This is a genomic window from Corynebacterium sp. 122RC1 (assembly GCF_024580955.1).
In the GTDB taxonomy this organism is placed as follows: domain Bacteria; phylum Actinomycetota; class Actinomycetes; order Mycobacteriales; family Mycobacteriaceae; genus Corynebacterium; species Corynebacterium kozikiae.
The window spans coordinates 1-57,671 of sequence record NZ_JANIKD010000010.1 but is presented as its reverse complement, the minus strand read 5'-3'; the positions used below and the strand labels follow the sequence as shown (position 1 = coordinate 57,671).

Annotated in this window: 40 protein-coding genes and 1 CRISPR repeat array (1 of these 41 running past the window's edge); of the genes, 23 read left to right on the top strand and 17 right to left on the bottom strand. The window is 60.0% G+C overall.

Annotated elements, in window-relative coordinates:
• From zomB to cas2, 13 genes are all read left to right on the top strand, one after another.
• Positions 1-1,890: the 3' portion of a flagellar motor control protein ZomB gene (gene zomB / locus NQ050_RS06395; protein ID WP_373456415.1), read on the top strand. It extends 45 nt beyond the left edge of the window; 1,890 of the gene's 1,935 nt are visible here — the last part of the coding sequence; the start codon falls outside the window, past its left edge; it ends in the stop codon at positions 1,888-1,890.
• A 147-nt stretch (positions 1,891-2,037) separates the two neighbouring features.
• Complete coding sequence (locus NQ050_RS06390) at positions 2,038-3,057, top strand: alpha/beta hydrolase family protein (RefSeq protein WP_257038467.1); 1,020 nt, start codon at positions 2,038-2,040, stop codon at positions 3,055-3,057.
• Positions 3,058-3,561: 504 nt separating this feature from the next.
• Positions 3,562-5,532, top strand: a complete 1,971-nt coding sequence (locus NQ050_RS06385; protein WP_257038466.1) for an alpha/beta hydrolase-fold protein — start codon at positions 3,562-3,564, stop codon at positions 5,530-5,532.
• Positions 5,532-6,068 (top strand): DUF732 domain-containing protein, encoded by a 537-nt coding sequence (locus tag NQ050_RS06380; protein WP_257038465.1) that lies wholly within the window; start codon positions 5,532-5,534, stop codon positions 6,066-6,068. The genes NQ050_RS06385 and NQ050_RS06380 overlap by 1 nt, the downstream gene beginning before the upstream one ends.
• A 5-nt stretch (positions 6,069-6,073) precedes the next feature.
• On the top strand, positions 6,074-6,982 hold the full coding sequence (locus tag NQ050_RS06375) for a cutinase family protein (RefSeq protein ID WP_257038464.1): 909 nt from the start codon (positions 6,074-6,076) through the stop codon (positions 6,980-6,982).
• Positions 6,983-7,090: 108 nt separating this feature from the next.
• Positions 7,091-8,941: a FadD32-like long-chain-fatty-acid--AMP ligase gene (locus NQ050_RS06370; protein ID WP_257038463.1), complete on the top strand. Its 1,851-nt coding sequence runs from the start codon at positions 7,091-7,093 to the stop codon at positions 8,939-8,941.
• 196 nt (positions 8,942-9,137) lie between these two features.
• Positions 9,138-10,436: an LPXTG cell wall anchor domain-containing protein gene (locus NQ050_RS06365; RefSeq protein WP_257038462.1), complete on the top strand. Its 1,299-nt coding sequence runs from the start codon at positions 9,138-9,140 to the stop codon at positions 10,434-10,436.
• A gap of 232 nt (positions 10,437-10,668) precedes the next feature.
• The gene (locus NQ050_RS06360) at positions 10,669-11,559 is read left to right on the top strand and encodes a hypothetical protein (protein ID WP_257038461.1); all 891 of its coding nucleotides are present in this window, start codon (positions 10,669-10,671) and stop codon (positions 11,557-11,559) included.
• Between the two features lie 260 nt (positions 11,560-11,819).
• A complete protein-coding gene (gene pks13 / locus NQ050_RS06355; protein ID WP_257038460.1) occupies positions 11,820-16,685 on the top strand; it encodes a polyketide synthase Pks13 in 4,866 nt (1,621 codons plus the stop codon).
• A gap of 11 nt (positions 16,686-16,696) precedes the next feature.
• Entirely contained in the window at positions 16,697-18,256 is a 1,560-nt protein-coding gene (locus NQ050_RS06350; protein WP_257038459.1) for an acyl-CoA carboxylase subunit beta, read from the top strand.
• A gap of 262 nt (positions 18,257-18,518) precedes the next feature.
• Complete coding sequence (gene cas9 / locus NQ050_RS06345) at positions 18,519-21,782, top strand: type II CRISPR RNA-guided endonuclease Cas9 (protein ID WP_257038458.1); 3,264 nt, start codon at positions 18,519-18,521, stop codon at positions 21,780-21,782.
• 2 nt (positions 21,783-21,784) lie between these two features.
• Positions 21,785-22,708, top strand: a complete 924-nt coding sequence (gene cas1, locus NQ050_RS06340) for a type II CRISPR-associated endonuclease Cas1 (protein WP_257038457.1) — start codon at positions 21,785-21,787, stop codon at positions 22,706-22,708.
• On the top strand, positions 22,692-23,021 hold the full coding sequence (gene cas2 / locus NQ050_RS06335) for a CRISPR-associated endonuclease Cas2 (RefSeq protein ID WP_257038456.1): 330 nt from the start codon (positions 22,692-22,694) through the stop codon (positions 23,019-23,021). The genes cas1 and cas2 overlap by 17 nt, the downstream gene beginning before the upstream one ends.
• Positions 23,022-23,071: 50 nt before the next feature.
• Positions 23,072-25,669: a CRISPR direct-repeat array (repeat unit 36 nt; unit sequence GAAGTCTATCAGGGATTTTGAGAGTTGATCCCCAGC).
• Between the two features lie 169 nt (positions 25,670-25,838).
• Here the strand turns inward: cas2 and NQ050_RS06330 are convergent.
• From NQ050_RS06330 to trmB, 5 genes are all read right to left on the bottom strand, one after another.
• Complete coding sequence (locus NQ050_RS06330) at positions 25,839-26,177, bottom strand: DUF3054 domain-containing protein (protein ID WP_257038455.1); 339 nt, start codon at positions 26,175-26,177, stop codon at positions 25,839-25,841.
• The gene (locus NQ050_RS06325; protein ID WP_257038454.1) at positions 26,174-27,256 is read right to left on the bottom strand and encodes a YbhN family protein; all 1,083 of its coding nucleotides are present in this window, start codon (positions 27,254-27,256) and stop codon (positions 26,174-26,176) included. Before NQ050_RS06325 ends, NQ050_RS06330 begins: the two co-directional genes overlap by 4 nt.
• Before the next feature lie 6 nt (positions 27,257-27,262).
• A complete protein-coding gene (locus NQ050_RS06320; protein WP_257038453.1) occupies positions 27,263-29,530 on the bottom strand; it encodes an MMPL family transporter in 2,268 nt (755 codons plus the stop codon).
• A gap of 128 nt (positions 29,531-29,658) precedes the next feature.
• Positions 29,659-30,285 carry an NYN domain-containing protein gene (locus tag NQ050_RS06315; protein ID WP_257038452.1) on the bottom strand — a complete coding sequence of 209 codons (627 nt, stop codon included), beginning with the start codon at positions 30,283-30,285 and terminating at the stop codon, positions 29,659-29,661.
• The gene (gene trmB / locus NQ050_RS06310) at positions 30,278-31,039 is read right to left on the bottom strand and encodes a tRNA (guanosine(46)-N7)-methyltransferase TrmB (protein WP_257038451.1); all 762 of its coding nucleotides are present in this window, start codon (positions 31,037-31,039) and stop codon (positions 30,278-30,280) included. The genes NQ050_RS06315 and trmB overlap by 8 nt, the downstream gene beginning before the upstream one ends.
• Before the next feature lie 334 nt (positions 31,040-31,373).
• On the opposite strand from trmB, the gene NQ050_RS06305 reads away from it, so the two are divergent.
• Positions 31,374-33,197, top strand: a complete 1,824-nt coding sequence (locus tag NQ050_RS06305) for a phosphoenolpyruvate carboxykinase (GTP) (RefSeq protein WP_257038450.1) — start codon at positions 31,374-31,376, stop codon at positions 33,195-33,197.
• A 75-nt stretch (positions 33,198-33,272) separates the two neighbouring features.
• On the opposite strand, the gene NQ050_RS06300 is transcribed toward NQ050_RS06305, so the two are convergent.
• A complete protein-coding gene (locus tag NQ050_RS06300; protein ID WP_257038449.1) occupies positions 33,273-34,091 on the bottom strand; it encodes a class I SAM-dependent methyltransferase in 819 nt (272 codons plus the stop codon).
• Between the two features lie 30 nt (positions 34,092-34,121).
• Here NQ050_RS06300 and NQ050_RS06295 point away from each other — a divergent pair, with 30 nt between their 5' ends.
• On the top strand, positions 34,122-35,228 hold the full coding sequence (locus NQ050_RS06295; protein WP_257038448.1) for a glycosyltransferase family 4 protein: 1,107 nt from the start codon (positions 34,122-34,124) through the stop codon (positions 35,226-35,228).
• Here NQ050_RS06295 and NQ050_RS06290 read toward each other — a convergent pair.
• A complete protein-coding gene (locus tag NQ050_RS06290) occupies positions 35,126-36,484 on the bottom strand; it encodes a hypothetical protein (protein WP_257038447.1) in 1,359 nt (452 codons plus the stop codon). The two genes, NQ050_RS06295 and NQ050_RS06290, sit on opposite strands and share 103 nt — an antisense overlap.
• Positions 36,454-37,122 carry a DUF3068 domain-containing protein gene (locus tag NQ050_RS06285; RefSeq protein ID WP_257038446.1) on the bottom strand — a complete coding sequence of 223 codons (669 nt, stop codon included), beginning with the start codon at positions 37,120-37,122 and terminating at the stop codon, positions 36,454-36,456. The genes NQ050_RS06290 and NQ050_RS06285 overlap by 31 nt, the downstream gene beginning before the upstream one ends.
• Before the next feature lie 30 nt (positions 37,123-37,152).
• On the opposite strand from NQ050_RS06285, the gene NQ050_RS06280 reads away from it, so the two are divergent.
• Positions 37,153-38,223 carry an acyltransferase gene (locus NQ050_RS06280; RefSeq protein ID WP_257038445.1) on the top strand — a complete coding sequence of 357 codons (1,071 nt, stop codon included), beginning with the start codon at positions 37,153-37,155 and terminating at the stop codon, positions 38,221-38,223.
• On the opposite strand, the gene NQ050_RS06275 is transcribed toward NQ050_RS06280, so the two are convergent.
• From NQ050_RS06275 to NQ050_RS06250, 6 genes are all read right to left on the bottom strand, one after another.
• Positions 38,150-38,806, bottom strand: coding sequence for a heme oxygenase (biliverdin-producing) (locus tag NQ050_RS06275; protein ID WP_257038444.1), 657 nt, complete (start codon positions 38,804-38,806; stop codon positions 38,150-38,152). The two genes, NQ050_RS06280 and NQ050_RS06275, sit on opposite strands and share 74 nt — an antisense overlap.
• 128 nt (positions 38,807-38,934) lie before the next feature.
• Positions 38,935-40,020 carry an HtaA domain-containing protein gene (locus NQ050_RS06270; protein WP_257038443.1) on the bottom strand — a complete coding sequence of 362 codons (1,086 nt, stop codon included), beginning with the start codon at positions 40,018-40,020 and terminating at the stop codon, positions 38,935-38,937.
• Positions 39,941-40,807, bottom strand: coding sequence for a heme ABC transporter ATP-binding protein (locus tag NQ050_RS06265; RefSeq protein ID WP_257038442.1), 867 nt, complete (start codon positions 40,805-40,807; stop codon positions 39,941-39,943). The genes NQ050_RS06270 and NQ050_RS06265 overlap by 80 nt, the downstream gene beginning before the upstream one ends.
• Positions 40,804-41,838 carry an iron ABC transporter permease gene (locus tag NQ050_RS06260; RefSeq protein WP_257038441.1) on the bottom strand — a complete coding sequence of 345 codons (1,035 nt, stop codon included), beginning with the start codon at positions 41,836-41,838 and terminating at the stop codon, positions 40,804-40,806. Before NQ050_RS06260 ends, NQ050_RS06265 begins: the two co-directional genes overlap by 4 nt.
• A complete protein-coding gene (locus tag NQ050_RS06255; RefSeq protein WP_257038493.1) occupies positions 41,819-42,865 on the bottom strand; it encodes a hemin ABC transporter substrate-binding protein in 1,047 nt (348 codons plus the stop codon). Before NQ050_RS06255 ends, NQ050_RS06260 begins: the two co-directional genes overlap by 20 nt.
• Positions 42,866-42,935: 70 nt before the next feature.
• Positions 42,936-44,753, bottom strand: coding sequence for an HtaA domain-containing protein (locus NQ050_RS06250; protein WP_257038440.1), 1,818 nt, complete (start codon positions 44,751-44,753; stop codon positions 42,936-42,938).
• A gap of 135 nt (positions 44,754-44,888) precedes the next feature.
• Between NQ050_RS06250 and NQ050_RS06245 the strand changes: the two genes are divergently transcribed.
• The 4 genes from NQ050_RS06245 to NQ050_RS06230 all read left to right on the top strand — a co-directional run bounded on the left by NQ050_RS06245 (position 44,889) and on the right by NQ050_RS06230 (position 48,548).
• Entirely contained in the window at positions 44,889-45,395 is a 507-nt protein-coding gene (locus tag NQ050_RS06245; RefSeq protein ID WP_257038439.1) for a hypothetical protein, read from the top strand.
• 240 nt (positions 45,396-45,635) lie between these two features.
• The gene (locus NQ050_RS06240) at positions 45,636-47,354 is read left to right on the top strand and encodes a carbon starvation protein A (protein WP_257038438.1); all 1,719 of its coding nucleotides are present in this window, start codon (positions 45,636-45,638) and stop codon (positions 47,352-47,354) included.
• Positions 47,341-47,613 (top strand): cory-CC-star protein, encoded by a 273-nt coding sequence (locus NQ050_RS06235; protein ID WP_257038437.1) that lies wholly within the window; start codon positions 47,341-47,343, stop codon positions 47,611-47,613. The genes NQ050_RS06240 and NQ050_RS06235 overlap by 14 nt, the downstream gene beginning before the upstream one ends.
• Positions 47,604-48,548, top strand: coding sequence for an ArsA family ATPase (locus tag NQ050_RS06230; RefSeq protein WP_257038436.1), 945 nt, complete (start codon positions 47,604-47,606; stop codon positions 48,546-48,548). The genes NQ050_RS06235 and NQ050_RS06230 overlap by 10 nt, the downstream gene beginning before the upstream one ends.
• 174 nt (positions 48,549-48,722) lie before the next feature.
• On the opposite strand, the gene NQ050_RS06225 is transcribed toward NQ050_RS06230, so the two are convergent.
• The 3 genes from NQ050_RS06225 to NQ050_RS06215 form a co-directional block, all read right to left on the bottom strand.
• Entirely contained in the window at positions 48,723-50,240 is a 1,518-nt protein-coding gene (locus NQ050_RS06225; RefSeq protein WP_257038435.1) for an ATP-binding protein, read from the bottom strand.
• Positions 50,241-50,536: 296 nt separating this feature from the next.
• Complete coding sequence (locus NQ050_RS06220) at positions 50,537-53,452, bottom strand: DUF3367 domain-containing protein (protein ID WP_257038434.1); 2,916 nt, start codon at positions 53,450-53,452, stop codon at positions 50,537-50,539.
• Between the two features lie 49 nt (positions 53,453-53,501).
• A complete protein-coding gene (locus tag NQ050_RS06215) occupies positions 53,502-53,696 on the bottom strand; it encodes a DUF2613 domain-containing protein (protein ID WP_257038433.1) in 195 nt (64 codons plus the stop codon).
• Between the two features lie 43 nt (positions 53,697-53,739).
• Here NQ050_RS06215 and NQ050_RS06210 point away from each other — a divergent pair, with 43 nt between their 5' ends.
• The 3 genes from NQ050_RS06210 (at position 53,740) to NQ050_RS06200 (ending at position 57,648) form a co-directional block, all read left to right on the top strand.
• Positions 53,740-54,852, top strand: a complete 1,113-nt coding sequence (locus tag NQ050_RS06210; protein WP_257038432.1) for a glycoside hydrolase family 3 N-terminal domain-containing protein — start codon at positions 53,740-53,742, stop codon at positions 54,850-54,852.
• 7 nt (positions 54,853-54,859) lie between these two features.
• The gene (locus tag NQ050_RS06205) at positions 54,860-56,530 is read left to right on the top strand and encodes a VanW family protein (protein ID WP_373456413.1); all 1,671 of its coding nucleotides are present in this window, start codon (positions 54,860-54,862) and stop codon (positions 56,528-56,530) included.
• Between the two features lie 194 nt (positions 56,531-56,724).
• Positions 56,725-57,648: a lysophospholipase gene (locus tag NQ050_RS06200; protein ID WP_257038430.1), complete on the top strand. Its 924-nt coding sequence runs from the start codon at positions 56,725-56,727 to the stop codon at positions 57,646-57,648.
• Positions 57,649-57,671: the final 23 nt, after the last annotated feature.

Here is a 57,671-nt window from a genome sequence, read left to right as displayed (position 1 = left end):
CAAAAGTCTGCACTGCTTTCAGCGGTGACGGTCGCCCTTTTGGCGTTCCTGGGGGCGTGGGAGCGCCGCTGGATGAGCGACGACGGCCTCATCGTCCTGCGCACCGTCCGCAACATCCTCGCCGGCAACGGCCCCGTGTTCAACGCCGGTGAACGAGTGGAGGCCAACACTTCCACCCTGTGGCAGTACTTGATTGCCCTGGTGGGATGGGTTTTGCCGGAGGTGCGCCTAGAATCCATTGCGCTATGGCTCGCTCTGCTGTTTAGCACTGCCGCGTTGGGTGTTGCCACCTGGGCCACCACCGGCCTGTGGCGCCACCGCACCGGAGTGCTGCTGCTTCCGCTCGGCGGGCTCATCTATATCGCCCTGCCGCCGGCGCGCGACTTTGCCACCTCCGGCCTTGAGTGGGGCCTGTCCATTTTCTGGATCGCAGTGCTCTGGCTCCTTTTGGTCCGCTGGGTGCGGCGCACTGGTGGCGCGCTTCCACTGGCGTTCTGGGCGGGCATGAGCTGGCTGATCCGTCCGGAATTGGCGCTTTACGGCGGCCTAGTGGGCCTCTTGCTGCTGCTCGCAGCCGGCAGTTGGCGCGCCCGCGCCGCAATTTTGGCGGTGGCACTGCCTCTTCCTGCCGCTTACCAGCTTTTCCGTATGGGCTACTACGGGCTGCTCGTCCCGCACACGGCGGTGGCAAAATCGGCCTCCGGCGCCCAGTGGGGCAGCGGTTGGGAATATCTCTTGGACCTCGCCTCTCCGTACTGGCTGTGGCTGCCTCTGCTCCTGGCTCTCGTTGCGGGGGTGCTCGTGAGCAGAAGCATTGACGACGCAGCCAGCGCCGACCCCACCCAAGGAGTCCTCGCGGGGCTGCGGCGCCCAGCAGTGGCGGTGCTGCTGGTGGAGCTCGCGGCACTATTGCACCTTCTCTATGTGATCCGCGTGGGCGGGGATTTCATGCACGGCCGCATGCTGCTGTTGCCGTTGTTTACCCTGCTGCTGCCGGTGGCGGTGCTTCCCGTGGCCCTCGCAGACGCTGAGGGGCTGACGCGGTGGCGTCGGTACGCTCCTGCTTTTGCCTGGTGCGCTGTTGCCGGTTGGGCCGCGCTGGTGACGCTCGGTGTGCATGGCCACAAGTGGGAACCCCCGAGTGACCTCGGTGAGCTGAGCGTTGTGGATGAGCGCGAGTTCTGGACGTGGAACACCGGGCGCGAGTCTGGCGACGCCCCCATGTTCGCGCAGGATTTCCTGGCGGTGCCGCTGGTGGCGGACTACCGCGAGCAGATCGCTGTGGGCCTGGAGGAGAACGCAGCGATGCTGCTTTCCGTGCGGGCCGAGCCAACGTTTACCCCTGTGGAAGGGCAGCGCGCGGACTTGGACGGCGTGCTCTACACCTGGCTGCCTGTGGAGCGCGGGTTCACTGGCCCGGATCTAGCGAACACCCCTCTGACGGTGAGCATGCTGAATCTGGGTGTGACCGGTATGAATGCGCCGTTGGACGTGCGCGTGCTGGACCCGATGGGCTTGGCCAACCCGCTCGCCGCGCGCCAACCTCGCATCGAAGGCGGGCGCATTGGGCATGACAAGCTTTTGCCCACTGAGTGGCAAATTGCGGACTCCGCAATGAACCTCGGCGTGCCGCTTCACTGGATTGACCAGGAGCAAGCGGTGCTGGCCCGCAATGCGCTCTACACCGAGGATGTGGTGGAGATGTTTGAAACCTACCGCGCTCCGCTGGATCCCCAACGAGTGCTCTCCAACATTAAGTTCTCCCTGACCCTCGGCCGCACGCTGGAGCTGGATCCCGACCCCACCACCTACTTTGACGATCCGCACGTGGACCCCGCAGTGTATCCCATTGCTTGGCCTATTGACGTTCATCTGGATACACCTCGCTAGACTACGGGGGTGGTGAGAAGCGTTTTCGGAAGATCTACGTGCTGCATTGTGGGGCAACGTTTGATAGGGTTTGTTACCAGTCTGTAACACTTTCGATTCATCACGCGAAAGTCCTTTAGGAAACGCTCGCGAAAATAGAGGAGAAAAATGAGTTTCGTAGCTAGCCTCAAGAACCTGGGGAAGAAGGTGACTGCCACCGCTGCAGCAGTGGTGACCGCCGGTGCCCTGGTAGTTGCCGGAACTGGTGAGGCTGCGGCCGCGAATCGTGACTGGCTGCGCCCAGACGCAACCGGTACCTGCGATTGGGATGCCGCTGCATACTGGGTTCAGCGTTGTGACGTGTGGTCCGACGCCATGGGCCGGAACATCCCCGTGCAGATCCAGCCAGCACTCAACGGCGGCAACGCGGGCCTGTACCTCCTCGACGGTGCCCGCGCCACCAACATTGCAAACGCCTGGACCGTGGACGCCCGCGCCCACGAGCTCTATGTGAACAACAACATCACCCTGGTGATGCCAGTGGGCGGCGCAGGTTCCTTCTACGCCAACTGGGCTGAACCAATCAACGCTCAGGGCGACCTCTACATGTGGGACACCTTCCTCTCCCAGGAGCTGCCCGCATACCTCGAGGGTAACTTTGGCGTTGCGCGCAACAACAACTCCGTGATTGGCCTCTCCATGGGTGGCACCGCCGCGATCAACCTCGCTGCCAACCACCCAGGCCAGTTCCGCCAGGCGATGAGCTACTCGGGCTACCTCAACCTCTCCGGCTACGCAATGAACGCAATGCTCGGCTTGGCACTGCTGGATATCGGCGGCCTGTCTATCAACTCTCTCTACGGCACCGCGGTAACTCCTTCGCGTAACCAGATCGACCCAATGTCCAACATCTCCCGCCTGAACCCAGGCCAGGACATCTACGTTTCCGCAGCTTCCGGCCTGTGGGGCCCAGGCGACGCCGGCTACGCCATCCAGGACGTCATTTCCGGCTCCATCCTGGAGTGGATCTCCAACGCCTCCACCCGCACTTGGGCAAACGCCGCCACCGGCGCTGGCCTCAACGTGACCACCAATTACCCAGGCAGCGGCCTACATAACTGGGTTCAGTGGAACTACCAGCTTGGCCAGACCCACCAGCGCGTACTCAACGTGATGAACGCTTGGTAATTGACCCACTGCTTCAGCAGGTTTTGTTGGCTTGGCTGACTTGGCTGGTTCAGCTTGAGTTTTGAACCCGGCCTTTACCGCATCCCCTTATACCTAGCGGGGTGCGGTTTTTGCATGTGTGGGGTGGGGTGCGGTTTGAGCAGTGCTGGTGCCGAAGCGATCATTGTTCGGGTGGTTCTGGCGTAGGTCGATAGCTTAAGGTCGATACCATCCAATTTTCCCCGGAATCGCGGCTCCTATCGACCAACGCGGCGGGCTATCGACTTTGGGCTATCGACCTACGCGTGGTTTCGACCTACGCAGCGGAGCTGCTGGCCAGCTTGCCCACGATCCTCTAGGAAATGAATCCCAAAACAGAGCAACGGGTGTGAAAATTGGGGTAATTGAAACCAATGTGACGGGCGTGTCTCTTCCCAAAGTCTAAAGTTCAACTTAAACTTGAGCGCAGTTTGCCCAAGCCCCAAGCAAGCCCCAAGCAACCAGTGCGAAGGAATACCAATCACGATGCGTTTCTCTAGAATCCCCTCCCAAAAGAACCGCGCCCTCAACGCCAACGCGAACACCACCGCGAACACCCCCAACCGCTCCAAGAAGTGGATCCTGCCAACCGCAGTGGCGTTGGGTGTGACTTTGGCGGTCCCCGCGATCTCTGATGCGCAGAGCTCCTTCGGAAGTTTTAGTGCGCCGGACACGGGCGTCTCGGACTACTTGGATAACCCGTCCACGCAGCGCTCGCCGGTTCGTACTGAGCGTATGGAGATCCAGGGTTTGCCGGAGGGCGTGAGCATTGATCGCGTGGAGTGGCTGACGAACCGCCGCGTGGCGGTGTTCATCAATTCGGCCGCCATGCCGGACGCGCCGGTGCAGGTGCAGTTGCTGTTGCCTCGTGATTGGTATTCACAGCCAAGCCGCACCTTCCCATCATTGTGGGCGTTGGATGGTTTGCGTGCGCGTGAGGATGAGAACGGTTGGACTATCAACACCAACATTGAGCAGCAGTTCGCGGATAAGAACGTGTTGGTGGTGCTTCCGGTAGGTGGCGAAAGCTCCTTCTATGCTGACTGGCTGGAGCCGGACAACGGTAAGCACTACAAGTGGGAGACGTTCCTGATGCAGGAGCTCGTCCCGGTTCTGGCAAATGGCTTCCGCGATAATGGTGAGCGTGCGGTGGTGGGCCTGTCCATGGGTGGTACCGCTGCAATGAACTTGGCGGAGCGCAATCCTGCGGAGTTCAACTTTGTGGGCTCCTTCTCTGGCTACCTGGACACTACTTCCGTTGGCATGCCTGCCGCGATTCGCGCAGCCCAGTGGGACGCCGGTAACTACACCACGGAGCGCATGTGGGGCCCGGACGGGTCCCAACAGTGGATCGACAATGACCCGAAGCTCGGCATCGCCGCGCTGAAGGACATGACGGTGTACGTCTCCGCAGGCTCCGGCGCTGATGATTATGGTCAGCCAACGTCTGTTGCTACCGAGCCAGCGAACTACGCCGGCGTGGGTCTGGAGATTATTTCCCGACGCACCTCTGAGACCTTTGTCCAGTACGCCAAGCAGGCCGGGGTGGAGGTGTTCACCCAATTCCGTCCTTCCGGTGTGCACAACTGGGCCTACTGGCAGTTCGAGCTGAACAACGCCAGCCCGCTGATCCAGAAGGCGCTGGGCTTGGGTGCGGAAGACTGGGGTGCGTCGTGCGCCGTCGGCACTGCAATCTCTGATGCCGCAGCGGCGGCGAACCTGGGTGCTTGTGTGTCTGATGAATACGACGTTGCAGGTGGCAAGGTTGCGGACTTTGCCAACGGCCGTGCGTACTTCCACCAGGACACCGGCGCGGTGGGCCTGCATGGTCGCATCGGTGCGCTGTACGCGAGCTTCGGCGGCCCCGACTCGTGGTTGGGCTTCCCGCTGCACGGCGAGCGCAGCATCAAGGGCGGCGCGTACGCGCGCTTCCAGCACGGTAACATCTACTGGACCCCTGAGACCGGTGCGGTGGCAGTGCCAACCGCCCTGCTGGACAAGTGGGGCACCCAGCAGTGGGAGAACGGCCCGTTGGGCTACCCACAAGCTGAGGCCGTGGCCATCGGCGAGGGCCTGATTCAGCAGTTCCGCACCGGCTACATCGCGCAAGCCCCGGGTGGTGAAACCTTCATCGTCCACGGTGAGATTGCCAAGAAGTACGGCGAGCTGTCCGTTGCCAACTCCAAGCTGGGCTACCCAACCTCCGATGAGATGCCACTGCGCGGCGGCGCGTTCCAACGCTTTGAGCACGGCAACATCTATTGGAGCCCACAAACCGGCGCGCACGTGATCTACTACGGCCCGATCTTTGACAAGTGGGGCGAGTCCGGCTGGGAGAACGGCCCATTCGGCTACCCAACTGAGGATCAGGCGCAGGTGGCCGGCGGTGAAGTGGTGCAGTTCCGCGGCGGCTCCATCACGCAGATTGGCGGCCAGGTGCGCGAGGTGAGGAACTAATGCAACGCCGGTGGGGGACCGCGGCCGCAGCAGTGTGCGCGGCAGTAATGCTGAGCGCCTGTTCAAGCACAGCGGTTGAGGAAAGCGTGCTGACGTCGATCGCCCCGCTCACCCGCGCCGCAGCGCCCTCAAGTGCCACTTCCGACGCCCCCACCTCCACCCCAACCCAGTCCGCATCACCAACCGCAAGCAGCCGTGCCACGCGCGAACCCCAAACAAGCGCGAGCCCGCAAACCTCTGATCGGGCCGTGGATTCCGCCGGTGAGGCTAGTGCCCCTCCCACGCAGAGCGTGCAGCTCAGTTTTGAGGACCAGCGCTACCTCCAAGCCCTCGGCAAGGGTGGCATTGAAACCCAGGGGATTGAAACGGAACTTATTGGCGTGGGCAAAGGGCTGTGTGTAGACAGTGAATCCAACTTTGGCCAAGCCGCAATTGAGGCGGTTTCTGGCCAGCTCATTGAACAAAACCGGGCTAGCGGCAGCTTTGAAGAAGTGAGCGCGCTTATTGCGGATGAAGCCCGCAGGACGTATTGCTAGAGGGTATGAAAAAACTCGTGACGGTACTGGCCGCGGTCTTGGTGATCGTGGTCATCCTGGTAGGTGTGGTGCAGTGGACCCAGAACCAAGAAGGCACCCCGCCAGGGGTTCCGGTGGAGGAGCCCACGGAAACGCTCAGCCAACCTGAGCATTGCGCGGACGTGGAGTTCATCTCCGCGCCGGGCACGTGGGAGTCTTCGGCCACGGACGATCCTTTTGCGCCTAGTGCAAACCCAAACTCCTTCATGTTGGCCATCACTGCTCCGCTGCAGGCTGAGGTGGATCCGGCGCGGGTGAAGGTGTGGACGCTGCCTTACACAGCGCAGTTCCGCAACATTAACGCCCAGCAGGAGATGAGCTATGACGACTCCCGCAATGAAGGCACCGCCCGCCTCGAGGAGGAGCTGCGGGCCACGCACGCAGAGTGCCCGCTCACGGACTTCATCTTGGCTGGGTTCAGTCAGGGTGCGGTGATTGTTGGTGACGTCGTTTCTGCAATCGGCAACGGCACCGGCGTGATCCCTGCGGAGCGCGTGCGCGGGGTGACGGTGATTGCCGACGGCCGCAGGCAGCCCGGCGTAGGGCAGGTAGTGGGCAACCCCGTCTCTGGTGTGGGCGCTGAGGTGGCGCTACAGCCGCTGAACCTGCTGGTGCAGCCGATCGTTCCGGGGGCAACCATGCGCGGTGGGCGCCCTGGCGGGTTTGGGGTGCTCAATGAAAAGGTGAATGATATTTGCGCGGCGAGCGATTCCATTTGTGACGCCCCGGAGGGCGTGGGCAATGCGCTCGCACGGGCGCAGGAGTTGGCGGCGGCCAATGGTGTGCATGCGTTGTATGCCTCGAACCCAAACGTCATTCCTGGGACCACTGCGGATCAGTGGACGCTCCAGTGGGCGCGGGATTTGATCGGTTAGCTGCAACTTTCTGTGCCAGCCTCACCACACCTGTAACAGTTTCGTGCTAAAAAGTAATTTAGTCTTTGAAAGAGCTTCCCCCTTGAAGCAAATCCCCAAAGGAGAAATATGGATCTGCATGCAGCAATGAGCCAGTTCATCAATGAGCGCGGAGAGATTGAACTCAAGCCGGAGCTCACCCTCGCTGGTTTGTGTGAGGTCCTGTATCAGGCCTCCGCAGCCGCTGGTGGTGGAGAAAAGGTGGTGCTGCGCCACTGGGATTACACCCAATCGCGTGAGGGGAAGGAAGTTACCTATACCCACACCCAGGTGAACACCCGCATCAAGGCGGTGGCGGCTCGTTTGCAGCAGGTTGGCCAGATTGGTGACCGCGTTGCCATCCTGGCAAACAACAGCCCTGAGTATCTGTTCAGCTTCTTGGGTTCCATGTACGCCGGAATGATCCCAGTACCGCTGTACGACCCCACGGAGCCAGGGCACTCCGGGCACCTTGAGGCCGTGTTCAATGACTCCAAGCCGGCGTTTGTGCTCACCAATGGGAACTCGGCGGCGTCGGTACGTGCGTTCTTTGCGCAGGTCCCTGGTGCGCAGCGCCCTCGTGTGATCGCCGTGGACTCCCTGCCGGACTCCACCGCGCAGGCGTTCGTGAACCCGCTCGCTACTGAAGCCGGGCAGGCGCTGATGGCGCAGGCACAGAAGGCGCCGGTGGATCTGGTGGCGTTCCTGCAGTACACCTCCGGTTCCACCCGCACCCCAGCGGGTGTGGTGCTGACTCACCGCTCCATCCTCACCAACATCCTGCAGATCTTCATCTCCGCGGAGCTGAAGACCCCGCTGCGTATTGTGAGCTGGCTGCCAATGCACCATGACATGGGCATTATCCTGGCTGCGTTCGTGCTCGTCATTGGTCAGGAAATTGACATCATGAGTCCGCGTGACTTCATCCAACGCCCAAGCCGCTGGTTGGAGCAGTTGTCCGCCCGCGAAAGTGACCAGAACGTGTACACAGTGGTGCCGAACTTCGCCTTTGAGCTCGCCGCCCGCTATGGCCAGCCCGAAGAAGGGAAGACCTACGATTTCTCTAAGGTCCAAGGCGTTGTGTCTGGCTCCGAGCCGGTGACCGAGAAGGCCGTGCAGGCCTTCATTGAGGCGTTTGAGCAGTACAACCTCAATGTTGGCGAAATCCGCCCATCCTACGGCCTGGCTGAGGCTTCCCTGCTGGTGACCACCCCGCAGCGCGCGCAGCGCCTCACCTATAAGTACCTGGACCGCGACGAGCTGGCCAACAACAAGGCTGTTGAGGTGGAAAAGGGCGCTCTCAACGCCGTGTCCGTGACCTCTGTGGGAGCTGTGGTGAAGTCCCAGCAACTGGTGATCGTGGACCCAGAGACTAAGGCTGAGCTCCCCGACGGCAGCGTGGGCGAAATTTGGTGCCACGGTGCAAACATGGCCGCAGGTTACCTGGATCGTGACGAAGAAACGGCCGCCACCTTCCGCAACCGCCTTGGTCAGCGGCTCAGCCTATCCCGTGCTGAGGGGGCGCCTGACGACGACTACTGGTTGGCTACCGGCGATCTTGGTGTGATCTTGGACGATGAGGTGTATATCACCGGCCGTCTCAAGGACCTGGTGATTATCGCTGGCCGCAACCACTACCCGCAGGACATTGAGTACACCGTGGACCACGCATCTGACCACGTGCGCCCAGCCGCGGTGGCTGCATTCGCTGTGGAGGGCGATGACGTGGAGCAGCTCATCATCTTTGCCGAGCGTGACCTTGATGCTGATCCTTCAGGCGATGCCGCCGCTATTGAGGCAATCCGCACCGCGGTATCTGAGGCCCACGGCGTGGTGCCTGCAGACATTCGCATTGTGGCACCGGATCAGATTGCCCGTTCCTCCGCAGGCAAGATTGCCCGCCGCGTCAACAAGGCGAACTACCTAGCGGAGCAGGGCTAAAACCTGGTCCTTGCTCTGAGTTTGAGGAATAATCCCCACGGCTGTTGTGTGCAGCCGTGGGGATACTTTTGTGATGGCTGTGAAAATTGTGGCGTTTTGGGGGTGCGCTCGGCCACGGCGGTATCTAAAGTAAACCTGAATTCATTTCTCTCTTGGAGTTTTCTCACTCAGAAATACCTGAAAGGTTTATTCAATAGTGCGTACTCTACGTTCAATCCTGAGCGCGGCGGCAGCCGCAACCATGCTCAGTGCGGTGCTTGTGCAGCCGGCACACGCGCAGCCAGATCCAAACCCAGCGCCAGCTCTGCCAACCGCCGCACAGTGTGCGCAGTGTCAGGTGGAACTTATTGGCCAGACCCGTTGGGATCAGGGTGATAGAGATATCAGCCAGCGGGATAAGTACTGGAATGGCCAGCTTGATACCGCTACCGGCGGCATGTTTGGTGAAGTGAACTCTGATGGCTGGTTTAGTGCCGGGGATGTTGGCGCCGATGGCTGGACTGAGGGTGAGGTTGCAACTATGCGCCACTACATCGCCACCCGCGAGGCGCTGGAGAACGTTACCTACACGATCGAAGCAGTGCAGGGTGCGACCTTCCAAAGCATTACTGCTGGTGACACCCCGGCGCACGGGCAGCTCCAAAACAATGGCTACACCAACAAGGTTGAAGGTGTGACCTCTGAACTCAGTGCGGATGGCAAGACCATCACCGTGAAGATTGCGTACATGCCCGCGATGTCCTCTTTCTCCCTGAATGCGAGTACGCAAAAAGACCAGAACCTGGACAGTATCTATGTGAACCACCACGCGTTGGGAACACAAATTGACTGTGTGCAGTACGGCAAGACTGCTGAGGTGATTCCTGCAGATACTTCGGAACAACCTCACCCAGGGCCTGCGAAGGACGGCGACACCGTGCGATACACCGTCACGCTCACCAACCCGCACAGCCGCCCAGCAGAAGCGGACTTTGTGGATGAGCTGGCTGACGTGCTAGACGATGCACCACAGCACGTTCGCGGTGACAGCATTGTGTCCAATGGCTTTGAGGGCACCCCGGTGGTTCAGGCTCGTGGTGAGCAGATGAACATCACCGGCGTTATTCCTGCCAATGGGACCGCAACCGTCACCTACGAGGTAGTGGTGCGTGAAGGTGGCAATGGCAAGTTGGTGAACTCCCTGCACCCTGTGTACGGAATGCAGCTTGAGCGTTGCAATCCTGCTGTTTCTGTGACCACCGAGGTGGAGGAGCCTCGCATTCCGATCATTCCAATCCCAGTGCCAGTCCCAGCGCCGGGAACCTCCACCCCTGATGTGCCAGCGCAAGAGGTAACTGCGCAGCCAACCACCACTTCCGCTGTGCCGACCAAGGGTGTGCAGCGCGGCATGCTGGCAAACACTGGCGTTTCCAGCATGGCTGCAGTTGCAGCTCTGGCAGCACTGCTGGTGGCCGCCGGTGCTGGTGTGGTAATCCTGCGCCGTCGTTCTAAGTAATTAGTTCCTCCGGGGACTTCGGGTAAAGCCCCTTGCCGTTGCTTACGGTGAGGGGCTTTTCCAATTGCTGCGTTTGTGAACAAAGTGGCCACAGTGCCCTAATGTGGAAAAAAGAAAAGTTTGTGAAAGTTGTGACAACTGTGGCGTGTTAAAACTTATGTTGCTAATGGTGTGGGTAGGTTGATCGGTGATAACAATGCTGCTTCCCCCTTTGTTGAAAGCGAATCCCCGAATGCGAAAATTGAACCGTTCCATGGCGGCCATTGCGGCCGCCGCGGCTCTCAGTGTCTCCTTGGCTGGCCCTGCATGGGCAACCAACACTGGCACCACTGACGGTAACGAAACCCAAATGGTTGGAGAGTGCGTGGTTGGTGGCGTGAGCTGGAAGAGCTCCGCCATGCTGACTGAAGACATCAATAAGATTCCAGAGAACCTTCGCACTGACCTTGCGGGAAACCCCGCCCACTTCAGCAATGCTGGTTACATCACTGAGGTTACCCACGCGCTGAACGGTTCCCCAGGAATCTTTGAGCTGAACCACTTCTTTATTGGTAACACGAACCCAAATTCTCTCACGAAGCAGCAGGTCTGGCGCATCCCAACCGCAACCAAGCACACCATTGAAAATGCGGTTGTAACCGTGACGCTCCCGGATAACCTGCCAGAGGGTGCAACGGTGGTGTTTGATGGCGTGTCTACCACCGACCGGATGACTGTCTGGGGTGGTGCCTATGCTGAGTACACCTGGGCGGAAACCCCTGCAGATGCTGCTGTGGACAATGGCGACGGCACCTGGACCGTCAACCTGGGCACCATTCCAGCCGGTGAGGCTCGCGTGTACCAGTTCTCAATTGACATGTCCGGTGCTGCGGAAGGTTGGGCCTCTGAGGTCTACACCGCGTCCGCATCTCTGAGTGGTACCTACGCCAAGGATGAGATTGCTCCGTGTATCATTCCGGTGCCAATCCCAGTGGGCGTTCCCAGCAGCAGCGTCCCTGCACCTCGTGGTGTTGAAGCAGAAACCGGTGTGGCTGACAACTCCGTTGCACCTGTCCTCGCTTCCATCGCGGTGATGACCACCGTCGCTGGCGCGGGTGCAGTTGCACTGCGTCGTCGCGCGTAGGCAAAGCACTGCGCCGCCGCGCCTAGGCAAGATACCGCGTCGCCGCGCGTCGTCACTTCGCTTGCCTGGTGCCTTGGCGGCGTCGTTAAGGTTCTGGTCAGGGGCCCTGCCTTCGGGCAGGGTTTTTGGCTTTTTGCTGCTGCCGCACCTTTGCGGCATGCGGCACGTTGTAACAAAATCGTGACCTTTGGCGATTAAGATAGGAGCATTGCTCCCAATCGCCTGGGGGTATGAATAAATCTCTAGCAAGGTGTGTGTTTATGGATTCAGGCCAGCAGAAAGCCCAGAAAGCCGTTGCAATGACCACGGAGCAGCTTCAAGAATGGCTGCGGAACTGGGTGATTGCGGCTACGGGGCTGCCGGCGGAGGAGATCACTGATGATCAACCGATGCAGGCGTTTGGGCTGTCTTCACGCGACGTGGTGTTGCTCTCCGGTGAGTTGGAAAACCTACTGGATACGCAGCTTGACGCCACCATTGCTTACGAGTATCCCACCATCGCGGCGCTCGCGAAGCGCCTGGTAGAGGGCGAGCCTGCGCCGCGCCTGGCTGCGGGGAATGCCCCAGCGCTGCGGTCGGTTTCCACGACCCCTGGCACGCACGACGTTGCCATCGTGGGCATCGCCGCAAAGTATCCAGGTGCGGAGAATGTGGAGCAGATGTGGAATCTGCTGGTTGAGGGGCGCGACGCCATCACGGAACCTCCGCTGGGGCGTTGGTCGGAATACGCGGCCGACGAGGTGATGTCCAAGCGCATGGCTGAGCAGCAGCTTCTGGGTGGCTACCTGGAGGATCTGGCCAGCTTTGACGCCGAGTTCTTTGGGCTCTCCCCATTGGAGGCCGTGAACATTGACCCGCAGCAGCGCCTGATGCTTGAGCTTTCCTGGGAGGCGCTGGAAAACGCCGGCATTCCGGCAAACACGCTGCGCGGGAAGTCCGTGGGCGTGTTCGTGGGTTCCACCAACAATGACTATGGAATGCTCATCTTCTCCGACCCCTCTGAGGCGCACCCCTATGCGCTGACCGGCAACTCCAGTGCCGTGGTGGCCAACCGAGTGAGCTACGCCTTTGACTTCCGTGGCCCCAGCATCCAGGTGGATACCGCCTGCTCATCCTCCTTGGTGTCCGTTCACCAAGCGGTGCGCGCCCTGCGTGACGGCGAGGCCGATGTTGCCCTGGCCGGCGGTGTGAACGTGATGGCCACCCCGGCGGTGACCACCTCCTTCGGTGAGCTCGGCGTGCTCAGCCCCACCGGCAAGATCCATGCATTCTCCGATGACGCAGACGGCTTTGTGCGTTCCGACGGCGCCGGCATGCTGGTACTCAAGCGCGTAGATGATGCGATTGCGGCGGGGGACAACATCCTGGCAGTGATCAAGGGCTCCGCCGTGAACTCTGACGGCCACTCCAACGGCATCACCGCACCCAACCCAGACGCACAGGTAGACGTGCTGCAGCGCGCCTATGCGGACGCTAACGTGGACCCCACCACCGTGGACTACGTTGAAGCGCACGGCACCGGCACCATTTTGGGTGACCCAATCGAGGCCTCCGCCATCGGTGCGGTGCTCGGCCGCGGCCGCGAGATCACCCGCCCAACGCTTCTGGGTAGTGCCAAGACAAACTTTGGCCACACGGAATCCGCAGCCGGTGCAGCGGGCCTCATCAAGGTGGTGCTGTCCATGCAGAACCGTACCCTGCCGCCATCACTGAACTACGTTGGGCCAAACCGCTACGTGGACTTTGACGCCGAGCGCCTAGAGGTTGTGGAGGACCCACGCGAGTGGCCGCAGTACTCGGGGCGCATGGTGGCTGGTGTTTCCGGCTTCGGCTTCGGCGGCACCAACGCCCACGTGGTGCTCAGCGAGTTCGTTGCCGCAGATTACCCAACCTCTCCAACCTCTCCAGCCAACCCAGCCAACGGCGCCGACGGTCAAGAGCGAACCGCTGCCCTGGAATCCGCGCCCGCATTGCTGCCCATCTCCGGGCTGCTGCCTTCGCGGCGTCGGGAAGCAGCCGCCAGCATCTTGGCATACCTCAGCGCACACGAAGACGCGGACGTCCACGCTTTGGCCCGTACTCTCGGTGGGCGCAACCACGGCCGCTCCCGCGCGGCGATCGTGGCGCGTACCCATGAGGAGGCCGTGAAGGGGCTGGGCCTGGTTGCGGAAGGCAAAACCGGCGTGGGTATTGCCGTGGCAGACTCCCCGGCGGCCCAAGGCCCGGTGTTCGTGTACTCCGGCTTTGGTTCACAGCACCGTTTGATGGTGAAGCAACTCGTGGCCAGCTCGGCGCAATTCCGTGCGCGGCTGGAAGAGCTGGATCAGATCGTCCAATTTGAATCCGGCTGGTCCATCCTGGACTTGGTTGCAGACGACGAACAGACCTACAACACCGAAACCGCGCAGGTAGCTATCACCGCGATCCAAATTGCACTCACGGATCTGCTCGCAGCCCTGGGTGTGAAACCAGCGGCAGTTGCCGGCATGTCCATGGGTGAAATCGCCGCAGCCTATGCCAGCGGTGGCTTGAGCGCAGAAGACGCCATGAAGATCGCCGCTCACCGTTCCCGCCTGATGGGTGAAGGAGAGCAGTCACTGCCAGAAGACCAGCTCGGCGCGATGGCCGTGGTGGAGTTCTCCGTGGAAGCCCTGGATACCTTTATCCAGGAGCACCCAGACTTCGCGGGCATTGAACCCGCGGTGTATGCGGGCCCAGGCATGACCACCGTGGGCGGTCCGCGCGAGGCCGTGATCAAGCTCGTGGAAACGCTGGAAGCGGAAGAGAAGTTCGCCCGCCTGCTCAACGTGAAGGGCGCAGGCCACACCAGTGCGGTGGAGCCGCTGCTCGGCGAGTTGGCTTTTGAAATTGCAGACATCACCCCGCGCCCACTCACGATCCCACTGTTCTCCTCCGTGGATCGCGGCATCACCTACACCCCAGGCCAGCAGGTACACACCCCGGAATACTTCCTGCGCTGCACCCGCCAGCCAGTGTGGTTCCAAGATGCCATCGAGGCAGGCTTCGCCGCAGGCCACAACACCTTTGTGGAAGTTTCCCCCAACCCGGTGGCCCTCATGGGAATGATGAACACCGCGTTCTCCGTGGGCAAGCCAGACGCCCAACTGCTGTTTACCCTCAAGCGCAAAGAGGACGAGCCAGGTGCGCTGGTGGACCTCCTAGCCAAGCTCTACGCAAACGGTGCCCCCGTGGACTTCGCTGAACTCTACGGACCAGGTGACAAGCTCCCCGTGCCAGGCATGCCTTGGAAGAAGCAACGCTACTGGACTGCCGCGCGTCCGTCGTCAGGCGCACGCGGCGGCTTGCCGGGCACCAAGATTGTGTTGCCAGACGGCGCCATTGCCTTTGGCACCGTAGCTGACCAGGTACCTTCTGCCGTGGCTCTGCTGGAGGCCGCGGTCCACGAGGTGCAGCCGGAAGCGCAGCTCATCGCCGTGGAAGACAAAGGCACACTGCCTCCAACTGGGGAGCTCACCACCGTGGCGCGCCGGGTTGCCGGTGGTGTTGCGGTGCAGGTGTTCGCGGTGCTCGGTGAGGTAACAACACAGGTAGCGGAGGGTTTTGCCAGTGTTGCAGCGGCCCCCGCCGCCGTGGTTGCCACAAATGCAGAACAACACGCCGACCCCGTGGATGTGGTGGGCGAATCCATGAAATGGGACCCGGCCAGTGGTGAGTCTGTGGAGCAGCGCATGCGTAGCATCGTCTCCGAGGCCATGGGCTATGACGTTGAGGATCTCCCACGCGAGCTTCCACTCATCGACCTCGGCCTGGATTCCCTCATGGGCATGCGCATCAAGAACCGCATTGAGCACGACTTCCAAATCCCACCCCTACAGGTGCAAGCACTGCGCGACGCCTCCGTTGCAGATGTAGTCAAGCTCGTCGAGGATCTTGTTGTAGGGAGGGCACCTACCGACGCCCCCAAGGCTGAAACCCAGCAGGATGCTGGGGGAGCTGCTGCTGGCGGTGGCGCTGGCGGAGACGCTCCGGCACCGGCTCCGACACCGGCTCCGACACCGAGTGTGGGCGTGGGCGTGGCGCCCCGGGATGCGTCGGAACGCCTTGTCTTTGCTACCTGGGCCGGGATCACCGGTGCCGCGGCGGCGGGTGTGACGAGTGAACTTCCCGCGATTTCCGAGCAGCAGGCGCTGGAGATTGCGCAGCGTCTCACCGAGCGCGCAGGTATTGAAGTGAGCCAGCAGCAGGTGCTTGAGGCGCAAACCCTGGAGCCGCTGGCTAACTTGGTGCGCGAGGGCCTGGAGACGGACGTTGAGGGCAACATTCGTGTGCTCCGAGCCCGCAAGGAAGGCTCCACCGCGCCGGCGGTGTTCATGTTCCACCCAGCAGGTGGATCCTCGGTGGTGTACCAGCCGCTGATGCGCCGCCTGCCGGAAGAAGTGCCGGTGTACGGCGTGGAGCGCCTGGAGGGCTCGCTTGAGGATCGTGCCGCGCAGTACCTGGATGAGATTAAGCAGTACTCTGACGGGCTGCCCATTGTGTTGGGCGGCTGGAGCTTTGGCGGCGCCCTGGCGTATGAAGTTGCCTACCAGTTGCGCGATTCCGACGTTGAGGTGGCAACCATTGCCCTGCTGGACACCGTGCAGCCCGCGCACCCAGCACCGGACACCATGGAGGAAACCAAGGCGCGCTGGGGCCGCTACCAGGCATTTGCCAAGAAGACCTACGGCTTGGACTTCCCAGTGCCGTATGAGCTCCTGGAGACAGCCGGGGAGGATGCCCTGCTGGCCATGATGGGCGAGTTCCTGGCCAACACCGACGCCTCTGAGCACGGCCTTTCCGCCGGTGTGCTGGAGCACCAGCGCGCCAGCTTTGTGGATAACCGAATCTTGGACCGCCTTAACCTGCACCGCTGGGACCAGGTGGATGTGCCGGTGATCCTCTTCCGTGCGGAACGCATGCACGACGGAGCCGTGGAACTAGAGCCCGCCTACGCGGAGATTGCAGAAGACGGCGGCTGGTCCGCTATTGTGGATGATTTGGAAATTGTTCACCTCAAGGGTGACCACTTGGCGGTTGTTGATGAGCCAGAGATCGCTAAGGTAGGCAGTGCACTTACGCGCAGGATTGAACAGCTCAGGAGTTAATGCTCGTGTCTATGGATACCACCGCAGGAAAACTCGCTGACCTTCGGGCCCGCCTGGAAAAGGCGCAGGACCCAGGCAGTGAGCGTGCCCGCGCCAAGCGCGATGAGGCCGGCAGGACCACTCCTCGCCAGCGTATTCAGCGCCTCCTGGACCCCGGTTCCTTTGTGGAAATCGGCGCCCTGGGCCGCACGCCCGATGAGCCCGACGCACCATACTCCGACGGTGTGGTTACCGGCTACGGGCGTATCGACGGCCGCCCGGTGGCCGTGTACGCGCACGACAAGACGGTTTACGGCGGGTCCGTGGGCGTAACCTTTGGCCGCAAGGTCTGTGAGGTCATGGACATGGCCATCAAGATTGGCTGCCCAGTGATTGGTATCCAAGATTCCGGCGGCGCCCGCATCCAGGACGCCGTGACCTCCCTGGCGATGTACTCGGAGATCGCCCGCCGCCAGCTCCCGCTTTCCGGGCGTAGCCCGCAGATCTCCATCATGATGGGCAAGAGCGCCGGCGGCGCCGTGTACGCGCCCGTGACCACGGACTTTGTGGTGGCTGTGGATGGCGAGGCCGAGATGTACGTGACCGGCCCGGCCGTGATTAAAGAAGTCACCGGTGAGGAAATCACCTCCGCGGAGCTCGGCGGCGCGCGCCAGCAGGAGCTCAACGGCAACGTCTCCTACGTGGCCGTTGACGAGGAAGACGCCTTCAATTACGTCCACGACCTGCTTCAGCACCTGCCGCTGACCTGCAAAGACGAGCCGCCAGTGTTCTGGGCACCTTCCGACGAAGCCGTGCTCGCCGATGAGGCAGCGGCTGAGGCCCTGGACCGCTTCATGCCCGACGACACCAATGCGGGCTACGACATGCACGACCTCTTGGGGCAGCTCTTTGATTCCGAAGACGTGCTGGAGATTCAGCCTGGGTTTGCCCCCAACCTCATTACTGCATTCGCCCGCGTAGACGGGCGCAGCGTGGGTGTGGTGGCAAACCAGCCGCTGGAGTTCGCTGGCTGCATTGACGCCGATGCCGCGGACAAAGGCGCGCGCTTTATCCGCATCTGCGACGCCTACAACATCCCCGTGGTGTTCGTGGTAGACACCCCCGGCTACCTGCCCGGCGTGGACCAAGAGCGCGCCGGTCTGATCCACCGCGGTGCCAAACTGGCATTTGCTCTGGTTGAGGCAACCGTGCCAAAGATCTCCCTGATCGTGCGCAAGGCCTACGGTGGGGCATACGCCGTGATGGGTTCCAAGAACCTCACCGGCGACATCAACCTGGCATGGCCCACCGCCCAGATCGCCGTGATGGGCGCCGCCGCCGCCTCTGTGATGATCCAAGGCAAACAGCTTGCCGCGATTGAGGACGAAACGCAGCGGGAGTACATGAAGAAGGTATTCATGGACTTCTACGACGAAAACATGACCAGCCCATATGTGGCCGCCGAACGCGGCTACATTGACGCGATGATCCAACCGAGCGAATCCCGTTTGGCGCTGCGCATGGCGCTGCGCCAGCTTGCCACGAAGGAAGAACACGACTTGGAAAAGAAGCACACCATCGCGCCGATGTAGGGGTTTTGGCGAAATCTTGTTCGAGGAACCAAGGTATCGCGTCGTAACCCAGCACTAAGCTAGAAGACGAGCTGAAACACCGAATGGTGATTCATCAAGAAAGCAATTTCTTGAAGGCTTTGGTGTAGTGCTTGTGCAATGCTCTGTTGAGGTGTTAGCATCTCATCAGAGTTGATCCTCAGTAAGCACTAGCTAGTTTCTAGTGTCGAATGCTCCAAAGCCTTGGCCCGTGCCAAGGCTTTTCTTGTTGAAGGGCAACTTTATGAAGAAGAAGAACTATGTTGTGGGAATTGACGTTGGTTCGTTCTCCGTGGGCATGGCCGCCATCGAGGTGGATGAGCAGGGGATGCCAATTGAGATCCTGAGCATTCTTTCCCACATTCACGATTCCGGAATTGATCCTGATGAAAATAAACGTGCCATTACCCGCTTGGCCGCTTCAGGTGTGGCTCGTAGGACTCGCCGCCTATACCGCCGGAAGCGGCGGCGTCTCATTGCACTTGATGCATTCCTAGAGCAGCAAGGATGGGGGACTGAAAGTTTTGAATCCTATGAAGACCCTTTCTACCCCTGGCGGGTGCGTGCAGAGCTGGCCACCAAGAAGATTGAGAATGAAAGTGAACTTGGTGAAAAGCTCTCGATCGCTTTGCGCCATATTGCTCGGCATCGCGGATGGCGCAATCCCTATTTGAAAGTGAGCTCGCTGTACATCAAGCAAGAGCCAAGCGCGGCGTATGAAGAGATCCGTGAGCTGATTTCTTCGAGAATCGGCCAACCCCTTTCTTCTTCCCTCACAGTGGGGCAGCTCGTTGATGCGGGTTTCCGCGGGAATAATAGGTTGCGCGGTGAAGGCGGCCTTTTGAGTGCGCGCCTGCAGCAATCCGATCACGCAAGGGAAATCCTCGAGATCGCGGAGCTCCAGGGCATTTCTCCCGAGCTTACGAGGAAAATAATCGATTTTGTGTTTGCAGCTGAATCCCCAAAGGGATCTGCATCAGGGCGCGTTGGCAAAGATCCTTTGCAACCTGGCCTACCACGAGCATTGAAGGCATCCGATGCTTTCCAGAGGTACCGAATTGCTGCGCTCCTTGGAAATCTTCGCATTCGTGAAGGCAGTAACCGGAGGAGGCTCACCAAGGAAGAAACTTCTTTGCTTTTTGATCACTTGGTCAATTTGAAGCAGAACACCGAGCCAACGTGGCTCAAGCTTGCGGAAATTTTAGGTATTGATCGCGGAAATCTCTTGGGTACTGCGACGATGACGGATGACGGCGAACGAGCCGGTGCAAAACCACCGGTTCATGACACCAATCGGCGGATCCTTGGATCAAAGATTAAGCCTCTCGAACAATGGTGGCTGGAAGCAAACCTGGAAGAACGAGCAGCGATGATCAAGGCGATGTCCAATGCGGAAGTTGCCGATTTTGATTCGCAAGCCGGTGCAAAAGTACAAGCCTTTTTTGCTGATCTCCCAGATGAGCTTCACGAAAAATTGGACAACCTTCACCTGCCAATAGGCCGTGCTGCATATTCTGAGAACACTCTCGAGCGAATTACAAACCGAATGCTCCAGGATGGTGTAGACCTTTACGAAGCACGCCGAGCGGAATTTGGCATCCCGAATGATTGGACTCCTCCTGCGGCTCCTTTGAATGAACCGGTTGGCAATCCAGCAGTTGACCGGACACTGAAAGCAGTTGCTCGCTGGTTGGAAGGGGTGCACAGGGAATGGGGTGCGCCTTTGGTAGTGAATATCGAGCACGTCCGCTCGGCGTTCATGAGTGAGAGCGCCAGCAGGGAACTCGATCGCGATATGCAACGGCGATCCGCACGAAACCAGCAGCTTTTCAAGGAAATGCAGGAAAAGCTCGGTGGTAACCGAAATATGAAACGGGCTGATCTTTGGCGCTACCAATCCATTCAGCGTCAAAATGGCCAATGCGCATACTGTGGAAATCCGATTGATTTTTCCAATGCAGAGATGGATCACATCGTTCCACGTGCTGGTCAGGGATCCACCAACAAGCGTGAAAACCTCGTAGCAGTATGTCACCGATGCAATGTTTCGAAGAGCAACATCCCATTTGCTCGTTGGGCAGAAACTGCCAATATCCCAGGTGTCTCGGTAAAAGAAGCGGTGGCGAGGACTCGCCATTGGAATCCCGACCCTGGAATGAAAACAGCGCAGTTTAAGAAATTTACTGCTGAGGTGGTTGCTCGTCTTGAAAGAGTGTCAATCGATGAAGAAATTGATGCTCGCTCGATCGAATCCGTGGCCTGGATGGCTAATGAAGTACGGGCGCGCATTCACCAGAGGTTTGGTCCTGATGGCACCAAGGTGAATGTGTACAAGGGATCCCTTACTGCGCAAGCGCGGGGCGCCTCCGGGATTTCCAAGCGAATTCAATTCGTGGATGGAGCCGGAAAGTCCAGGTTGGATAGGCGCCACCATGCAGTAGACGCTGCTGTAATTGCATTCATGAGCCGGTTTGTGGCCGAGACCCTTGAACAGCGCAATTCTCTGAAGTTTGAACAAGAATTGCGGCGTGTGGCCCCTCAGTGGAAGGAATTCACAGGTCAAGATGCTGCCCACCAAATGGAGTGGGCCAAGTGGATGAAGAAAATGCATGCCCTGGTAGACCTGCTCAGCAAACATCTTGATGAAGACCGGATTCCAGTCACCGGGAATCTCAGGCTTCGGCTGGGAAATGGTCGCGTCCATGAGGAAACACTGGGCAAATTGAAGAAACTCAAGGTGGGAGATCCGATCAGTGCGATTGATATCGATCGAGCTTCTTCTGAAGCGCTGTGGTGTGCACTCACCCGGCATCCAGATTTTGACCCAAAGGAAGGCCTACCTTTCGATCCGAACCGGCAGATACGCGTGCACGGAACTACGCTACAGGCAGAAGACACCATTGAAGTGTTTCCTGTGGGTGCCGGCGCGCTGAAGGTTCGTGGTGGCTATGTGGAACTCGGTGCGAGTTTCCATCATGCCCGGATTTACCGCGTGCCGAGTGGGAAGAAGTCCGCCTTTGCGATGTTGCGCGTTTATACCACTGACCTGGTGAAGCATCGCAATGCGGATCTCTTCAATGTCGAGCTCCTTCCTCAAACAATGAGCGTCCGGCAAGCTGAACCGAAGCTGCGCAAAGCCTTGGCGGAGGGTACAGCAGAATACCTCGGCTGGCTTGTGGTTGATGACGAACTGCTGATTGATATGACAGCATTCAACAGCGGTCAGGTTCATGAAATGCAGCAGGAATTCGGTGAAGTTTCTCGGTGGAGAGTGGATGGTTTTTACACCAATTCGAAACTTCGCTTGCGTCCAAGGCTATTGAGTGGGGAAGGACTAAAAGACAATAGTTCTGAAGGATCACGAAAAATCATTGATGCTCCCGGTTGGCGCCCAGCAGTAAACAAGCTATTTGAGTTGGGAAATGTGACGGTAGTACGCAGAGACACCCTTGGAAGGGTAAGGATTTCTAGTGACGCACATCTGCCCATCACCTGGCGAGTGAGGTAGTTATGGAAAACGTTGGTTGGCGTGTCCTTGATTTCTTGGAGTTTGAAGGAGATATCGGCTATTCACGTGGTCAAATTCAGATCACTTCCGGAGACGGGAGCGTCAATCAGCGTATTCCCTTGGCTGGGATAGCGGTAATTCTCGTTGGCGTGATGGTGAAGATTTCTGGAGCGGCAATTGCAAAACTGAGTGAATACGACATTGCTATCTTGGTGTGTGATTGGCGCTCCGTGCCCGTAGCTGCCGTAGAGCCAAATGGTGTACACGGGAGGATTGGTGCACGCCACCGGGCTCAGGCTGCACTAACGGAACCCAGGCGCAAGCAAGCCTGGAAAGCGTTGGTGCAGGCAAAGGTGCGCGGGCAAGCGATTAATTTGGAGAAAATGGGCTTCCTCTTTCAATCTGAAAAGCTTTTTGAGTTGGCAAAGAGCGTGCGCTCAGGCGATTCAACAAACATTGAGGCCCTAGCTGCAAGGATATATTGGCAGACTGTGGGGCATGAGGTTGGATTTACAAGACTGCCTGGGGGCAGTCCCGACGGGTGGAATAGCGCTCTAGACTATGGATATACGATCCTGCGGGGCCACGGCATTCGAGCTGTCGCAGCAGCTGGGTTATGTGCTCCAATAGGCCTTTTCCACCGAGGTAGAGCAAACCCTAATAACCTGGTGGATGATTTGATTGAGCCCTTCCGCCCGGCCGTGGACGCAATTGTATTCCGCAATATTCCTTTTGGAGAAACCCTTTCAAAGCAATCTAAGAGTTATTTTGGTGCACTAGGTGAACATCCATTTACGGATAGTGGGTTTACTATTCCAACATTGCTCCAAGACCTCGCGCAGGACTTGGGGCGGTATGTAGAGGGCGAACTTTCTAAACTCGTAGCGCCCGTGTGGGCAGGTGGTGGTTTTGCCGAAGAAGGGTGAGGATGACGTGTGGTGCATCGTGATGTTTGATCTGCCTGTTACCTCAAAGAAGGCTCGAAGGGAAGCAACGCAGTTTAGAAACCACCTGCTGGACTTGGGTTTTGCAATGGCGCAGTTGAGCGTCTATGTACAGTATCTTCCACTGTCAGCTAGGGTTTCAATCCTCGCGAAATCAATCAAAGCCAATCTGCCTGCGGGTGGAGATGTACGGATTGTCTGCGTTCGAGACAAACAGTGGTCAGGTGCCATACGTTTTTCCAATATGGAGGAAGCCCAGAACGAGGATCAGCCCCAGCAACTAACGATTTTTTGATGCAATAAATTGATAAAACTTCAGGTAGAAGCATGTTTTTGCTTCTACCTGAAGTCTATCAGGGATTTTGAGAGTTGATCCCCAGCAAAGCGGAGAAGGGTTTGCAGGATGCTCGGAAGTCTATCAGGGATTTTGAGAGTTGATCCCCAGCCGACGGCACGCTATGGGTGGATGATCCTGAAGTCTATCAGGGATTTTGAGAGTTGATCCCCAGCGGCGCGAGCTTCACTAGGTGTTCGCGCCGAAGTCTATCAGGGATTTTGAGAGTTGATCCCCAGCCTCCGCACAGGCTCCGCAGGCTCCACAAGAAGTCTATCAGGGATTTTGAGAGTTGATCCCCAGCTATTCCCGCCGCCCGAAAAAGTCAATAGGAAGTCTATCAGGGATTTTGAGAGTTGATCCCCAGCACATCGTGGCACCACCGTCCAACTACCCGAAGTCTATCAGGGATTTTGAGAGTTGATCCCCAGCCCTCAATGAGGATCTAATTCCGTGGCTTGAAGTCTATCAGGGATTTTGAGAGTTGATCCCCAGCGTTCCTCGTCCACGTCCACTACCCATGCGAAGTCTATCAGGGATTTTGAGAGTTGATCCCCAGCTACTACCGTGTTTTTCCGTTGTTTTGCTGAAGTCTATCAGGGATTTTGAGAGTTGATCCCCAGCATCTACCGGGGTGTAGAAGTGCTCCACGGAAGTCTATCAGGGATTTTGAGAGTTGATCCCCAGCACTTGCTGGGTGGTACCTCCACCGTGCAGAAGTCTATCAGGGATTTTGAGAGTTGATCCCCAGCAGATCGCTGCTGGCGCGCAGGCTGCGTTGAAGTCTATCAGGGATTTTGAGAGTTGATCCCCAGCGAGGTCAGGTCGTGGAGCTTAAGGCGAAGAAGTCTATCAGGGATTTTGAGAGTTGATCCCCAGCTTGCGGATTTGTTCTTGTCGAGCGCATGGAAGTCTATCAGGGATTTTGAGAGTTGATCCCCAGCAGCACGATAACGCAAGCGCCTGTTTGGCGAAGTCTATCAGGGATTTTGAGAGTTGATCCCCAGCATTGGGGGAATAGGGTGCCTGTGATCCAGAAGTCTATCAGGGATTTTGAGAGTTGATCCCCAGCCGGCTTGCGTGAGCCTATCCCCCATGGAGAAGTCTATCAGGGATTTTGAGAGTTGATCCCCAGCAAACCTTTTCCGGCTTCATCCCCGTCCCGAAGTCTATCAGGGATTTTGAGAGTTGATCCCCAGCGAAACTGGATTACACGAACACCGCGGCCGAAGTCTATCAGGGATTTTGAGAGTTGATCCCCAGCGTTGTGGGAGGTATTGTCCGGTCCGGCGGAAGTCTATCAGGGATTTTGAGAGTTGATCCCCAGCAACCCCCTAACCATTAGTGGTCAGGGGGGAAGTCTATCAGGGATTTTGAGAGTTGATCCCCAGCACGTGCTGGCAGGTGCGGCGAACGCCTCGAAGTCTATCAGGGATTTTGAGAGTTGATCCCCAGCTGATGAGCGGAAAAAATACGATGAAGAGGAAGTCTATCAGGGATTTTGAGAGTTGATCCCCAGCCCCCAGCGTTAGTGGAGGCCTCCCCCGCGAAGTCTATCAGGGATTTTGAGAGTTGATCCCCAGCTTACTGTTTCTAGATCCTCACTAGACCAGAAGTCTATCAGGGATTTTGAGAGTTGATCCCCAGCTACCCGGCGGCGATTGCGGCAGCAAGGGGAAGTCTATCAGGGATTTTGAGAGTTGATCCCCAGCGGTCTCCGCCGTTGATTTGCTGCGGTTCGAAGTCTATCAGGGATTTTGAGAGTTGATCCCCAGCTGCGCATCTACCAACCCAGACTCAACGCAGAAGTCTATCAGGGATTTTGAGAGTTGATCCCCAGCCCCGCAAATAGGGCAAATCCTGCGGCGAGAAGTCTATCAGGGATTTTGAGAGTTGATCCCCAGCGAAACGGTGCGCGGTAAAGGCAGACTCGGAAGTCTATCAGGGATTTTGAGAGTTGATCCCCAGCCCGCGCAGGTTCAAAACCACGCAGCCGCGAAGTCTATCAGGGATTTTGAGAGTTGATCCCCAGCCTGCCCAGAACAGGCGCAGGCGACGGCGGAAGTCTATCAGGGATTTTGAGAGTTGATCCCCAGCTGTGTGGTGAATCAGTTGGTGGCGCTCGGAAGTCTATCAGGGATTTTGAGAGTTGATCCCCAGCACCCAGGCAGGCCCAAAAGCAGTGCCCGGAAGTCTATCAGGGATTTTGAGAGTTGATCCCCAGCCCATCCACACGAAAAGCTCCTGGTAATCGAAGTCTATCAGGGATTTTGAGAGTTGATCCCCAGCGGGTAATAGTGCGTGGGTGGCACCAAAAGAAGTCTATCAGGGATTTTGAGAGTTGATCCCCAGCCACAATGCAATGCGAGGATGTTCCAGAGGAAGTCTATCAGGGATTTTGAGAGTTGATCCCCAGCGTGCATATTGGTGGGCAGATTCGTGGGGGAAGTCTATCAGGGATTTTGAGAGTTGATCCCCAGCGGCTGGCTTGTTGATTCAGGCGGGGGCTGAAGTCTATCAGGGATTTTGAGAGTTGATCCCCAGCGGAAAACGCGGCGACATCCCACTAGAGCGAAGTCTATCAGGGATTTTGAGAGTTGATCCCCAGCAAGCGTGCGCCCCCAGCCCGCGTGCGCGGAGAAGAGCGTGGTTAAGAGCTTATCGGACTACGGGTGTCGGCACATGCGTGAAATCGAAACTGAGGGCGGGTCTCGTTAGCTCATCAGAACTTTCTTCCCGTCCAACCTCGGACTCGTTAGAAGGGGCCCACCCCACTTACTACCGCCCCCGCACCAGCACCTTCGCGATCACGCGCCAGCCCACCAGCAACAATCCGCTCATTACCGTTGCCACAATGATGAAGCTCCAGTGTGGAACTGCCGCGTGGCGCAGCGCCCAAATCACCAGGCCGGTCACGGCGGTAAACAGCCATGCGATTACCCCGCTGCCCAGGTCCACTTCTGGCCGGTTGCGGATCACCGCCCAAGCCAGCACGGTTCCCACCGCGAATGGCCAGAACGTATCGAGCACTTCCACCACGCCCAGCCCGCCGTGCGCCATTCGCGCAAGGATGGCGAACACAAGCACTGCCAAAATATCAATCACAAAGTGTTTCATTGTCCCTGCTCCTTCGTTTCTCCAACTGGGTTTTCGTCGTCAACCGCGCCCTCACTAACACCACCCCCAACACCAGCCGGGTATTGCTGCGGGTGGTGGATGTCAAAACGATTCCCGCCGCGCATCACATGCACCGCGTACACCAGCCACCCAATCACCGTGGGCAGCACAAAGGCGAGCACTCGGTACACCAGCACCACACCGAACGCGGTGGAGGCGGGTAGCCCTGCCGCCACCAGGCTGGCAGTCATGGCGGCCTCCACCGGCCCCACGCCCGCCGGGGTGACCTGCGCGGTTCCCACAATTTTTGCTGTCACAAATGCCAGCGTGATCGCCAGAAATGAGGGTGTTTCACCGATGCGTGTCCATGAGGGGAGAATGCCGGTGACCGCCCAAATGCACAGCCACAGCCCCACGATGTCCAGCAGCCAGTTGGCCAGGGAGAGCGCGCTGCTCACCGCAAATCTGCTGGGTGTAAGGCGCACCGCTTCCATTTGCAGTAACGACGCATCCAGGCGCACCTTCCAGCGCGGCAGCAGGTGCGTCACGTTGATCAGCACCTTGGGATTGTTCGTGAGCGCATACAGGCCAATGGATACCGCCACCATCAAAAAGGCCGTCCCGAGTAGCGGCCAAATGCTAAAACTCGCCCCGAGGAACAGCACGCCGGCGGTGCCCAGGGCAACCAACCACAGCGTGGAGATGGCCCCGGAGAGCACGATGAACCAACTGGAAACCAGCACGCTCACACCCCAATTTCGCATGGTGTGGAATTGGTACACCGTGGAAATCGCCGCCCCACCCGGCAGGGTGGAGCTCCAGGCGTTGGAGATGAACGTCAGGCGTGAGGTCTCCTTGAGCGGCACTTTGGCGCCACCGGCGCCTAGCAGGATGCGCATTACTTCCGCCATGGCGAAGAAGGAAAGGACAATGGCGGCAAAAGCCAGCAGCAGGATCCAAGCATTGGCCTCGCGGACTTCCATGTAGCCTTCGTTGAGGAAGGGCATTTTGTCTCGCAGGAGGAAAGCAGCCACCGCCAGAATCAGCAGGGGGCCTAAGAAGCGAAGCCAATTCTTCATCAGGTCTTAGCGCTGTTCCTTTCCGAGCCGTTGCACAAGTTCTTGGAATGGTACGAGGTCGTGATCCTCTTCCACCGTACGCCCCGAGCGTACCGCAACGTCCGGGCCGGACAGGCGGGCGTCGTCAAGCGAAATCCCCTCTGGCGTGCTGCCGGTGTCATTGTGACCGAGCCATGCCGACGCCCTCTTCACCCATCCTGGCGCCCACCAGTTGTCTTCGCGCAGCAGGTGCATGACTGCGGGGACGAGGAGCATGCGGATGATGGTGGCGTCGAAGAATAGGGCAAAGATCATGCCGAAGGCGATGTACTTCATCATCACGATCTCAGAGAACCCGAAAGCACCACACACCACAATCATGATGAGCGCCGCGGCGGTGATGATGCCACCGGTGTGGGCGGTACCGTACTTGATGGCCTCATCTGTGGATTCGCCGTTTTCACGTGCCTCCACCATGCGCGAAACCAGGAATACCTCATAGTCCGTGCTGAGGCCGTAAACGATCGCCATGATGAGCACCAATACGGGGCTCATCAGTGGGCCGGCGGTGAAGCCGAACAGATCGGCGCCCACACCATCTACGAACATGAGCGTGAGGATACCCATGGTGGCACCCATGCCCAGCACAGTCATGATTACCGCCTTGGCAGGCAGAATCACGGAGCCGAACACCAGCGCCATCAGCAGGAAGGTGGCCACCACAATGTAAATGGCCATAGTTGGCAGCTTTTCAAACAGCGCCTCGATGGATTCCACTTCCAGGGCCGGGGTGCCGCCAATGTACACTTCTACGCCTTCAGGCACGGAGATCGCCCGGAGTTGCTCAATCACATTGGCGTTTTGTGAGCGGTCCGTGATGCCTGCGGAAAGCACCGTGGTGCCGTCCACCGTTGCGGTGGAGGGGCGGAAGGTGCCACTGAGGCCGGTGACCTGGTTGGCCTGGGCGAAAATCTCACCGAGCTGCTGGTTGGTGGCGCCGGTGACCACCAGCTTGATCGGCTCGGTACGGTACTCAGGGAAGGCCTGGTTGAAGGCCTCTTGGGTTTGGCGTACCTCGTTGTTTGGGGGGAGGTACGTCTCATTGAGGCCACCGAACTTCACGCCAGCCAGCGGCAGCGTAAGGCCAATGAGGAGGGCACACAGGCCCAGGGTGACCAGCTTGGCGTGCTTCATTGCCCACTGTGGCAGGCGGTACCACCAGGTGCTTTGCAACGTGCGGGCTTTGCGGCTGGTGCGGCGTACGGAGAACTTGTCAATGTTGTGCCCAAGCAGGCCAAAGATTGCCGGAAGCAAGGTAACGGAAAGCAGCGCCGCCAGGCCCACCGCGCTCATCGCACCGTAGGCCACGGACTTCAGGAAGGCCTGCGGGAACACCAACAGCCCGGAAAGTGCCACGGCTACCATCGCCGCGGAGAAAACCACCGTTTTGCCGGCAGTTGCGGTGGTGATTCGCACGGCCTCGCGTACTTCACGGCCGTTGTCCATCTCCTCGCGGAAGCGCGACACCATGAACAAGCCGTAGTCAATGGCCAACCCCAAACCCAGCAGCGTGACCACCGACTGCGCAAACACATTCACCTGAGTAAAGCCCGCCAGGATGGACAGCACACCCAGCGAGCCCAGGATGGACAGCACACCCACGATCAGCGGCATGAATGCCGCCACCACGGAGCCAAACACAACCAACAGCAGCAAGCCCACCGCCGGGAGGGCGTAGACCTCGGCGCGCTTGATGTCTCCTGCCATGCCGGCGTCGAGCGCGTCGGCAACCGCGGTTGCACCAGCAACCTCCACGCTCACCCCGCTGAACTCGGGGGAGAGCGCGGGTTGGATGGTGCGGAAGTCTTTGAGCGTTTGCTCGTTGTCGCCTTGGAGTGCCACCGCGGCAAACACTACGGCACCATCCTCAGCGGCCAGGCGTGGGTTCCGGGCGTCGAAGTAGCTGGTGATGGAGTCAATTTGCTCGGGGTAGAGCTCCTGGAGCCCTACCAGGTACGCCCGCATGTCATCGAACTCGGGGGAGTTGGCAATCGGTTGGCCGTCCTCGTTGCGGAACAGCAGGATCACGTCACCGGAATTATCGCGGCCAAACACCTCCTGTTCAATGCGTGCGGCCTGCGTGGAGGAGGAGCCGGGGTCGTCCCAGCCTTCCTGGCTCATGCGCTCCGCTAGGCGCATGCCAAACAGCACATGCAGCGCCAAAATGAGCGCCACCACAACCACTGGGACCACCTTGCGGTGGCGGTAGGCAAAATCACCCCATGTGGAAAACATCGCTTTTCTCCTGCTTATTTATGCTGTTCATCACGCTATCGTGTGGCGCTATTGTGTGTGCGCCGGTCCCGAGCTCCGGCCCTGTGCGCCGGCCCCGAGCACCGGCCCTGAGCTTTGAGGCAAGCACCCTAACTGCTGCGTCCGGTTAAAAGGGAGGTCAGTGGGCGCAGCGGCTGCAGCCATGCGCCTTCCGGCGGAAGCTGATCCAGGCTCACACGCGGCAGTGGTTCGCGGAACACTCCTGGGACATCTTCCAGGTCCACAAAGTCCACTTGCTCGCTGGCCACTGCCCATGAGGCGTGCTCGTGGAAGCCTAGGACGGTAACGCGTACCCCGTCCTTAGCGAGTTCCTCAAGGGTGTCCTTGAAGTTCTGTCCATCTGCGCTGGCTACCACCAGCCCCGCGAGGTTACCCGCGGCGAAGCGCTGGCGAATGTGCTCCAGCATGTCTGGGTCAACGTCGGATTCTTCGTTGAGCTTGGGCTTGGCAAACACTGCGTAGCCGATGTTGCGCAGTGCCTCCACCCACGGCCGGATTTGCTCCGCGCCACCTGGGGTGACGTTGGTGAACACGGTTGCTTCCGCCTCCACTTTTTCCCCCGTGAGGTGACTGAGCTCGCCGGCGCGCGCCAACAGCCACTTACCCACAGCGTCAAAACGCGGGCGGTAGGCGGTGGTTGGGCGCCCGCCCAGGATGGCACCCAGGCCCATGTCCAGGTTGGGGGCGTCCCACACCAACAAAAGGTTGTTACTCACTTGCGCCTCCACTAATGCGCCTCCACAAGAACTCAGTGATCACGTGGTCTTTTTCCAGGCCTTTGCCCTCAAACTTGGTGATCACTTGGCGGTCCGTGAGCTGAGGGCACTCAGGCCACGGCCAGCCCATGTACTCAAGCTGTGGTTCCACATGAACCAGCTCGTTGATCCACTCGGCGTAGTCGGCGTGGTCAGTGGCTACATGCAACACGCCGCCCGGCTTCAGCCGGCTGGCAATCAGGTTCAGCACGCCGGACTGGATAATGCGCCGCTTGTGGTGGCGCGCCTTTGGCCAGGGGTCGGGGAAGAAAATTCGCACGCCATCCAAAGACTCTGGGCCGAACATGCGCCCGAGTACTTCCACGCCGTCGCCGCGGATCATGCGGATGTTGGAAATCTCATCACGCACCACCGCACCGAGGAGCTTTGCCAAACCAGGCTTGTACAGTTCCACTGCAATAATGTTTGTATCCGCTTCAAGGGGCGCCATCGCTGCGGTGGAGGTACCGGTGCCGGAGCCGATTTCCAGGATTGTGGGGGCGTCAGTCCTGCCGAACCACGCCGAGACGTCCAGGGGCTCGTCGGAAAGCTCCTTGCCAAGCTGCGGCCAGTATTCGTCCCAGCGTGCCTGCTGGTTGTCTGTGAGCGTGCCGCGGCGGAAACTCACCGTGCCTAGGCGCGGGTAGTCCAAATCATTAGAAAATTCTTCGTTGAAATCAGATTGGAAACGTGGGGTTTTATCAGTAGTAGACATCCCTCTTATCTTGCCTTTAAGGAGGCCCAAGGGGCAATACGATCGATAAGGTGCCGACGCAGACCGCAGGCGCTCCTCGCAGGCGCGCCCCTCACCGCGGCGGTAGGAGTTGGGGGAGTGCCGGCTTGATTGGGTAGCGTGGAACTCCTTTCACCCCCAATAGGGTGGGGCGATTTTTTGGCCGGGGGTGTAGGTATTGAGGTAAAAACCAAGGAGATCGGGGGTAAAACGGTTCAGGTGATGTGGGTTACAAAAATTCCACATGGAATGGTTGCACGAATGGTTACGCTGTGTGATGTAGAACTGCCAGCGTACTGATTAACCAGGAGATGCGATGTCCGCCGTGACCATTAAGGGCCTCGAAGGTACCGCCCCAACTGAGAATGAAAGGCTGCTCAATTGGATTGCGGAGAACGTAGAGCTATTCCAGCCCGAAAGCGTAGTGTTCGTTGACGGTTCCCAGGAGGAGTGGGACCGCCTCACCGCTGAATTGGTGGAGCAAGGCACCCTGATTCGCCTCAATGAGGAAAAGCGCCCGAATAGCTTCTTGGCGCGTTCCAACCCATCCGACGTTGCCCGTGTGGAGTCGCGTACCTTCATCTGCTCCGAGAAGGAAGAAGATGCCGGCCCAACCAACAACTGGGCTGATCCAAAGAAGATGAAAGAGGAGCTCGGTGCGCACTTCTCCGGCGCGATGCGCGGGCGCACCATGTACGTTGTGCCGTTCGCCATGGGCCCACTGGATTCAGAGGATCCAAAGATTGGCGTGCAACTTACTGACTCCCCCTACGTTGTACTTTCCATGCGCATCATGACCCGCATGGGCCAGGCTGCGCTGGACAAGCTTGGCAACGGTGAATTTGTGCCCTGCCTGCACTCCGTTGGCGCCCCCCTTGCTCCGGGTGAGCAGGACGTTGCGTGGCCTTGCAACGATGAAAAGTACATTGTGCACTTCCCAGAGACCAAGGAGATCTGGTCCTACGGCTCCGGCTATGGCGGTAACGCAATCCTGGCAAAGAAGTGTTTTGCGCTGCGCATCGCTTCCGTGATGGCTCAGGAGGAGGGCTGGATGGCGGAGCACATGCTCATCCTGAAGCTCACCTCCCCAGAGGGCAAGGTTTACGGCGTTGCGGCTGCGTTCCCATCTGCGTGTGGCAAGACCAACCTGGCGCTCATCGAGCCAACCATCCCTGGCTGGAAGGCTGAGGTTGTGGGCGATGACATCGCGTGGCTGCGCCTCCACGAGGACGGCCTGTACGCCTTCAACCCAGAAAACGGTTTCTTCGGTGTTGCACCTGGCACCAGCTACGCCTCCAACCCAATGGCAATGCGCACCATGGAACCGGGAAACACCCTGTTCACCAACGTGGCACTCACCGATGACGGCGACGTCTGGTGGGAGGGTATGGACGGCGACGCCCCAGCACACCTCATCGACTGGCTTGGCAATGACTGGACCCCAGAGTCCGGCACTGACGCCGCACACCCGAACTCCCGCTACACCGTGGCAATCGACCAGTGCCCAATCGCTGCACCTGAGTTCAACGATCCAAAGGGCATCAAGATCGACGCAATCCTGTTCGGTGGCCGTCGCCCAGACACGGTGCCACTGGTCACGGAAACCCTGAGCTGGGACCACGGCACCCTGATCGGCGCGCTGCTCGCCTCTGGCCAGACCGCCGCCGCTGAGGGCCAGGTGGGTGCGCTGCGCCATGACCCAATGGCTATGCTGCCGTTCATCGGCTACAACGCCGGTGACTACCTCAACCACTGGGTAGAAATGGGTAAGGCTGGCGGCGAGCGCATGCCAAAGATCTTCCTGGTGAACTGGTTCCGCCGCGGCGATGACGGCCGTTTCCTCTGGCCAGGCTTCGGCGAGAACTCCCGCGTGCTGGAGTGGATTATCAACCGCGTGGAAGGCAAGGTAGGCGCGGAAGAAACCGTGATCGGACACACCGCCCGCGCTGAGGACCTCAACCTCGAAGGCATTACCGAGCCAATTGAGGACGTCCGCGAGGCCCTTACCGCCCCCGCCGAGCAGTGGGCGAAGGACCTGGAAGACGGCGAGGCCTACCTGGAGTTCCTCGGCCCTCGCGTCCCTGCAGAGGTGCACCGCGAGCTTGAGGCGTTCAAGGAGCGCGTCGCGGCCGCGAAGTAGCCGCCAAAGATTCACTGGCGCCCTCAAGGTAATTGGGGGCGCCAGTTTTGTGTGCTTTCGGCGCTTTGTGCACGCCTATCTTCCTGGTGCCCGCACCACGATCAGCAGGTTGGACACTAGGAACTCGCGCAGCAGCGGCACCCGCACCACCCACCAAGCCCACCTGGGGTGGTAGCGCGGGATGCACAGAACCGCATCGTGTTGCCGCGCCCACCGCAGGCCTTCCTTGCAGCTCACCGCAAACAGGGAGGTGCCCCACACATTTTTGGGTTCATGCCCGTGGCGGGCAACGTAGCGCCTCCGGGCAAACTCGCCGCCAAGGTAGTGCTGCCACAGGCCGGTCTCGTGCCCGCCAAAGGGGCCGAGCCACACCGTGTAACTCAGGATCACCAACCCGCCGGGCTTGCACACCCGGAGCATTTCCTGCGCCATAAGCCATGGGTCGGGGACATGCTCGGCAACGTTGGAGGAAAACACGGTGTCAAAGCTGGCGTCGGCAAAAGGAAGGGCCTCGCCGGTGCCGCGCACCGCGTTACTGAGTGAGATGCCTGCGGCCTGCATCTCCCCGGCGTCGGGTTCCAAGGAAATGTAGTCTGCAAATTCCGCCGCAAAGTACCCCGGCCCGCCGCCCACGTCCAGCACCTTGCCCACTTGGGTGCCCAAATCCGCAGCTATGGCGTGGATCTGAGCCGCCGTATCCGCAGCGAGTGGCCGGTAAAACTCATCCGGCGAGCGTTGCTCGTGGCGGAAGGAGGTCAGGAGTCTGAGGCTGCGTCTTAGGGTGGCAAAGGCGGCCGTGCGCGGGAAGGATGCGGTGGTGCGTGCTGTGGGGCGCGCTGTGGTGCGTGCGTTCCTACGAGCGGTGGGGGGTACGGGGTGGGAAGCGGCGGACATGGGCTCATCGTATTACTGTGGGGGTTCGATATGAAGATTCACATGCTGTGCTGGCGCGACACCGGGCATCCCCAGGGCGGCGGCAGCGAGCGCTACCTTGAACAGGTTGCCCAGTATGCCGCCTCACATGGCCATCAGGTGACCTTCCAAACAGCGGCGTATGCCGGCGCCCCAGCCGAAAGCACCCACAATGGTGTGCGTTTCCTGCGAGCGGGCGGCAAATACACCGTCTACCTGCGGGCACTTGCGGCGCTTCCTAAAGACGCAGACGTGATCGTGGATACCCAAAATGGCATTCCATTTTTTGCCAAGTTGTTCACCCACACCCCGGTGGTACTGCTGACCCACCACTGCCACCGCGAACAGTGGCCGGTGGCCGGCTGGCCGCTGCGGGTAGTCGGGTGGTGGCTGGAGTCCAAGGTAGCGCCAAGGGTTTACCGCAATAGCCAATATGTGACCGTGAGCGGCGCCTCCCGCGAAGAGCTGGTGGATCTCGGGGTGCGCGCGGATCAGATCGCTGTGGTGCGCAATGGCATCTCGGCAATCCCAAAAGGCGTGGTGCCCGCGCAGACTGACCTTGAAAAGCAACGCGTGATCGTGGTGTCTCGCCTGGTGCCGCACAAGCAGCTTGAGCATGTGATTGACCTGGCCAGCGCCACCGAAGGCCTGCACGTGGACATTGTGGGTTCCGGCTGGTGGGAGCAACGCCTGCGTAGCTACGCGCGCGGCCTGGAACACAGAGTGCATTTCCACGGGTACGTCAGCGAGCAACGCAAACACGAATTGCTCTCCCGCGCCGCAGTACACGTGCTGCCTTCGCGCAAAGAGGGATGGGGCCTGGCCGTAATTGAAGCAGCGCAGCACGGCGTGCCTACGGTGGGGTACCGGACGTCGGGAGGCCTTCGTGATTCCGTTGGCAACACCGGCATCCTCGTGGACACCCCCGTGCAGCTCATCACGGAAACGCGGGAATTGCTTGCCGACGCCCCCCGGCGCCGCAGGCTCGGCGAGCTTGCACGGGAGCGTGCGGCTGGCTACTCCTGGGAGCGCACTGGCCAAGAGTTTCTGGAGATCTTGAGCGCTGTGGCAAACGGCAATAGCAGCCAGAAAACAGTGAGCGAAACCCCAATCAAGTAGCGCCAGCCTTTGGGGGACACCCCGCCGATGTGCTCTACCGTGTCCCCACTGATGCGAAGACCCACGCCCTGTTCGCGCAGTTCACTCGGGGAGGCCTGGAGTGCTTGCAGGTAGCGCTGGGTCGGGGGATCAATAACCTTGCCATCCACGGTGAGCGCACCTGCCTCGATTGCCTGGTTGGCTTTGAGGCGTGGGTCTACCATGGTGCGGCCATGGTAGTTCACCAAACCCTGGCTCGTGCTAATCAGAATGTCCCCTGCAGAGCGCGGCCAGTCCTGCTCAGGGATGCCTCGCAGCGCACCCATCGCCGCAGGCGCGGTTGGGGCTTGGGCAAAAGTGAGGGCGAGGCCCAAAGCGATCACACCGCGCGTGCGCAGCGCCCCCGCACCGGTAATGAGAGCCGGGAGTACCAGCCAGAGAAGCTTGGCGGTATCGCGGAACATTCCCGCACCGGGGATCATCTGCCACCAGGTGCCAAGGCCTAATACGGCGGTGAGCGCCAGGGCGGAAAGCGCCAGGAAGAGGAGGGCCCTTGGTGCGCGCCACAGCACCAGCGCGGCCAATAGCGCGCAGGCAATGGCCAGCAAGCCCGCTTCTGCGCGGACCTCTGCGTTCCATATTCCGCCACCGCTCAACCACGCCAGCGTTGGGTGCGCCAAAAAGGCGGCGGTGGGGCTCGTCTGAGGAGTGGATAGGAGACTGGGCACCAGCCACGGCAAGCTGCACAGCAGGCAAAAAGCGCTGGCCAACCAGCGCCTGCACACCACCAACAACACCAGCGCCAACACCGTGCCAGTGGGAGTGATGGAGCACGCCCACGCCGCCAGCAACACCACTAGGGTGCTGGGGTGCAGCAGCGCGGGGATGAGCCATGCGGACATCACCAAAGACCAATGCCCGGCCAATAGGCGCTCAACAACAAAGGGGTTCCACAATGTCACCGCCACCGCCACTGGCCCGAGGCGAAAAGCAGCCCAGGCCCCAGCGCACGCAGCCCCGAGGATGCAGGCCTTAGCCACCCAGGTTGCAGGGAAGAGCATCCCGGCGATGGCCAAAGCACCATCCTGGGGCGCGTTGCGCGCAGGGAGATCACCAAACCCCAACGCGCCGAGGGAAAGCGCGGGGCGCTGAATCACCACCATATCCCGCAGACCTAACATGCCAGGAGTTGCCAGCCACCACAGCAGCGCGGCGAGGCAAAACCCTGCAACCAGGGCGTTCAGGGTTAGGAGCGTTTGGGGCGTGCGAGGAGCCATAGGCCACCAATCAACGCGGCAAAACCGGCGTACTTTGCAACAAACCCAAAAATCCTCGAAGCCTGCAGCGCCGCCAGATGACGGTTCATCCGCTCCTCACTCCACGAGGACGCCTGGAGGGTGAACTCCTGGCCAGCCAAAGTGAAGCGCTGCTGGATTATGGTTCCGGTGCGCGGCTCAACGGTGAACTCGGCTCCCGACGCCGGCTGCTGGAACACCAGGTACTGCCCATCCTGACGCAGGTAGTCAGCAGGGGACTCCTCACCCGAATTGGGGTCAAACACAAGGTAGCTGCGGCGTTCCGTATCCACTGGGAAGAAGGAGGATAGCCCCAGCCGGCCATCAGCATTATTCAGCACGGGGAAGGAAGACTCGCGGATCAGCGGGACGAACTCCTCCAACACCACCTGGCCATCAACCTCCCAAGTGACGTGGGAGTTCACGGCTTCGGAATCCTCCGGATCTTCCGTGAGTTCAGTGGAACGGACAAGGTGGGCGCCACTTGGTGACGTCGTTTCTTGCACGAAGCTCGCCTCCTTTGGCAGCGGCTTCACCATGCCTGCAGTGAGCGCGGGGACAAGCGCGGACAACAGAAACAGCACACCAGCCGTCACACATGCAATAATGCCTTGGCGCATGCCACCCACCTATCAATTCGAGGAAACCTGTTGCTATCAGCCTCTCCATCGTACCTACCGCAGCTCCAAGGACTGCGCGGTGTGGCGGCGCTCGGCGTACTCACCACACATGTGGCCTTCCAAACCGGCGTGGAGAATGCAGTTCTCACCCGATTCGACTTCTTTGTAGCCACATTCTTCTCCCTTTCCGCATTCCTGCTGGCACGCAGCTACGCTGCCAACCCAACGGGTTACTACGCGCGCCGGGCCGTGCGTATCCTACCCGCGTACTGGGTGATGGTGCTGCTCACGCTTGCGCTTTTTCCCGTGGCTTTCGGGGCTGGCTGGCTGACAACGCTCAGCACCTTGAGCTTTACCCAAATTTATGTGCCCTCCGGGTTACATGGTGGGCTAACGCACTTGTGGTCGCTGTGCGTGGAAGTGGCCTTCTATCTGGCGTTGCCACTGATAATACGTTGGCGCCGCTGGTGGTGGGCGCTGGGCTTGGGCGGTTTTGCTTGGGCGCTGATTCCCTGGCCCTTCGAGCCGGATGAGGGCGGGATCAATTTTCAGATTTTCCCATTCTCATACCTCCCTTGGTTTGTGGTTGGGCTCTACGCGGCGGCGTGGGAGGGACGCCTGGATGCCGCAAAGTTGAGCGCAGGGGCTCGCTGGCTGCGCCCTGTGTGTTGGGGCCTTGCGCTGCTGCTGTGCTGGGTGGCGGGGCAACAGTGGTACGGGCCGCTGGGCTTGGAACACCCCACCGGCCCGCAGTTCGCGCTGCGTTTGTTGGCTGGCACCGCCTTCACAGTCTTAGTGCTGTACCCCTATGTGTTCGTAAAGGCACCTAGCCTGCTGGATACCGCCCCCATGCAGGCCGTGGGGCGATGGAGCTACTCCCTGTTTTTGTGGCACATTCCTGTGCTTTCTCTTGTGTTCCCTCTCATGGGCATTGGAGTGTTCCAAGGGCAGTTTTTTGTGGTGCTCTTTGCCACCGCGGCATTGAGTATCGCGGTGGCGTATGTGAGCTACACCCTGGTGGAAAGCCCTAGTTTGCAGTGGTGGAAAGGGAGGCAAACACGGCGGTATTCCACTCAAAAGCTGCCGTTGCCTCAGCGATGAACTCCTGGCGTTCCTCCGCGGTGAGGTGGAGGCTGTTGAGGCGTTCGCGGTAGGCGTTGCGGTAAGGCGGGATTTTGCCAATGGCGGCAAAGTTGTAGAAAGACGTCTGTTCCGGGGTAAGCCCGTAGAGAGCTTCAAGGCGGGAGGCGATCACCTGTCCGCCAGAAATATCGCCCAAGTAGCGCACATAGTGGTGCGCGGCGATGCGCTGCGGGGAGGTTGCAATTTTGTGCAGGTGATCCGCGTAGCGTTGGGTGGCCTGGGTGATGGTGATGCGTTCGCGCCAATCTTGCCCGAGCATCGCCTTAAGGTCCGATTCCAGGTTGGTGGTGCGTTCGAGGCGCGGGTCGTACACGGCAGCAACGGTAGGGTGTTCGGCGTTTAGCCGGATGCCTTGTTCAAGTGCTTGATAAATCCACCACAACTGTGCAGTGAGGTCGGCTACTGCTTGAGCGGAGAGGGAGCCGTCCATGAGGCGGCTCATAAACACCGAGTGTTCTGCGGTTTCGTGTGCTCGTGCGGTTTCTTCCCGAAGTGCGGTGGCCAACGGCTCATGGAGGGGAGTGCTCAGGGAGCTCGTCATGATGGGTTCCTTTTCTTGAGTATTAACTTCGAAAACGTTCATGAGGGTGAGCAAAACGCAAGGCGGGGCTGGATAAGGGGGTTGTGGAAGGCTGGGGAGGCTTACTGAGTGCTAAAGCATTAGCGGCATTAGCGGCTCAGGAAACCGAACAGACCCTTGAACCAACCCAGGTGGTTTGCAGTCTGGAACAAGATGGTGAGCAGGCCGAACAGTGAGCCAAAGCCCAGGAGCTTGTTCCAGAAGGATCCGAACTTGCCCAGCAAGGAGCTGTTCTCGGAATTGGTTGCGGCATCAGCATCAGTATCAGCATCAGCACTTGGCGCTGGCGCTGGAGCTGGCGCTGGAGTAGAGGTGCTTGGCTCAGCCGGTGCTGGTGCCGGTGCTGGTGCTGGTGCTGGCGCTGGTGCGGAGGTGCTCGGTTCAGAAGTCACTGGAGCTGGGGGCTCCGAGGTGACTGGAGCATCCTGGCACACCTGCTCGGTGGTGATGGTGACGTTAGCGGGGTCGATCTCTGGGTTGTAGGAATCGTTGTACATGCCCATGAACAGGATGTCTGCACCGGCAACAACCTGCTCGCGGGTGGTCGGGTTGTAGGAGGTGCCTGGGTTTGCGGTGTAACGCCCACCGGTGGTGTTCAGGGTGTGAGTTGTGCCGGTGGTGGCCCAGGTGCCGGTTGCAGCGGCGAAGGTATCTTTACCGGTGACTTCATTGGCTGGCACGCGGTCCTCTGGAGTGTATTCGGTCATGCCCTTACCTGGTACGTAGTAGCCCAGGTAGGAGGAGCCGAGCTTCACGTTGTCACCAGCAGTGGTGAGGTAGGGGGAGATTACCTGGGAGTACAGGGCGCCGTGGTGGCCTTCAAACACAATGGAGGATTCTTTGGTGTTAATCAGCGCTTCGGTGATGTTGCCCTGCTCATCAACCTTCACGGAGGAGGTGGCTGGGTCTACCTCGAACAGGAACTGGTATGCGGCCGAGTTCTTTGGTTCCGCGTTTTCGGTGACGGTTCCGCTGGTGGTCCAGGAGCCTTGAGCGATGCGCCCGGAGATGTACTTACGCCAGGATTCCTTCACACCCCACGCAACGGTGCCACCGGTCACGCGGGTTTCTACGTTCTGGCAGGTGGCTGCGACTTCAGTTTGCGCTTGCGCCATTGGGGCGGCGAGCAAGGTTGCGGCGAGGGCGAGGGAGGTTGGTGCTGCGATCATGCGCATGGAAATCGAGGATCCTTTCAATGGACTGAAAATCTGACAGTGATGGTTGTTGGGGGATTACTTGGATGTGGCCTTCTTGCCGGCTCACCTGGAGGGGGTATTGGTACACCTGCGAAAGCACTTCCGAGGTGTAGACCTCCTCCACGCTGCCTAAGGCGGCAATCCCACCATTGGATACGCACACAATGTGGTTACAAAATGCTGCTGCGGCGTTGAGGTCATGCAGCACCACGAGCACTGTGGCCTGGGTGCGGCGCGCGAGCTCACGGATAAGGTGCAGCACTTGCAGTTGGTGGGAAATGTCCAATGCGGCGGTTGGCTCGTCCAGGAGGATCACCGGAGCGTTTTGGGCGAGCACCCGAGCCAGTGCCACGCGAGCCCTTTCACCCCCGGAGAGCGTGGGGACCTCGCGCGCGCCAAGGTGCATTGTGTCCGTGGCGGCCATGGCGGCGTCGATAAGCTCTTCATTTGGCCTTGCCCACACACGCTGCCCCATTGCAACAATGTCGCGCGCAAGATATTCAAAGGCTACCGCCGTGTCCTGCAGCATCACTGCACGGCTGCGCGCAAGTGTTGCAGGGTCCGTGGCATAGGGGTCAAGGTTGGCAACACGAATCTGGCCTGCGGTGGGTTTCAGGTCCCCGCTTATCGACGCCAACAGCGTGGACTTGCCCGCACCATTGGGACCGATCAATCCAGTGACTTGACCTGGCTGTGCTGTGAACGTGATGTTGTGCAGCAGCCGCCGGTTGTTTACCTGGATTTCCACCTGTTCAACGGTGATCATGCGTGGACCCCCTTTCGCATCATGCGGCGCAAAAGCACAAAGAAGGTTGGCCCACCAACCAGTGCGGTGAAAATGCCGATTGGAAGGTCCGCGAAGGGAATGGTGGTGCGCGCGGCGAGGTCGGAAAGTGAAATCAACAGAGCCCCTGCCAGTGCGGAAGTTGGGAGCAGCGCGTGATTCTGTGGGCCTAACACGGTGCGCAAAAGGTGGGGCACAATCAATCCCACGAAGCCAATCAATCCGGCGAAGGAAACCGCAGCGGCCGTGAGAATGGCCGATACCAGAATCGCGCACACCCGCAGGTTTGCCACGTTGATGCCGGTGTGGGCGGCGGCGCGTTCACCCAGCGCCAGCACATCCAGACGCTCGCCCAGGCGCAAGGCAACAATTACGCCGAGCACCACGATTGGCAGTACCACCCAAACATGTTTCCACTGAGCACCATTGAGGGAACCCATTTGCCAGAAAATGATCTGTTCCCTGTTTGCCGTAGGGGCCAGGTACACCAAGAAGGAAATGATTGCGCCGCACACGGCGTTTACCGCAATGCCAGTGAGGATGAGGTTTACCACCGCAACGGTGCCGCGGTGGCGCGCCAAACGGTAGATGAATGCCGTGACCGCCAATGCAGTCACAAACGCCGCAGCTGGCACGGTGAAGGCACCCAACCAATCAATGGCAAATACAATTGCTGTGGCTGCACCCACGCCGGCCCCGGCGGTCACACCAATCACGGATGGCTCCGCCAAGGGGTTTGCGAACACCGCCTGCATGAGGGTGCCAGCCACGCCGAGTGCTGCACCCACAATGCAACCCAGCACAATTCGTGGCAGGCGGATGTCCCACACCACGCTCGCGGCCAGCACGTCTTGATGGCCGCCGTCTGTGAGGATGGCTATGAGCTGTGAAATCGGCAGGGCAAACTGGCCAAGCACCACATTGGCCAGGCAAGCCAGCACCAGCGAAACGGCCAAGCTGGCGGCAACCTGAACGCGGCGCCTGCGGCGGATATCAGGCTTGGTCTGGAGCATAGAGTGCCTTTGCTAATTCAATGAGGGTTTGGCCGGTCAAAGGGCCAAATGCCAGGGATTGGCCATCTGGAATAGTGATGATTCTTTGGTTCTGGCCGGCGATGGTTTGGGCTATACCTGGGCGTTGCAGCAAGCCCTCTATTCCTCCGGTGGATTCCAAGCCGCCGGACATCATGATGATGGCCTCAGGGTTGAGCTTGGCCAGTGCCTCCGCGTTTGCAGGCTCTGCATAGGAGAGGTTGTGTTCGGAAGCCAGGTCTACTGCACCTACGCCCTCAATGAGGTCTTTCGCACCGGTGCCTTCACCCATGATGAAGAACACCCCGCCATTGCCTCGGGCGTAGAGGAAGATCACCCTCAATGGATCAGCCGGTGCGATCTCTTGAATGGCGGACATATCGCGCTCAATTTCTTCCACCGAGCGCTGTGCCAACTTTTCCGCCTCTTGAGGCAAGCCAACCACGGCGCCGAGCTGCTCAATGTCCTGCGCAACGGAAGCGATGGTGCGCTCAGGTTGCATGACCACGGTGGGTACACCAGCGGCGCGGATCTGATCAATAGCTTCCCGCGGGCCAATGGAGTGATCCACAATTACCAAACTTGGACGCAGGTCCAGCACTGCCTCCACGTTGATGTTGTGCCCACCTTGCGTTACCACCGGTAAATCCGCCAACACCGTTTCTGTTGAGGAAACCGTGCGCCCAATAATGTTCGGGGCAAGTCCCAGGCCAGTGAGTGTTTTGGTGTAGGTTCCGTACAGGTCCAGGGCAAGGATGCGGGAGGTGTCTTCCACCACAACCTCGTAGCCATCGGCATCAGTAAGCTCCACCGGCAGCGCTGGTTTTGGCGTGGTGGTTACTGGCTCAATATCCGCAAACTCGCCAACGTGGCGCACCCCTTGAATGGAGCGGGGATCTCCCACCTCAGTGGCGGCGGGCAAGGTGTTGGTGTAGCTGCCTTGCACCCCGCAAGCGGCGAGTATGACCGCGAGTGCAGCGGCGGCCGCGGCGTGAATGCTGCGATGCATCACACGCGCGAGCGCGTGGTTTTGAGCTACAGAGTACATGTGTGGTGGTCCTTATATTGTGGGATGAGTACTAGGCGGGATGCTGGAGGATCAGGCGGCTCATGCTGCCTGCTGCAACAGCCAGGCCGATTGCTAACAACGCCAAGTAGGTGGCGGGATCAGTGGATGCTTGCGCGGCTGCGGACTTCACCCGGAAATTGTTGGAACCATCGGTGTATCCCGTGCTTGAATCAGCGTTTGCGCCTGTAGCATCGCCGGTTGTGTCTCCTATTCCGGCTGCTGCACCTTGTGAACCAGTGGAAGTTGCTGCATCGCAGCTTCCAGTTCCTTCTGCGCCGAGGGTGGCGGTGAAGGTTACGGGGTCAAGGGCCAGACCGGGCTGATAAAAGTCTGCAAAAGCCTTTGCGCCTTCAGCCGTGAGGGCGGTGCTTGCGGAACCACTGAGTGAACCTGCGTTGATGTCCAAGGTATTCACGTTCAGATTGGCAATGGCCACACGGCCAAAGTCCGTGCGCACACCTTCCATATTGGAGGAGGTGACGTTCGCAATGAGCTGGCCTTGGGAACCCGCAAAGCTCACTTCGAGGTCTGAAATCCTGAGGTCCAGTACGCCGTTGTGGCCGGTGAAGTGCACCGCTCCGCTGTAACGCAGATTGCCCTTCTTTGAGGCCACATCCACGTTGCCGGTGTTGCCGCTGAATTGGAAGGCGCCACCAGAATGGCCTACACCCTGCAATTCCCATTTGCCCTTGGCAATGGAACCGGTGATGTAGGACTGGAACGAGGCTTTGATGCCCCAAGAGGCGTTGGTGCGTTGCACCCCGGTAGCGGGAACACACTGACCGCTTACACCGCCAGTTCCTAAGTTGCTTGCGGTTCCCGGAGCATTTCCTGCGCTAGCGGCGCTTCCGCTGGCAGCTCCCGTGCCTGTTCCAGTGACCGTTCCGCCCGCAGTACCGTTGCTGGCTGCTGTGCTGGGGGCGTCGGCAATGTTTCCCGCACCAGCGCCAGAGCCCGAGCCGGAACCCGAGCCCGCGCCGGTGCGGCGGGTGAAGGATTCGTAGGTGTCCATGAATGCCTCGGAGTTGCCCATGAACTTTGTGAAGGCATTCATGGTGTCATTGGTTTCGCTGAGGATTGCCATGGCTTCTTTGTTGAAGCCGGTGAAGTTGCCGCTGATTGAAGTGAGCGTGCGGGTGTTGCCGGAGGTGGTTCCGGATGAGGTGGCACCGCATGAGGTGGAGATTTGGCCGCTGGTTGGGTCCATGGCAGCGCCTGCGTTGTAGGCGAGGAAGAGTTTGGCGCCGCCTCCGGTCAGGGTGGTGGTGCCGGAGAGGTCTACGGATCCTGCCTGCGCATCCACGGGGGTGTTGAGGTTGATGGTGGCAATTGCTACGTCATCGCCGGTGATTTGCGGGCCGCGGGCAGTTTTGTTCACCATATCGGACTCGTAGGACACATAATCCACGAGGATTTCGGCTTGGTTGCCGGAGGCGCGGATCTTGAAATCACTGAGGGTCATGTCCAGCAAATCATCGCCACCGTAGTTGTGGCCGCGGAACCGCAGCACACCGCCGAGGTTCACGCTGAACGCACCGTCTTGCACATTTGGTGCGGAAGCGGGGGTAAACACAAATGTGCCATCGGGGCCGGTTTCTGATCCGCTGAAGCCAATTCCGTCTGCTCCCCAGCCGCCACGGGCAACGGGCCCTTGGATGTAGCTGCGGTAGCTTTCCCTGATTCCCCAGCGGAACTCGCAGGTCTGTGCCTGGGCGGGCGTGGAGAGCGTGGGAATTGAAATGGCTGTGGCCAGCAGGGATGCAGCCAAGAGGGAGGCTTTTCGACGCCGCCAGTGCGGGCGGGTGGTTCCGGAGAGTAGGGCGGGCACGGTGTGGTTGCTCCTTTACGGGTTCTTCACCAACTGCGGGACGGAGGGTAGCCTATACTAACTTAGGTTAGGATAAAAGAGGCTTGCCTAACCTAATGAAACTATTACCCCCGATGTTTTTCAGAAAGGACTCAAATGTCCCAGCTAGCCACCCAGAGTTTCCGGATGCTTTACCCCGAGATTGACCCCGCTAATGGCCTACCCCTCACCCTGCCGGAGCGGATGGCCCTCACCGTGGCAATAGGTGTGCTCGCCTACGGCGGAATTGTGCAAGATCTCGTTGTGCTGGGCGCGGGGGTGGCCATGGTGATGGCGGCGAGCCTCATGCAGTCGCACCAGACCAACCGGCGAGTCAGGGTAGAAGCCCGCGGGCGATTCCCCGGTGAGCAATGGGCCGAACACACCCAGATAGCCAGGGTGAAACTGCCCTTGGCGCTGCTGGCCGGCTGGGTGTTGGTGGCGCTTGTGGTGGGCGTTGCTTGGTGGCAGGCACTGAGTGGCTGGTGGGCTGTACTTTGCGCACTGCTTGCTGCGGGCATTGTGTGGTTCATGCCTGGTGTGCACCCAATGTGGCGTAAGCGGTTGGGGCGAACCTCTAAGGATGTGGGTGCTGTGGGTGCTGTGAGTGCCGCCCAGAAATAATGCCCAGAAATAATGCCCGGTGATGATGCCCAGAGATCGTGCGGGCGTGCCAAAAGTTTTGAAAGAATTTCCTCACAGGGGCGCGGTTTTAGGTAGTGTGTGAACCAACTTTTGTGACCCCCATAACATAAGAATCAACATTTATTCGCAGTTGTGGGTTTGCAAAATACACATTTATGCACAACTTGCGCAGGTAGAAAACCTCGCCTGCCAGCCACGATAACCAAGGAGTTCATAACAATGAACGCGCTCATTCTTTTGGCTATTGGCCTGGCCATGATGGCAACCGGATACCTCCTGTACTCCAAGTACTTGAGTTCCAAAGTATTTCAACTGCGAGCGGGGTATGAAACCCCGGCGCACTCTATGAGGGACGGTGTGGATTACGTTCCCACCAACAAGTTTGTCCTTTGGGGCCACCACTTCACTTCCGTTGCGGGCGCGGCACCAATTGTGGGCCCCGCGATTGCCGTGATCTGGGGTTGGCTGCCGGCATTTTTGTGGGTGACCATTGGCACCGTGTTCATCGCTGGTATGCATGATTTGGGGGCGCTGTGGGCCTCTACAAGGCATAAAGGCCAATCAATTGGCACCCTCAGCGGCAAGTACATTGGTTCCCGCGGGCGCAACCTTTTCCTCGTGGTGATCTTCCTGCTGTTGCTCATGGTGGTTGCGGCGTTTGCTGTGGTGATCACGGGTCTGTTGGTGTCCACCCCAACGGCGGTGATCCCAACGTGGGGCGCGATCGTGGTGGCGCTTCTGATTGGGCAGGCTATCTACCGCCTCAAGTGGAACCTTCCCTTGGTGTCCGTGGTGGGCGTGGTGGCGCTGTATTCGCTGATGCTGCTTGGTGACCGCTACCCGGTGGTCCTCCCGGAGGATTTCCTGGGCATCGGCCCGCAGGCGTTCTGGATCCTGGCGCTGTTTATCTATGGCGCGATTGCCTCCCTGCTGCCGGTGTGGGTGCTGCTGCAGCCGCGTGACTACATCAATGGCCTGCAGCTCTTCGTGGGCCTCGGCATCCTGTACGCATCCTTCCTGTTCACCGCACCAACGTTGGTGGCGCCAATGGTGAACCGCGCAATGCCTGAGGGTGCGCCTTCCATGGTGCCGCTGCTGTTTGTGACCATCGCCTGCGGCGCGATCTCTGGGTTCCACGGTGTGGTTGCCTCCGGCACTTCCTCCAAGCAGATTGATAAGGAAACCGACGAGCGCTTTGTGGGCTATTTCGGCGCGGTTGGCGAGGGCCTGCTCGCGCTCGGCGCCATCATCTCCACCACTGCCGGCTACCGCACCGTAGCCGAGTGGGAGGAAATCTATAGTGCCTTTGGCAAGGGCGGCGTGGCGGCCTTTGTGCAAGGCGGCGGCAACCTCCTCAACCAGGGCTTGGGAATCTCCACCTCGCTTTCAGCGACGATCCTGGCCACCATGGCGGTGCTGTTTGCGGCCACCACCATGGATACCGGCATCCGCCTGCAGCGCATGGTGGTGCAGGAAATCGGTGAGATTGTGGGCATGAAGCTCGGAGCAACGGCAGCCACGCTCATCGCCGTGATCGTGGCCTTGGCGCTGACGTTCTCCGCAGGTGCCGACGGCTCAGGTGGCATGCTGATCTGGCCATTGTTCGGCACTACCAACCAGCTCATGGCCGCGCTGACCTTGGCAATCATCTGCGTGATCCTATCTCGCCTGCGCCGCAGCTACCTGCCAATCTTGGTGCCGCTCGTGTTCGTGATGCTGATGTCCATCTGGGCGCTGGTGGTGCAGCTCGGGCAGTTCTACGCGGCGGGGAACTGGCTGCTGCTGGTACTCGACGTCATCATCTTGGTTGCAGCCATCTGGGTATCCATTGAGGCCCTGGCTGCGCTGCGCAAGGCCCGCGAGCTGCCCGCCATCGAGTTCGGCGACCGCGACACCCCAGAGCACTCCGCAGAAGTGAAAGCAGATGCGCGAACCTAAACTGGCACCCAAGTTGTCCAAATTCCTCAAAGGCCTCAACGAGTTCTACGTTGCGCCTTATCGCGCCACCATGGCAAAGGCGCAGCGCGAGGAGGATGACCTCTTCATGCTCCTGGTGCTCTCCGAGGCCCTTGGGGTGCCCAATCCCGTGAACTTTTACACCCTTGAGCTTTTGCCTTTGGTGTATGAGGACTTCCATGCCTGGCACCGTCGGATGGGTATGGAACATTCCCCGTTGGAGAACATTTCATGCTGCTAGCACACAAGATTTCCTTCTTTGGTGGCAAAGGGGGAGTAGGGAAAACGACGTGCGCAGCCGCCGCAGCGGTACAGGCTGCCAGTGCAGGTGAGGGGCGGCGGGTGCTGCTGGTTTCCACAGACCCCGCGCACAACCTGGGGCATCTGTGGGGGATGCAGTTCACGGACACCCCGACCCCGGTGCCAGAGGTGCCGGGGTTGGAGGTGGTGGAAATTGATCCAGCCGCCGCCACAAAGGCTCACCTTCATCAGGTGGAGGCGCAACTGCGCCAAACAATGCCAGAACACCTCAAGGGGGAGATCCGCAAGCATCTTCAGCTTGCAGAAAACTCCCCTGGGGCTCATGAGGCGGCGGTGCTGGAACGTATCACGGAAATCATCGAGCAAGCCGAACATTATGACCACATAGTTTTTGATACAGCCCCCTCCGGGCACACCGTGCGCCTCATGGAGCTGCCGGAGTTGATGCAGGCGTGGACGGAGGGCCTGCTTAATCGCAGGGACCAATCGGATCGCTTTTCCCAAGTGGTTCGCGGTCTAGGCGGTGAGGTAGAGACTTCCGTAGATCGCCGCAACAACCTGATCCGGCAGACGCTGTTGCGGCGCAGGGAACGTTTTGCCGCCTTGCGCGAGGTCCTCACCGGCGATGACTGCGCCTTCTATCTGGTGCTACTGCCCGAGCGACTGCCCGTGCTGGAGACCATCGAGGTGCACCGGCAGCTTGAAGCCGTTGGAATGAACGTTGCAGGGCTTGTGATAAACCGAATGGCCCCAACAAACCAAGGTGAATTCCTTGCCGAACGTGCCGAGCGCGACCAGGCATACCTGGCAATGCTGCGCGAGGCCCTGCCCGGGGTGCCCACCATGACGCTCCCCCTCATGAACACAGACGTGGTGGGAACCAAGCAGCTCCGGGAGTTCTTTGCCGCTCAGTGAGGTGCAGGCGGCGTGGACAAAAACAGTTGTACTCTATAGGCAACATGACATGCCCGCTCTTCAAAGTTGAGGACGCAGGCATTGTTCTTTTGTTGCTTCTTCAGCAGCGGAGTGAATGTTTTTGCGCACGCGGTCCGGGGTTGCCGCTCCGCGCCACCAATTCCAATTGCCTCCCTATTGCGTACGCAGGCGATAGCGTTGTTTTGGGCTGGTCAATGGCTCTGTTCGCTCGATCGCTCCCTCGGCTACCATCTCGCTCAGGATCCGGCGAACGCCGCCCGTTGATACTCCGGCGGCAGCAGCAAGTTCTTTGCTGGTTCCCGAAGGATAGCTTGCCAAGTAGTCCAAAATCCGGGTTTTGGAGGCGCCAGTCACCGAGGCTTGGCGCTCGGCGTCGGTTGGGCTGCGGCGCTCAAACTCAAGGCGGAAAGTAGTCAAGGAATCTTGCGGACGTGGCGGTGGCAAGAGTTCTCGTTCGAGCTGATCCAGAATCTCTATAAATCCAGAGCCTCGGTTTTCCGCAACGAAGCCGCCGTCTACCCCCGAGCCCGAGAGCGACCCCGGACCTGCTGCGGGATACGGAGTGGCCTCCAAGAGAGAGGAGAGGTGTTCATTGCGGGTGCTCGACAAGCCGGCCACGCCCAAATTGTCCACCGTCATGATGCCGTAAAGCCCGCCCGGATTCACCACCTCAAGTCTATCTACGTACATATTCACCTGCACTTGGCTGCCACGCGCCTGCGGCGAATAGTCCCGGTGCATCAGCGCATTCACTACCGCTTCCCTCACCGCAACCGGCGGATAGTCCGGCAAATCTCGGCGGAAAGCACCCTCGATCACCCCTCCCGTGCGCATGTTCCGCTTGACGGCTGCCACGGTATCGGCCACAAGCACCGGGATTGGCCCAACGAGGGAAAGATTATCGACAAACCGCCGGCCACCCCCGCCCGAAGACTTGTCAGTTCCGGGATACACCGTAAACGTGACGTTCAGGCGTGGGAAAAACTGTTGAGGGTAGGTACCTGCAACGAGGAGTCCACTGAGCGTGGGACGCAGCACACCATCAGAATCCTTGGCGATGATGTTGAGGGCCTTTTGTGCATCAACGTCGCTCAACTTTCTGAAAACCCGGGGATGCATTTGCCTTTCACGTTCCAGGATGGACTGCACGATTTCCGGATCGAGATCGTCGAACGTTGCGGCCTCTACGACTTCCAGGTCCCAATTCGGTTGGATCCGATTTTCCTCTAGGCGGTCAATCTCATAGGGAGTGAGTGCGCGATCGCCATCGTGGCCTCGAATGTAGCTACCCGTGTACTTGGACTGGCTCACAACCCAGCAGGGCTTGTCCCTAGGCGGAAGCGCTGGGACCTCGACTGTAACTACGGGGGAACCATCAACGTCTTCGATGCTGATGTTTGCTCGGGCGGGTGGAGTTACCTTGTCTGCGCACATGCCGGCCGCGGCATCAGCAATGGCCTTTGGATCGAACCCCTCGGCTGGCATGAAGCCGTTTTGTTCATCGAGTCCAAGAATGATGAGCCCACCATTCCCGTTAGAGAATGCTGAGACGGTTCTCACCAGCTTTTTGGGCAGTCCGCCAACTGCAGCCTTTACCTCAACCTCATTGGAGTCGGTCCCAATGTGGCGTAGGCGGCTGACAATTTCAGCCAGCCCTTCAGCATCCACCATGCCAGCGCCTTTCCCTCAAACACTCTTAGCTCTCTATCGAACTCTACACATAGCTCTCTACGTATGTAGAGAGCTATGTAGAGAGTTCGCGAGTGTTGTGGAAGATGTGTGCACTCAAAACATGCTTTGCAATGTGCTTTTATGGCGCTCTGCGTGCATCAAGGTCCCCAATTAACTCTCTACACAGCTCTGCACATAACTCTCTACATAGCTCTCCACATGTAGAGAGTTATGTAGAGAGTTCAACGAGTTTCAGGGAGCGCCAGCCCAGCGGCCAGCCGGCCTGCCTGCCTGCTCTACTGCTCCGCATCCTCCGCTCCGGCTCCGCTTCCAGCGCCATAAAGTGCTGCGAGCGCAAGCAGGCACATCGCGGCAGCGGCGGGAGAATCGCCGACGTATTGGGCGCTCGGCCACGGCCCCCGCGCACACCACATGGCCACAATCCCCATCGACGCCACGATCAAATCGGCCGGCGTGATGAGGGTTCGCCGCAGCGCCCAGCGCCGAATCCACACTGATGGGGAATCATCCATCGGGTCGCGTCGGGAGTCCCTTCCCCGCACCAGCAGCACCAGCAGCACCAGTACCGTGCCCAGCGCCAGCAGCCCGCCGCCGATCAGCCCAATCCGGTACGCCGTGTTGCCCGCGAACTCCATGCGGAACTCGCCGCTCGCCCCAGCGGGGATCACAAAACCCTGCTGAGCTGCATTTACCTCAACAGCTTGCAGCTCGGTGTTGTCTAGGTAGCCGCGTAGGCCCTCGTTGAAGGCGCGCGTGGTGTTGAGGGTGCGCTCGCTAGCCGCGGCCTCAATGCTGGTGCCGGTGGGGCGTACCGACGCCACCTCGAAGTCCACCTCCGTGTACACACCCGGCCCCAATGTGTGTGTGCCAGCGGCAAGCGTGGTGGTGCCAACGTCCATTGGGCGGGTCAGCGTGAGGGTGCGCTCGCCATGCAAAATGAGCTGCCTGGTGGACTCTGGGACCACGCCGAGGTCAATGATCCGGTGGATCTCCGCGCCCTCCAGTTGCGCGTTTGCCACTCCAGCGCGCCCGTGCAGCGTGATCCGCACGGCGGTGGCACTCGCGCCGGGCACTCGGATGCGCACGGGTGTTTTGGGTTCCATGCGGCGGGTGAGTTCCGCCTGCCCGTTGGAAATGGTGACTTCCACCGGGTTTCCTGTGGTCTCTAGCAAGAGCACGGGATCCTGCACCGGCTCGTGTGGCTGCAGCTCCAGCCATTGGCCCGCACCTGTGCCCGGCGTGGGATGCCAGGCGGTTCGGCGCTGGGCATCCACGGCGGCACTCACTGACTCCTCCGGGTTTGCACCGCCAATGCTGGTGGCGTCGGAGGCCTGGCTGCTCGCGCGCACCGTGCCGCCCACTTCCGTGACCGGAATCGGTTCAAGTGTGGTGGCGTAGTTTTTCTGTATATTGTGCACGTCCGAAGCCTCGTCCAGGCTCGCGAGTGGCGCGGAGGTTGCCCGTTCCACAGCACCATAATTGCGCGCAATCAAAAGGGGAGTGTCTGTGAAGATCTCCGGATCCTCTGGGCTGATCTGGAACATCCCGGCGGGAAGCTCCGCCATGATTTCCCCGCCACCTGCCACCGCCACGGGTGGTGTGCTGGTGAGCTGCATACTGTGCGGGTCATCAAGCAGTACAACGCGAAGCTCCCCGAATTGCACGGCCGGCTCGCCCAAGTCCAAGCTCAAGTCCAGGCCCAAGTTCAAGTCCGAATCCTCCGGCGTCTCCCGCACAATCACCGCCCCCACCCCCAAGCGGTCCAACGCGGCGCGGTTTAAGGTGGCATCTGGCAAGGAAATTGCGTCGAGTGCCCGAATGGCCTCAGGCGGCACCAGCGGGATCGCGTCACGCACCAACCATGGGCCGTCCAACAGCACTTGGGCGGGTTCGTCGCGGGTCCAGCCCCAGTCCTCCCTTGCAAAGCTGCGCCCTGGCCAGATCAGCGTGCGGGTATCAGGGCTTGCATTCTGGTTCACATAATCTGCTGCCGCTTGCCAATCGGCACTCAGTGCAGTCCACGTGCCTGTGGGCATTAGGCGCCCAGACCACGCCGGTGCCGTTGCCCCGAGCCCCAGCAACACGCACAGCAGCGTTGCGGCCTGCGCGCGCCGGGCAGCGTCGGAACCCACAGCACCCACAGCATCCGCAGAACCCGCAGAACCCGCAGCACGCCCCATTTCCCGCAGCCTGTGCACCGGCAGCGCCGCCACCCCCACCATGAGCGGCAGCCGAACCAGTGAATCGAATTTGTGGAGGTTGCGCAGGGCGGCGGCGGGGCCGTCGTAAAAAGAGGTGAGCAGCGGCCCGGTTGCCAGAATCAGCAGCCCCACCGCGAGCAACGAGAGCCACAGGCCGCGGTAGCGCACTCGCACCAGGCCGATCATGCCGAGCGTGGCAACAGCGAGCGTGAGCACCACAAACGTGGGCTCGGTTACCAGCAGATGCCCGGCCTGACGTTCCACTTCCACAAACGGCACCCAGCTTGTGGTGCCGCGCAGAATCTCCGGCAGGTTCAGCCAGCGCGTGGTCACATAGGCGGACTCGATGTATTCCAAAAACGGTGGGGCATACCTGCCCAGCACCACCAGCGGCACTAGCCACCACAGGCTCACGAGCGCGCACCCGGCCAGCCACAGCACCAACGCCCGCGGTGCCCGCCGCCACAGCAGCAAGATTGCCGCAGGTAGGCACGCGCTCAGGGTGGCGGTCGCGTTCACCGCGCCCATCATGGCAACAGCAAGTACCGACGCCCCCACGCGCGGCCTACGCTCCAGCAGCGGCAACAGGGTCCACGGCACCAGCATGATCGGCCATGTTTCACTGGAAATCGTGGTCAGCGTGGAAAGCGTGCGCGGTGAAAGGGCAAACAGGGCAGCAGCGAGCACCTGCATCACCGGCGCCTGCGAGCCAATGCGCGCACGCTGCACCAGTAACAGGAACCCGGAAAAGCCCACACCCAGCACGATTGTCCACCACAGGCGCTGCGCCACCCAGTCGGGTAACGGTTGGGTGAGCACAAAAAATAGGCCCTGCGGGAAGAAGTACCCATAGGCCTGGTTTTGGAGTTGGCCCATGGGAAAAGCATCCGTCCAGGCGTGTGCAGCCTGGGCCAAAAAGCCCAGCGGATCAACGCTCAAATCCAGCTTGGTGTCTGCGGCTATCCTGCCTGGTTGCGGCAGGAAACACATCAGCGCGGCGCAGAGCCAGCCAATAATGTGGGGGGTTCTGGCACTAGTACTAGCGGGAGCCATACTCCGGGTCGCCCAACACGGCATTATCTGCGCTCACGGTGGAGCCGCCGGCAATTTGATCATCACTTTGCAGGGCACTGATTCCCACCACAGCCACAAGCCCCAAGGCAATGCCGATTACCGCGCTGGCCAGCGTGGGACCCAGCGTACGGCGGGTCAGGGAGTCAGATTCATACGCCATGAACACAACCCTATCAGGTGGGTGTGGTTTACTAGCTAGCAGTATGAAACACGGAGTAGCGGCAATTCTGGTGGCAGTAATTGGTACGAGCGCGGCTTGCGCACAGCCGACACCAGAGCAGGGGGGAGCTCATGCGGCTGAGGCAGGCACGGGGACGTCGGAAGTTGCAGGCAGCGCTTCGGCGAGCTTGAGCTCCGCGCCGAGCAGCGCCGTACCCGAACCGGAACCAGTAGACATCCGCGCTACCGCGGCGAGCCTCATGGTGGTTGGCGTTGCTGATTATGCGGACGCCCTTTTTGCCCTGCGTCAAGGTGTGGGTGGCATCTTCATCCGCTCCGATTCCAACCCAGAGCTGCTCACCCAAATCCCCGCCCTTCGTGCGGAGGTGGGGCGTGAATTTGCGGTGGCCATTGACTATGAAGGCGGGCGGGTGCAGCGGCACTCGCACATTTTGGGGCCGATCCCTTCACCCCGGGACATGGCTGCAACCATGAGCCCGGAGCAGGTGCAAGGACTTGCCTATGACACCGGCAAACGCCTTGCGGCGCACGGCATCACCATCAACTTTGCCCCCGTAGTAGACGTGGACGGCGCCAACCTTGATGTGGTGGGTGACCGCGCCTTCTCAGATGACCCCGAGATTGCCGCTCGCTACGCCAAAGCCTTCGCCCAAGGCATGGTGGATGCCGGCGTGCAACCGGTGTTCAAACATTTCCCAGGCCACGGCCGCGCCAACGGTGATTCCCACACCGGGGAAGTGGTCACACCGCCGCTATCCGAGCTAGAAAACTTGGACCTGCGGCCCTACACCAAAGACCTGTTCATCCCCGGCTCTGGCGTGATGATGGGGCACATGGTGGTCCCCGGCCTGGGCGACCCCACCCCATCCACCCTCAACCCCGTTGCCTACCAGCTTCTGCGTGAAGGAAAAGGCTTCGGAGGAGTGGTGTACACCGATGACCTCTCCGGAATGCGCGCGATCAGTGACATCCTGCCGGTGGAGCAGGCAGTGGTGGCCTCGCTGCGCGCCGGGGCGGACCGCGCCCTGTGGGTGAGTACCCAGGACCTCGTTCCCGCAATTGATGCGGTGGTGCGCAGCGTGGAAAGCGGTGAATACCCGTTGGAGCAGCTCGTCGCATCCGCGAAGCGTAAATAGTAACGTAGTGCGGGTGAGCAAGAGAGTGAAGTTTGCGCTGGGCCTGATTGGCGGCCTGTTTGTGATCCTCGCAGGCGTGTGGGGGATCGACGTGGCGCTGAATCAGAACAACGTCCCGCGCGGGGCAACCGTAGGCGGAGTGGAAATCGGCGGCATGACGAAAGCCGACGCCACCGCCACCCTGGAACGCGAGCTCGGCAGCCGTTCCAGCCAGCCTGTCACCGTCACCGCAGAAGCTCTCACGGCAACAATCGTCCCCGCCGCCGCAGGCATTGAGCCCAACTGGGAGGCAACCGTTGAGGGCATTGGCTCCGACGGGCTGAACCCCATCACCCGCCTCATGAGCTTCTTCCGCACCTATGAGGCCGGCGTTTCCTCCGACGTAGACCAGCCGCGCTTCGACGCCGAACTGGAACGCCTGGCCACCGAGCTCAGCCCCGCCCCAGTCAGTGGCGGCGTGACGCTCACCGGAGGCACCGTGAACATTGAGCCGCAACCTTTGAACGGCCAAACCGTTGATCGCGCGCAGCTCGCGGATGCCCTCCTGCACAACTGGATTGACCCCCAAGGCGTGCAAGTGGATGCGCAGGTCAGCGAACCCGAGGTGGGGGAGGATGCGGTGAAAGCAGTGGCTGAGGGCGACGCCGCCAATGCCGTAGCGCTCCCGCTGACAGTGCACGGCCGCGACGGGGTGGACGGCATCATCGCCCCAGACCGGATGGGCGAGGTTGTGAGCTTTGTGCCCGAAGGCAAGGCACTGCGCACAGAGATCAATGTGGACCGCACGCGGGAAATCCTCAACGAGGGCCTGGGCCAAACTGAAAAGCCAAAGCGCAACGCCACCATTTCCTTTGACGGTTCCGTGACCCCCTCCAGCGACGGCGTTTCCATCCAATGGGAGGAAACCCTGGCCGGTGTGGAGCAGCGCATCGTTTCCGCAAACCGGGAAGACCATGTGTTTGAGGCGGTGTACAAGGATGAGCCCGCTACCTTCACCACCGAGATGGCCCAGAGCGCAACCTTTGATGAGGTGGTTGGCGAGTTCACCACCTCCGGCTACAGCGCCGCATCCGGGGTAAACATTGCAAGAGTGGCGCAAATGGTCAATGGTGCGATCGTGGCCCCTGGTGACACCTTCTCCCTCAACGGCTACACCGGCCCCCGCGGTAGCGCTCAGGGCTTTGTGGAGTCCGGCATCATTTTGAACGGCCGCGCAGACACCGCTGTGGGCGGCGGCATCAGCCAATTCGCCACCACTTTGTACAACGCCGCCTACTTTGCAGGCATGCAAGACGTGGCGCATACGCCGCACTCCTATTACATTTCCCGCTACCCGGCGGGCCGCGAGGCAACGGTGTTCGAAGGCGCAATTGACTTGCAGTTCAAGAACACCTCCCAGTACCCGGTGCGCATCCTGGCTTCCGCTGGTGGCGGGTCCGTGACAGTTACCCTCATGGGTGTGAAAACCGTGCAGGTGGAATCCATCAATGGTGGCCGTTGGGCGTACACCAGCCCCAACACCGTCACCGTGACCGATGAAAACTGCAGCCCCTCCGGTGGCGCGCAGGGCTTCACTACCTCAGACACGCGCATCATCAGGGACCTCGCTGGCAATGAGATCAGCCGGGAAACCCAAACCACGGTCTATGACCCATCGCCGATCGTGCGCTGCGCCTAACAGGGCATAGCGCCTGCATTCCATGTGGGCAAAGCGGAGGTAATCATCTCAAAACCTCTGCTTTGCCTTTATTTTTGCCTTCCTTTTGCCCTCATCCGGCGTAGCATGAGCGGCAACGCGCGTAATTGAAGTACATGTGCGGGTTTACCCATGTGTGCTTGTGCTGAACCGCTGATTGTGAAGGAGTTTCCAGCATGGCTTTGCATGAATTTACTCTTGCCTCCGCGAACGGGCGCGATGACGTCCGTGCCTGGGTATATGTGCCCGTCGGAACACCCCGGGGCATTGTCCAGGTTGTTCATGGCCTCGGTGAGCATTCCCGACGCTACCTGCATCTCATCAGCACCCTGTTGGACCACGGCTTCGCAGTTGCCGCTACCGATCACGTGGGCCACGGCGCAACGGGTGCCGCTAGCGGCATTTGGCAGGACACCGGTGAGGGCGGTTGGCAGGTGTACGTAGCCGACGAGCACACCCTCGCCCAGCGCGCCCAGGAGCTGGTACCCGGTGTGCCGTTCTTCATGTACGGCCACTCTTGGGGTTCGCTCATTGCGCGTGCATACGCCCGCGCACACGGAACGACGCTCGCAGGGCTCATCCTCGGCGGCGTCCCAGCCGGGATGCAGGGCGTAGAGCAGTACCCTTTTGCTGCGGAACTCGCCGCCGCGGACCCTGCCGGCGCCGCAGGCGAGCTGGCCGGCCCAGTGTTTGCCGGCATGAACGAGCGCTTTGGTGAAGGCGCCGGCCCAACTGACTGGGTGGCCGCAGACCCCGATGTTGTTGCCGACCACCTTGCGGACCCCCTGAACAACTTTGCCGCCCAGATGACGGCCCGATTCCTCCGGGACTTCCTGGACATCTACGCACAGGCCAACGACCCTGGCTGGGAACAGGATCTACCAAAGGACCTTGGCGTGCTGATCTTGGCAGGCGACCAAGACCCCGTGACCAACTACGGCGAAGGTGCATATGCCCTGGCCAACGCGCTGCGTCGGGGTGGTGTGGATGATGTGACCACCCGTGTGTTCACCGGTTCGCGTCACGAGGTGCACAATGAGGCCGCCACCCGTGCCGAGGCCGAGCGTCTCATCGTGGAGTTTGTGGAGGCCAGGGTTTAGGGTTTAGGGGTTGGGGCGTGGGG

Excerpts from the sequence above, each read along its gene's own strand:
- NQ050_RS06390 (WP_257038467.1), top strand. The coding sequence starts at position 2,038 with ATGAGTTTCGTAGCTAGCCTCAAGAACCTGGGGAAGAAGGTGACTGCC.
- NQ050_RS06385 (WP_257038466.1), top strand. The coding sequence starts at position 3,562 with ATGCGTTTCTCTAGAATCCCCTCCCAAAAGAACCGCGCCCTCAACGCC.
- NQ050_RS06380 (WP_257038465.1), top strand. The coding sequence starts at position 5,532 with ATGCAACGCCGGTGGGGGACCGCGGCCGCAGCAGTGTGCGCGGCAGTA.
- NQ050_RS06375 (WP_257038464.1), top strand. The coding sequence starts at position 6,074 with ATGAAAAAACTCGTGACGGTACTGGCCGCGGTCTTGGTGATCGTGGTC.
- NQ050_RS06370 (WP_257038463.1), top strand. The coding sequence starts at position 7,091 with ATGGATCTGCATGCAGCAATGAGCCAGTTCATCAATGAGCGCGGAGAG.
- NQ050_RS06360 (WP_257038461.1), top strand. The coding sequence starts at position 10,669 with ATGCGAAAATTGAACCGTTCCATGGCGGCCATTGCGGCCGCCGCGGCT.
- pks13 (WP_257038460.1), top strand. The coding sequence starts at position 11,820 with ATGGATTCAGGCCAGCAGAAAGCCCAGAAAGCCGTTGCAATGACCACG.
- NQ050_RS06350 (WP_257038459.1), top strand. The coding sequence starts at position 16,697 with ATGGATACCACCGCAGGAAAACTCGCTGACCTTCGGGCCCGCCTGGAA.
- cas9 (WP_257038458.1), top strand. The coding sequence starts at position 18,519 with ATGAAGAAGAAGAACTATGTTGTGGGAATTGACGTTGGTTCGTTCTCC.
- cas1 (WP_257038457.1), top strand. The coding sequence starts at position 21,785 with ATGGAAAACGTTGGTTGGCGTGTCCTTGATTTCTTGGAGTTTGAAGGA.
- NQ050_RS06330 (WP_257038455.1), bottom strand. The coding sequence starts at position 26,177 with ATGAAACACTTTGTGATTGATATTTTGGCAGTGCTTGTGTTCGCCATC.
- NQ050_RS06325 (WP_257038454.1), bottom strand. The coding sequence starts at position 27,256 with ATGAAGAATTGGCTTCGCTTCTTAGGCCCCCTGCTGATTCTGGCGGTG.
- NQ050_RS06320 (WP_257038453.1), bottom strand. The coding sequence starts at position 29,530 with ATGTTTTCCACATGGGGTGATTTTGCCTACCGCCACCGCAAGGTGGTC.
- trmB (WP_257038451.1), bottom strand. The coding sequence starts at position 31,039 with ATGTCTACTACTGATAAAACCCCACGTTTCCAATCTGATTTCAACGAA.
- NQ050_RS06305 (WP_257038450.1), top strand. The coding sequence starts at position 31,374 with ATGTCCGCCGTGACCATTAAGGGCCTCGAAGGTACCGCCCCAACTGAG.
- NQ050_RS06300 (WP_257038449.1), bottom strand. The coding sequence starts at position 34,091 with ATGTCCGCCGCTTCCCACCCCGTACCCCCCACCGCTCGTAGGAACGCA.
- NQ050_RS06295 (WP_257038448.1), top strand. The coding sequence starts at position 34,122 with ATGAAGATTCACATGCTGTGCTGGCGCGACACCGGGCATCCCCAGGGC.
- NQ050_RS06290 (WP_257038447.1), bottom strand. The coding sequence starts at position 36,484 with ATGGCTCCTCGCACGCCCCAAACGCTCCTAACCCTGAACGCCCTGGTT.
- NQ050_RS06285 (WP_257038446.1), bottom strand. The coding sequence starts at position 37,122 with ATGCGCCAAGGCATTATTGCATGTGTGACGGCTGGTGTGCTGTTTCTG.
- NQ050_RS06275 (WP_257038444.1), bottom strand. The coding sequence starts at position 38,806 with ATGACGAGCTCCCTGAGCACTCCCCTCCATGAGCCGTTGGCCACCGCA.
- NQ050_RS06270 (WP_257038443.1), bottom strand. The coding sequence starts at position 40,020 with ATGCGCATGATCGCAGCACCAACCTCCCTCGCCCTCGCCGCAACCTTG.
- NQ050_RS06265 (WP_257038442.1), bottom strand. The coding sequence starts at position 40,807 with ATGATCACCGTTGAACAGGTGGAAATCCAGGTAAACAACCGGCGGCTG.
- NQ050_RS06260 (WP_257038441.1), bottom strand. The coding sequence starts at position 41,838 with ATGCTCCAGACCAAGCCTGATATCCGCCGCAGGCGCCGCGTTCAGGTT.
- NQ050_RS06255 (WP_257038493.1), bottom strand. The coding sequence starts at position 42,865 with ATGCATCGCAGCATTCACGCCGCGGCCGCCGCTGCACTCGCGGTCATA.
- NQ050_RS06245 (WP_257038439.1), top strand. The coding sequence starts at position 44,889 with ATGTCCCAGCTAGCCACCCAGAGTTTCCGGATGCTTTACCCCGAGATT.
- NQ050_RS06240 (WP_257038438.1), top strand. The coding sequence starts at position 45,636 with ATGAACGCGCTCATTCTTTTGGCTATTGGCCTGGCCATGATGGCAACC.
- NQ050_RS06235 (WP_257038437.1), top strand. The coding sequence starts at position 47,341 with ATGCGCGAACCTAAACTGGCACCCAAGTTGTCCAAATTCCTCAAAGGC.
- NQ050_RS06230 (WP_257038436.1), top strand. The coding sequence starts at position 47,604 with ATGCTGCTAGCACACAAGATTTCCTTCTTTGGTGGCAAAGGGGGAGTA.
- NQ050_RS06225 (WP_257038435.1), bottom strand. The coding sequence starts at position 50,240 with ATGGTGGATGCTGAAGGGCTGGCTGAAATTGTCAGCCGCCTACGCCAC.
- NQ050_RS06220 (WP_257038434.1), bottom strand. The coding sequence starts at position 53,452 with ATGTGTTTCCTGCCGCAACCAGGCAGGATAGCCGCAGACACCAAGCTG.
- NQ050_RS06215 (WP_257038433.1), bottom strand. The coding sequence starts at position 53,696 with ATGGCGTATGAATCTGACTCCCTGACCCGCCGTACGCTGGGTCCCACG.
- NQ050_RS06210 (WP_257038432.1), top strand. The coding sequence starts at position 53,740 with ATGAAACACGGAGTAGCGGCAATTCTGGTGGCAGTAATTGGTACGAGC.
- NQ050_RS06200 (WP_257038430.1), top strand. The coding sequence starts at position 56,725 with ATGGCTTTGCATGAATTTACTCTTGCCTCCGCGAACGGGCGCGATGAC.